The organism is Azospirillum isscasi, from assembly GCF_030849505.1.
GTDB lineage: Bacteria > Pseudomonadota > Alphaproteobacteria > Azospirillales > Azospirillaceae > Azospirillum > Azospirillum isscasi.
This window is the reverse complement of sequence record NZ_JAUJFI010000012.1, coordinates 1-56225: the sequence shown is the minus strand read 5'-3', so window position 1 is coordinate 56225 and position 56225 is coordinate 1. Positions and strand designations below refer to the sequence as shown.

Annotated in this window: 51 protein-coding genes (1 of these 51 running past the window's edge); 23 read left to right on the top strand and 28 right to left on the bottom strand. The window is 68.4% G+C overall.

All coding sequences use genetic code 11. From position 1 onward, the window contains the following. The 3 genes from QSG27_RS04790 to QSG27_RS04780 all read right to left on the bottom strand — a co-directional run. Positions 1 to 3773, bottom strand: the start of a protein-coding gene (locus tag QSG27_RS04790) for a DUF4347 domain-containing protein (protein ID WP_306703993.1). The gene continues 3781 nt to the left of window position 1, outside the view; only the first 3773 of its 7554 coding nucleotides appear in the window; it begins with the start codon at positions 3771 to 3773; its stop codon lies off the left edge, out of view. A gap of 435 nt (positions 3774 to 4208) precedes the next feature. After that, a complete protein-coding gene (locus tag QSG27_RS04785) occupies positions 4209 to 4724 on the bottom strand; it encodes a metallophosphoesterase family protein (RefSeq protein ID WP_306703992.1) in 516 nt (171 codons plus the stop codon). Between the two features lie 61 nt (positions 4725 to 4785). Continuing rightward, positions 4786 to 5025 carry a DUF4170 domain-containing protein gene (locus tag QSG27_RS04780; RefSeq protein ID WP_149469420.1) on the bottom strand — a complete coding sequence of 80 codons (240 nt, stop codon included), beginning with the start codon at positions 5023 to 5025 and terminating at the stop codon, positions 4786 to 4788. A 189-nt stretch (positions 5026 to 5214) separates the two neighbouring features. On the opposite strand from QSG27_RS04780, the gene QSG27_RS04775 reads away from it, so the two are divergent. Then, positions 5215 to 5922 carry a cytochrome b/b6 domain-containing protein gene (locus QSG27_RS04775; protein ID WP_306703991.1) on the top strand — a complete coding sequence of 236 codons (708 nt, stop codon included), beginning with the start codon at positions 5215 to 5217 and terminating at the stop codon, positions 5920 to 5922. Positions 5923 to 5989: 67 nt separating this feature from the next. On the opposite strand, the gene QSG27_RS04770 is transcribed toward QSG27_RS04775, so the two are convergent. After that, the gene (locus QSG27_RS04770; protein ID WP_306703990.1) at positions 5990 to 6418 is read right to left on the bottom strand and encodes a c-type cytochrome; all 429 of its coding nucleotides are present in this window, start codon (positions 6416 to 6418) and stop codon (positions 5990 to 5992) included. A 264-nt stretch (positions 6419 to 6682) separates the two neighbouring features. Between QSG27_RS04770 and QSG27_RS04765 the strand changes: the two genes are divergently transcribed. Continuing rightward, positions 6683 to 7888 (top strand): aspartate transaminase, encoded by a 1206-nt coding sequence (locus QSG27_RS04765; RefSeq protein ID WP_306703989.1) that lies wholly within the window; start codon positions 6683 to 6685, stop codon positions 7886 to 7888. A 69-nt stretch (positions 7889 to 7957) separates the two neighbouring features. Here QSG27_RS04765 and nhaA read toward each other — a convergent pair whose 3' ends face one another. The 3 genes from nhaA to QSG27_RS04750 all read right to left on the bottom strand — a co-directional run bounded on the left by nhaA (position 7958) and on the right by QSG27_RS04750 (position 12548). After that, on the bottom strand, positions 7958 to 9184 hold the full coding sequence (gene nhaA / locus QSG27_RS04760; protein WP_306703988.1) for a Na+/H+ antiporter NhaA: 1227 nt from the start codon (positions 9182 to 9184) through the stop codon (positions 7958 to 7960). 138 nt (positions 9185 to 9322) lie between these two features. Next, the gene (locus QSG27_RS04755) at positions 9323 to 11362 is read right to left on the bottom strand and encodes an elongation factor G (RefSeq protein WP_306703987.1); all 2040 of its coding nucleotides are present in this window, start codon (positions 11360 to 11362) and stop codon (positions 9323 to 9325) included. A 262-nt stretch (positions 11363 to 11624) separates the two neighbouring features. Beyond that, positions 11625 to 12548, bottom strand: a complete 924-nt coding sequence (locus QSG27_RS04750; RefSeq protein WP_306703986.1) for a ketopantoate reductase family protein — start codon at positions 12546 to 12548, stop codon at positions 11625 to 11627. Positions 12549 to 12825: 277 nt separating this feature from the next. On the opposite strand from QSG27_RS04750, the gene QSG27_RS04745 reads away from it, so the two are divergent. The 3 genes from QSG27_RS04745 (at position 12826) to QSG27_RS04735 (ending at position 14642) form a co-directional block, all read left to right on the top strand. Continuing rightward, entirely contained in the window at positions 12826 to 13317 is a 492-nt protein-coding gene (locus QSG27_RS04745) for a cache domain-containing protein (RefSeq protein WP_306703985.1), read from the top strand. Between the two features lie 253 nt (positions 13318 to 13570). Continuing rightward, the gene (locus QSG27_RS04740) at positions 13571 to 14038 is read left to right on the top strand and encodes a Dps family protein (protein ID WP_306703984.1); all 468 of its coding nucleotides are present in this window, start codon (positions 13571 to 13573) and stop codon (positions 14036 to 14038) included. 148 nt (positions 14039 to 14186) lie between these two features. Continuing rightward, positions 14187 to 14642, top strand: coding sequence for a DoxX family protein (locus QSG27_RS04735; RefSeq protein WP_306703983.1), 456 nt, complete (start codon positions 14187 to 14189; stop codon positions 14640 to 14642). 33 nt (positions 14643 to 14675) lie between these two features. Here the strand turns inward: QSG27_RS04735 and trxB are convergent, their stop codons facing one another. The 4 genes from trxB to QSG27_RS04715 all read right to left on the bottom strand — a co-directional run bounded on the left by trxB (position 14676) and on the right by QSG27_RS04715 (position 18386). Continuing rightward, positions 14676 to 15662 carry a thioredoxin-disulfide reductase gene (trxB, locus tag QSG27_RS04730; protein WP_306703982.1) on the bottom strand — a complete coding sequence of 329 codons (987 nt, stop codon included), beginning with the start codon at positions 15660 to 15662 and terminating at the stop codon, positions 14676 to 14678. A 241-nt stretch (positions 15663 to 15903) separates the two neighbouring features. Beyond that, positions 15904 to 16542, bottom strand: a complete 639-nt coding sequence (locus QSG27_RS04725) for a 2OG-Fe(II) oxygenase (RefSeq protein WP_306703981.1) — start codon at positions 16540 to 16542, stop codon at positions 15904 to 15906. A gap of 25 nt (positions 16543 to 16567) precedes the next feature. Further along, positions 16568 to 17224 (bottom strand): 2OG-Fe(II) oxygenase, encoded by a 657-nt coding sequence (locus QSG27_RS04720; RefSeq protein ID WP_306703980.1) that lies wholly within the window; start codon positions 17222 to 17224, stop codon positions 16568 to 16570. A gap of 160 nt (positions 17225 to 17384) precedes the next feature. Then, on the bottom strand, positions 17385 to 18386 hold the full coding sequence (locus QSG27_RS04715; RefSeq protein ID WP_306703979.1) for a mitochondrial fission ELM1 family protein: 1002 nt from the start codon (positions 18384 to 18386) through the stop codon (positions 17385 to 17387). A gap of 197 nt (positions 18387 to 18583) precedes the next feature. On the opposite strand from QSG27_RS04715, the gene QSG27_RS04710 reads away from it, so the two are divergent. Next, positions 18584 to 19138 (top strand): Lrp/AsnC family transcriptional regulator, encoded by a 555-nt coding sequence (locus tag QSG27_RS04710; protein WP_306703978.1) that lies wholly within the window; start codon positions 18584 to 18586, stop codon positions 19136 to 19138. Between the two features lie 235 nt (positions 19139 to 19373). Next, positions 19374 to 20300, top strand: coding sequence for a dienelactone hydrolase family protein (locus tag QSG27_RS04705; protein WP_306703977.1), 927 nt, complete (start codon positions 19374 to 19376; stop codon positions 20298 to 20300). A gap of 112 nt (positions 20301 to 20412) precedes the next feature. Here QSG27_RS04705 and greA read toward each other — a convergent pair whose 3' ends face one another. Together greA and carB are read right to left on the bottom strand one after the other, a co-directional pair. Then, positions 20413 to 20886 (bottom strand): transcription elongation factor GreA, encoded by a 474-nt coding sequence (gene greA, locus QSG27_RS04700; RefSeq protein WP_149469469.1) that lies wholly within the window; start codon positions 20884 to 20886, stop codon positions 20413 to 20415. A gap of 82 nt (positions 20887 to 20968) precedes the next feature. Then, entirely contained in the window at positions 20969 to 24220 is a 3252-nt protein-coding gene (gene carB / locus QSG27_RS04695; RefSeq protein WP_306703976.1) for a carbamoyl-phosphate synthase large subunit, read from the bottom strand. Positions 24221 to 24556: 336 nt separating this feature from the next. Between carB and QSG27_RS04690 the strand changes: the two genes are divergently transcribed. Both QSG27_RS04690 and QSG27_RS04685 read left to right on the top strand, forming a co-directional pair. Next, complete coding sequence (locus QSG27_RS04690) at positions 24557 to 25384, top strand: PAS domain-containing protein (protein ID WP_306703975.1); 828 nt, start codon at positions 24557 to 24559, stop codon at positions 25382 to 25384. Between the two features lie 12 nt (positions 25385 to 25396). Then, entirely contained in the window at positions 25397 to 25774 is a 378-nt protein-coding gene (locus tag QSG27_RS04685; RefSeq protein ID WP_306703974.1) for a hypothetical protein, read from the top strand. Between the two features lie 10 nt (positions 25775 to 25784). Here QSG27_RS04685 and QSG27_RS04680 read toward each other — a convergent pair whose 3' ends face one another. Further along, positions 25785 to 27839, bottom strand: a complete 2055-nt coding sequence (locus tag QSG27_RS04680; protein WP_306703973.1) for a methyl-accepting chemotaxis protein — start codon at positions 27837 to 27839, stop codon at positions 25785 to 25787. 202 nt (positions 27840 to 28041) lie between these two features. Between QSG27_RS04680 and QSG27_RS04675 the strand changes: the two genes are divergently transcribed. Continuing rightward, on the top strand, positions 28042 to 28776 hold the full coding sequence (locus QSG27_RS04675) for an MgtC/SapB family protein (RefSeq protein ID WP_306703972.1): 735 nt from the start codon (positions 28042 to 28044) through the stop codon (positions 28774 to 28776). Between the two features lie 13 nt (positions 28777 to 28789). On the opposite strand, the gene QSG27_RS04670 is transcribed toward QSG27_RS04675, so the two are convergent. The 4 genes from QSG27_RS04670 to msrA form a co-directional block, all read right to left on the bottom strand. Continuing rightward, the gene (locus tag QSG27_RS04670) at positions 28790 to 29281 is read right to left on the bottom strand and encodes a DinB family protein (RefSeq protein ID WP_306703971.1); all 492 of its coding nucleotides are present in this window, start codon (positions 29279 to 29281) and stop codon (positions 28790 to 28792) included. 29 nt (positions 29282 to 29310) lie between these two features. Next, on the bottom strand, positions 29311 to 31365 hold the full coding sequence (locus QSG27_RS04665; protein ID WP_306703970.1) for a DNA translocase FtsK: 2055 nt from the start codon (positions 31363 to 31365) through the stop codon (positions 29311 to 29313). Beyond that, positions 31362 to 32093, bottom strand: a complete 732-nt coding sequence (locus tag QSG27_RS04660; RefSeq protein ID WP_306703969.1) for a PAS domain-containing protein — start codon at positions 32091 to 32093, stop codon at positions 31362 to 31364. Before QSG27_RS04660 ends, QSG27_RS04665 begins: the two co-directional genes overlap by 4 nt. Positions 32094 to 32386: 293 nt before the next feature. Then, on the bottom strand, positions 32387 to 33028 hold the full coding sequence (gene msrA, locus QSG27_RS04655) for a peptide-methionine (S)-S-oxide reductase MsrA (RefSeq protein ID WP_306703968.1): 642 nt from the start codon (positions 33026 to 33028) through the stop codon (positions 32387 to 32389). 151 nt (positions 33029 to 33179) lie between these two features. Here msrA and QSG27_RS04650 point away from each other — a divergent pair, with 151 nt between their 5' ends. Beyond that, on the top strand, positions 33180 to 33626 hold the full coding sequence (locus QSG27_RS04650; RefSeq protein WP_306703967.1) for a hypothetical protein: 447 nt from the start codon (positions 33180 to 33182) through the stop codon (positions 33624 to 33626). Between the two features lie 32 nt (positions 33627 to 33658). Here QSG27_RS04650 and QSG27_RS04645 read toward each other — a convergent pair whose 3' ends face one another. The 6 genes from QSG27_RS04645 to QSG27_RS04620 all read right to left on the bottom strand — a co-directional run bounded on the left by QSG27_RS04645 (position 33659) and on the right by QSG27_RS04620 (position 37499). Then, a complete protein-coding gene (locus tag QSG27_RS04645) occupies positions 33659 to 34537 on the bottom strand; it encodes a TrmH family RNA methyltransferase (RefSeq protein WP_306703966.1) in 879 nt (292 codons plus the stop codon). 66 nt (positions 34538 to 34603) lie between these two features. Beyond that, on the bottom strand, positions 34604 to 35587 hold the full coding sequence (locus QSG27_RS04640; protein WP_306703965.1) for an SDR family oxidoreductase: 984 nt from the start codon (positions 35585 to 35587) through the stop codon (positions 34604 to 34606). An 80-nt stretch (positions 35588 to 35667) separates the two neighbouring features. After that, positions 35668 to 36246 (bottom strand): YqaA family protein, encoded by a 579-nt coding sequence (locus QSG27_RS04635; RefSeq protein WP_306703964.1) that lies wholly within the window; start codon positions 36244 to 36246, stop codon positions 35668 to 35670. A gap of 109 nt (positions 36247 to 36355) precedes the next feature. Continuing rightward, positions 36356 to 36577, bottom strand: a complete 222-nt coding sequence (locus QSG27_RS04630) for a hypothetical protein (protein WP_306703963.1) — start codon at positions 36575 to 36577, stop codon at positions 36356 to 36358. A gap of 73 nt (positions 36578 to 36650) precedes the next feature. After that, positions 36651 to 37034 carry a c-type cytochrome gene (locus QSG27_RS04625; protein ID WP_306703962.1) on the bottom strand — a complete coding sequence of 128 codons (384 nt, stop codon included), beginning with the start codon at positions 37032 to 37034 and terminating at the stop codon, positions 36651 to 36653. Between the two features lie 57 nt (positions 37035 to 37091). Then, complete coding sequence (locus QSG27_RS04620) at positions 37092 to 37499, bottom strand: winged helix-turn-helix domain-containing protein (RefSeq protein WP_306703961.1); 408 nt, start codon at positions 37497 to 37499, stop codon at positions 37092 to 37094. Between the two features lie 291 nt (positions 37500 to 37790). Here QSG27_RS04620 and adh point away from each other — a divergent pair, with 291 nt between their 5' ends. From adh to QSG27_RS04590, 6 genes are all read left to right on the top strand, one after another. After that, positions 37791 to 39311, top strand: a complete 1521-nt coding sequence (gene adh / locus QSG27_RS04615; RefSeq protein WP_306703960.1) for an aldehyde dehydrogenase — start codon at positions 37791 to 37793, stop codon at positions 39309 to 39311. A gap of 96 nt (positions 39312 to 39407) precedes the next feature. Next, a complete protein-coding gene (locus tag QSG27_RS04610) occupies positions 39408 to 39791 on the top strand; it encodes a DUF779 domain-containing protein (RefSeq protein WP_306703959.1) in 384 nt (127 codons plus the stop codon). 269 nt (positions 39792 to 40060) lie between these two features. Next, positions 40061 to 40231, top strand: a complete 171-nt coding sequence (locus QSG27_RS04605) for a hypothetical protein (RefSeq protein ID WP_306703958.1) — start codon at positions 40061 to 40063, stop codon at positions 40229 to 40231. A gap of 231 nt (positions 40232 to 40462) precedes the next feature. Continuing rightward, entirely contained in the window at positions 40463 to 41953 is a 1491-nt protein-coding gene (locus tag QSG27_RS04600; protein ID WP_306703957.1) for a hypothetical protein, read from the top strand. A gap of 171 nt (positions 41954 to 42124) precedes the next feature. Continuing rightward, the gene (gene nosP / locus QSG27_RS04595) at positions 42125 to 43348 is read left to right on the top strand and encodes a nitric oxide-sensing protein NosP (RefSeq protein WP_306703956.1); all 1224 of its coding nucleotides are present in this window, start codon (positions 42125 to 42127) and stop codon (positions 43346 to 43348) included. Further along, positions 43345 to 46050, top strand: coding sequence for a NahK/ErcS family hybrid sensor histidine kinase/response regulator (locus tag QSG27_RS04590; RefSeq protein WP_306703955.1), 2706 nt, complete (start codon positions 43345 to 43347; stop codon positions 46048 to 46050). Before nosP ends, QSG27_RS04590 begins: the two co-directional genes overlap by 4 nt. A 27-nt stretch (positions 46051 to 46077) precedes the next feature. Here the strand turns inward: QSG27_RS04590 and QSG27_RS04585 are convergent, their stop codons facing one another. The 4 genes from QSG27_RS04585 to QSG27_RS04570 are packed head-to-tail and all read right to left on the bottom strand — an operon-like array spanning position 46078 to position 49808. Continuing rightward, entirely contained in the window at positions 46078 to 46887 is an 810-nt protein-coding gene (locus QSG27_RS04585; protein WP_306703954.1) for an ABC transporter permease, read from the bottom strand. After that, entirely contained in the window at positions 46884 to 47624 is a 741-nt protein-coding gene (locus tag QSG27_RS04580) for an ABC transporter ATP-binding protein (RefSeq protein WP_306703953.1), read from the bottom strand. Before QSG27_RS04580 ends, QSG27_RS04585 begins: the two co-directional genes overlap by 4 nt. 4 nt (positions 47625 to 47628) lie before the next feature. Beyond that, entirely contained in the window at positions 47629 to 48597 is a 969-nt protein-coding gene (locus QSG27_RS04575; protein ID WP_306703952.1) for a YVTN family beta-propeller repeat protein, read from the bottom strand. Positions 48598 to 48635: 38 nt separating this feature from the next. After that, a complete protein-coding gene (locus QSG27_RS04570; RefSeq protein ID WP_306703951.1) occupies positions 48636 to 49808 on the bottom strand; it encodes an ABC transporter substrate-binding protein in 1173 nt (390 codons plus the stop codon). Positions 49809 to 50071: 263 nt separating this feature from the next. On the opposite strand from QSG27_RS04570, the gene pedF reads away from it, so the two are divergent. From pedF to QSG27_RS04540, 6 genes are all read left to right on the top strand, one after another. Beyond that, on the top strand, positions 50072 to 50515 hold the full coding sequence (gene pedF, locus QSG27_RS04565; RefSeq protein ID WP_306703950.1) for a cytochrome c-550 PedF: 444 nt from the start codon (positions 50072 to 50074) through the stop codon (positions 50513 to 50515). Further along, positions 50512 to 51372: a transporter substrate-binding domain-containing protein gene (locus QSG27_RS04560; RefSeq protein WP_306703949.1), complete on the top strand. Its 861-nt coding sequence runs from the start codon at positions 50512 to 50514 to the stop codon at positions 51370 to 51372. The genes pedF and QSG27_RS04560 overlap by 4 nt, the downstream gene beginning before the upstream one ends. 102 nt (positions 51373 to 51474) lie before the next feature. Next, a complete protein-coding gene (locus QSG27_RS04555) occupies positions 51475 to 52287 on the top strand; it encodes a quinoprotein dehydrogenase-associated SoxYZ-like carrier (RefSeq protein WP_306703948.1) in 813 nt (270 codons plus the stop codon). Then, a complete protein-coding gene (locus tag QSG27_RS04550; protein WP_306703947.1) occupies positions 52284 to 53216 on the top strand; it encodes a quinoprotein relay system zinc metallohydrolase 1 in 933 nt (310 codons plus the stop codon). The genes QSG27_RS04555 and QSG27_RS04550 overlap by 4 nt, the downstream gene beginning before the upstream one ends. Before the next feature lie 273 nt (positions 53217 to 53489). Then, complete coding sequence (locus QSG27_RS04545; protein WP_306703946.1) at positions 53490 to 55241, top strand: methanol/ethanol family PQQ-dependent dehydrogenase; 1752 nt, start codon at positions 53490 to 53492, stop codon at positions 55239 to 55241. 214 nt (positions 55242 to 55455) lie between these two features. Continuing rightward, positions 55456 to 56121: a response regulator gene (locus tag QSG27_RS04540; RefSeq protein ID WP_306703945.1), complete on the top strand. Its 666-nt coding sequence runs from the start codon at positions 55456 to 55458 to the stop codon at positions 56119 to 56121. Positions 56122 to 56225 lie beyond the last annotated feature (104 nt).

The window sequence follows — 56225 nt, the reverse complement described above, 5'->3', positions numbered from 1 at the left end:
ACCTCCAGCGTGGCGTTGCTGGTGTCGGTTCCCGTGGTGGCGTTGCCGGCGTTGTCGGTGGCGGTGACCGAGACGTTCAGGTTCGTGGTGTTGCCGGGAGCGCCGGTGATGGTGTGGGTGGCGGTCCAGACGCCGTTGCTGTTGGTCGCGGCGACCGCCGCCCCGCCGCCGAACTGGCTGAAGTTCACCGTCACGCTGGCGAGCGTGTCGGTGTTGTTGTCGCCGCCGACCGTGTCGTCCCAGGTCATGGTGACGGTGTCGCCGATCTTGTAGGCGCCGCCGGTTCCCGTTCCGCCGGAAATCGAGATGTTGCCGTCCGTCACCGTGGGCGCCCGGTTGTCAACCGTGGCGTTGGCGGTGCCGGCCATCGTGGTCTTGTTGCTGGCGTTGTCGGTGGCGGAAACCGAGACGTTGCGGCCCGTGGCGTCGAGGGAGCCGGCGGTGATGGTGTGGGTGGCGGTCCAGACGCCGTTGTTGTTGGTCGCGGCGACCGCGCTGCCGCCGCCGAACTGGCTGAAATCCATCGTCACGCCGGACAGCGTGTCGGTGTTGTTGTCGCCGGCAAGCGTGTTGTTCCAGGTCGCGGTGACGGTGTCGCCGGTCTTGAAGGCGCCGCCCGTGCCGGTCGCGCCGGAGATCGCGATGTTCCCCGCCGTCACCGTGGGCGCCTGATTGTCCACCTTGCGGTTGGCGTTGTCGGTCTGTGTCGCGCTGTTGCCGGCGTTGTCGGTCACCGTGATCGACACGTTGCGGCTGGTGGTGTCGATGCTGCCGGAGACGATGGTGTAGGTCGCCGACCAGACGCCGCTCTGGTTCGTCATGGTGACCGCGCTGCCGCCGCCGAACTGGCTGAAGTCCGCCGTCACGCTGGCCAGCGTGTCGGTGTTGGCGTCCCCGCTTCCCGAATTGTCCCAGACCGCCCTGACCGTGTCGCCGATGCGCAGCGTGCTGTTCGCACCGCTCGGCGTCGCCAGGCCCGCGATGTTGCCAAGCGTCACGATCGGTGCCTGGTTGTCCACCGTGGCGTTGCTGGTGTCGGCTGTGGTCGTGCTGCCGTTCGCCGACGTTGCGGTGACCGAGACGTTGCGGCTGGTGGCGTCGATGGAGCCCGCGGTGATGGTGTAGGTGGCGGTCCAGACACCGTTGTTGTTGGTCATGGCGACCGCGGTTCCGCCGCCGAACTGGCTGAAGTTCGCCGTCGCACCGGTGATCGTGCCGGCGTTGTTGTCGCCGTTCGCGGTGTTGTTCCAGGTGACGGTGACGGTGTCGCCGGTCTTGAAGGCGCCGCCCGTGCCGCTCGCTCCGCTGATGGAAATGTTGCCGTCCGTCACGGTCGGCCCCTGCGAGACCGTAAGGTCGGCGTCGGTTCCGTTGGCGGCGATCTGGAAGGTTCCGGAGGGCGCGTTGCCGAAGGCGATGACGAGGTCGCCGCCGCCGCCGAAGATGCCGTTCTTGTCCCAATCCACCGTCAGGGTCTTGGCGACGCTGTCGTACTGGAGACGGCTCGCGTCGAGCCCCTGGGCGGCCCCGCCGGTCAGCCGGATGATGTCGCCGCCCCCGAAGTCCGTGATGGTGTCGCCGTTCGGGTCGAGGAAGACGTCGTTGCCGGTCCCGCCGGTCAGGGTGTCGGTGCCCGCCCCGCCGTCCAGCGTGTCGTTGGCGGCTCCGCCGTCCAGGCTGTCGTTGCCGTCGCCGCCATACAGGCGGCCGTTTCCGGCCCCGCCGATCAGCGTGTCGTTTCCGGCCCCGCCGTCCAACGTGTCAAAGCCCGCCCCGCCGCTGATGGAGTCGTTGCCGTCCCCGCCGGCGATCGAGTCCTGCTGGGACGTTCCGGTGAGCACGTTGTTCCCGCCGTTACCGACGATCGTGACGCCGCCGATCAGCGTCACGGCGGACGCGTCGACGTTCACCGAAGCGCTGCTGGCTGTGCCGTCGATGTCGCCCGTAACCTCGATGATGAACTTGTTGTTGCCGGCGGCCAGATTGCTGTTGAGGGTGAGGGTGTCGCCGTTCGTCTGGCTGTAGAACCGGATGGTGTTCGTGCCGGTGCCGCCGTCGATGGTTTCATTGGCGGTGTGATGGGAACCGGCGGCGATGCCGAAGGTGTCGTTGAAGCCGCCGCCGGAGAGGGAGTCGGTCCCGGCCCCGCCGATGATGGTGTCGTTGCCGTTGCCGGCGGTGATGGTGTCGTTTCCGGCCCCGCCATCCAGTACTTTGTTGCCCCCGGCGCCGCCGTTGATCGAATCGTTCTGGGCCGTTCCGGTCAGCCTGTTGGCCCTGTTGCTGGCACCGATCATCGTGACGCCGCCGGTCAGCGTCACGGCGGACGCATCGACGTTCAGCGCATAGCTGCTGCCGCCGCCGTAAAGACTGAGCGACGCGTCGATGGTGATGGTGTTGTCGCTGTCGAACACATTGCTGTTGAGAACGAGGGTGTCGCCGTCCGTGTTGCCGTAGAACCGGATGACGTCGTTTCCGGCGCCGCCGTTGATGGTGTCGCCATTCGTGTAGTCGGTGGGGTTGCTGATGCCGAAGACATCGTTGCCGGCCCCGCCCTCAAGGGAGTCGTTTCCCGCAGCGCCGGAGAGCGTGTCGCTGTAGGCCGACCCGATGAACGTGTCGTTTCCGTTGTTGCCGGCCATATCGAGGCCGCCCGACAATGTCACGGCGGACCCATCAATTTTCATCCCGATGGAGGTGCTCGCGCCGCTCGCGTTGCCCGATATTCTGACGCTGATGGTGTTGTCGGGGTCCGTCAGGTTGCTGTTGAGGGTCAGGCTGTCCCCGGCCGTGCTGCTGTAGAACCGGAAGAGGTCGTTGCCCGAACCGCCGTCGACGGTTTCATTGGCGGTGTAATCGGAACTGCTGGCGAAGGCGAGGATGTCGTTGCCCGCTCCACCGACCACCGAGTCGGTCCCGGCGCCGCCGGTCAAGGTGTCGTTGCCGTCTCCCCCGAAGAGGAGATCGTTTCCGTCGCCGCCGGTCAGGGTATCGTTGCCTGCGTCACCGTACAGGGTGTCGTCGCCGTTGCCCCCGCTCATGCTGTCGTTGCCGACGCCGCCGACGATGCTGTCGTTTCCGTCGCCGCCGACGAGCGTGTCGTTGCCGTCGCCCCCATTCAGGGTGTCGTTGCCGGCAAGCCCGGAAATGCTGTCGTTGCCGGTGGTGCCGGTCAGCGAATCGTCGCCGGAAGTCCCGGAGATGATGTCCAGCCCGTAGGCATAATCCTGGAACGCCAGGGACGACGCTTCCAGGTTGCCGATCCGGGCTTCCAGAATCCAGTTCCCGCCGGCGGCGAAGCTCCCCGTCCGGTCGGTGGAGGCCGCGACGTCGGCCCCGGTGGCCTCCGCCATGGCGGCGATGAAGGCCCCGCCGTTTCCACCCGCCACGTCGCAGCCGTACAGCAGCAGGTCGCCCCCGTCCGCCAGCGCGCCGCCCAGCGCCGCCAGATCGTCCGAACGCGCCGCAACGGCGGCGGTGTCGAGAATGAACATGCCAAGCCGGACCTGTCCCTCGGCGCCGTGGCTCAGCACATGGATGGCGTCGTAGCCCGACTTGCCCGCCGCCCAGGCGGCCATCTGCGCCAGCCCGTCCGCCGCACCGTTCAGAAGCACGACCTCGACCCCGGCCTTCACCCCGGCCACGAGCGTCTGCCAGTCGGTGACGCCGCCGTCGACGAACACGACCTCCTTGCGCCCGCCGTTCGCAGCCGGGTCCGCGGCGCGCAGCATGGAAAGGGTGACGGTGGAAACCGTGAGGTCGATCGTGTCCATGCCTGATGCCCTTGTGCTCGTGTTGTTTCCATCACTCGGAGCAATCGGCCCGCGACGCTCGCCGGAGGGTGGTCCTTGCAATAGATAGATTACCTATAAATTTCTGACTAACGGATTATGCCTCTTCGATTCAATCCGATGGGCATTCCCCTCAAAGATTGCAGAAATTCTTCATAATGCAACAAAGTGCTGCATTTGGCGGCAAAGATCCCTGGTGGTGTTGCGTTGCACAAAGCAATCGAAGATTGCGCGTTCCGAATCGGTCCACGGGCTCCATCGCCGGCTCCGCCGCGGCGATGGACAGCGGTTGGTGCCGGCCTCGCTCACCGGTCTCGCTCACCGGCCTGGGGCCGGTGGGAAGCCGCCTTCATGGTCGATTTTCACGCCGGTCCGGCTGCGCCGGCCTTTCCGTGGAGAAGGTGGCGGGGGCGCGGACTATTCCCGCTTCTTCGTCCGTTGCCGTGAAGCCAGGATCTCATCGACGGTGACGGGGCGGAAATTCCACACATCCACGCCCACGTCGAATTGCCGGGTCATCCCCTTCAACTGGCCGTGGCTGTGGCCGTGCAGGTTCAAGGCCCCTTTGTACATGCCGTTCCAGGTGCGGAAGGCGTAGTGGCACAGGACCAGCCGCCACTCGTCCAGCAGAAGTTCCGCATAGGGCTGCACGCTTGCCCAGCCGGGCAGGGTCCGGGTGTCGGGGCCGTCGTTGTTGCCGGTGATGAGATGCTTGGTGCCGTGCAGGCGCTCCAAAAGCGCCGCCATCGCGTCCGCCTTGCGGTGCAGGGCGAAGTCCCCGAGGTGCCAGACCTCGTCGTCCGGGCCGACCGTGACGTTCCAGTTGGCCGCCATGGCCTCGTCCATCGCCGCCACCGACGCGAAGGGGCGGCGGAAGCGGCTGATCGCGCCGGCATGGCCGAAATGCGTGTCGCTGGTGAAGAAGACCGCCATCGGGGGTCCTCAACGCAACGCCGGCGCGGAGGGTTCCCCGCACCGGCGCCGCGGCGGTCCGTCAGTCGTGCTTGTGGCCGTCCACCGACGGGTCCAGCAGGCGGTGCAGGTGCACGATGAAGTAACGGGTGTGCGCGTCGTCGATGGTCGCCCCGGTCGCGCCGCGCCACGCCTTGTACGCGTCGTCATAGCTGGGGAAAATGCCCACGATGTGGACCTTCGTCGGGTCCACGAACTGGTCGGAATCGGGGCGGACGAGTTCGCCGCCGAACACGAGGTGGAGAAGCTGCTTGTCGGGCATGACGCGGGCATCCTTGTTGGGCTGGATTTAGAGTACGTCATATCCGTCGTGCCCCTGTCTCTTCAAGTGCAATGACAGTGCTGTGACGCAAAGACCCCGCCGGTTTGTCACTTTTTTTCGGAAATGCGGGCAAAAGGCGCCGCCTTGGGGCATAGTCTAAGGAAGAACAAGAGAAGCGAGGGGTGATTCATGGTTGCTGGTAATACCACAAATCGGACGAAGGCCCGGCGCGACGTGGCCGTCTGGGACTTGCCGACGCGCCTGTTTCATTGGAGCCTGGTCCTTCTGGTGGCGGTTGCGGTGATCTCCGCCAAGACCGACCGGATGACCATCCACATGCTGGCCGGGGAGGCGATCCTGGCGCTTCTGCTGTTCCGGCTCGTCTGGGGGCTGATCGGCAGCCAGACGGCGCGTTTCAGCGACTTCGTGAAGGGGCCGCGCGCGGTCCTGGCTTACGCCGCCGGGATGCTTCGCGGCGGGCGCGGTGGCACGGCGGAAGAGCCGGTGCTGGGGCACAACCCCATGGGCGGGCTGATGGTGCTGGCGCTGCTGGGGGCCTTGACGCTCCAGGCGGTCGGCGGCCTCTTCACCTCCGACGACATCCTGGTGGACGGGCCGCTGGTGGCCCAGACGCCGGGGGCCGTGGTGGCGGGCTTCAGCACCCTGCACCGCATCCTGGCCGACGGAATCCTGATCCTGATCGGCGTGCATGTGCTGGCCGTGCTGGCCTATCTTCTGGTGAAGCGGGACAATCTGATCCGCCCGATGGTCACGGGGCGGAAGGCGATCCCGGCGGATGCGCCGGTCGAGTCGCCGAAGCGCCGTCCGGCGGCGCTGGCCCTGGCGGTGCTGGCGGCGGCGGCGGGTCTGGTGGCGGCGGTGGTGCAGGCGGGCTGAGGATCGGATGGTCCCGCGCCGTTCCATCCCCGCGCCAGGGCGGGGATGGAACCTTGCGCAAGCCGGATCAGTCGGCGCGGTAGCGCTCGTGGCAGGCCTTGCAGGCGCCGCCCACGGCGGCGAACTGCTTGGCGGTCGCCGCCTTGTCGCCGGAAGCGGCGGCGGTCTCCAGACCCTTGGCGGCGGCCTCGAAGGCCTGGGCCTTGGCGGCGAAGTCGGCGTTGTTCGCCCAGATGTCGGCCTTGGCCTTGGTGTCGCCCTTGTCGCTGCCCGCCGGGAACAGGACCGGGATCTGGGCCGCGAAGGCGCCCATGCGCTGGGCGACCGGGCCGACCTGGGCGACCTTGTCGCTCCCCAGCAGGTCCTTGATTTCGGCCATCGCCTTCTTGCTGGACTCGAAACCGTCCTTGCGCGCCTTGATCGAATCCTGGGCCATGGCCGTGCCGCCGACGAGGAGCAGGGCGGCCGTGGCGGCCAGAGTGACGCGGGTGAGCATGCAGGTCCTCCGGAAGGTGTGGTTGATTAGAAAGAGGTAAGATACCCCTTTCGTTGCGCGGCCTGTCAAGCCGGGCCTGTGCGGTGCAGCAACCAGGCGCGGGGGCGGGCTGTCCATCCGCCTGCCGGGAAACCGTTCCGCCCAGGGAGTGATCGGCTTGCAAGAGCAATAAGGCGGAAGTAAGGTCCCGCGTCGCGTTCGCGCGGACATACCAGTTTCCTCACCCCAACCTTCCGCCACCTTCGTCATAGGGGCCAGTACGCCATGTCGATCATCGCGTCCCGTCTGTCGCGCATCAAGCCCTCGCCGACCATCGCCGTCACCCAGAAAGCCCGCGAGCTTGCGGCGGCCGGTCGCGACGTCATCGGCCTCGGTGCCGGCGAGCCGGACTTCGACACCCCCGACAACATCAAGGACGCCGCCATCAAGGCCATCCAGGCCGGCGACACCAAGTACACCGCCGTGGACGGCACGCCCGCGCTGAAGAAGGCGATCTGCGCCAAGTTCGAGCGCGAGAACGGCCTGAAGTACGCCCCCGACCAGATCACGGTCGGCGTCGGCGGCAAGCAGGTGCTGTACAACGCCCTGATGGCGACGCTGAACCCCGGCGACGAGGTCATCATCCCGGCCCCCTACTGGGTGTCCTACCCGGACATGGTGGAACTGGCGGAAGGCACGCCAGTGTTCGTCTCCTGCCCAGCCGAGCAGGGCTTCAAGCTGCAGCCCGCCGACCTGGAGAAGGCGATCACGCCGAAGACCAAGTGGCTGATCCTGAACTCCCCGTCGAACCCGTCGGGCGCCGCCTACACGCGCGACGAGATGAAGGCCCTGACCGACGTGCTGGTGAAGCACCCGCATGTCTGGGTCATGACCGACGACATGTACGAGCACCTGCTCTATGACGGCATCGAGTTCGTGACCCCGGCCCAGGTCGAGCCGGCGCTGTACGACCGCACGCTGACCGTCAACGGCGTGTCGAAGTCCTACGCCATGACCGGCTGGCGCATCGGCTACGCCGGCGGCCCGAAGGCGCTGATCAAGGCGATGGGCGTGATCCAGAGCCAGTCGACCTCCAACCCGACCTCGATCGCCCAGGCCGCCGCCGTCGAGGCGCTGAACGGTCCGCAGGACTTCATCAAGGAGCGTGCGGCGGTGTTCAGCCAGCGCCGCGATCTGGTGGTGTCGATGCTGAACCAGGCCACCGGCATCTCCTGCCCGAAGCCGGAAGGCGCCTTCTACGTCTATCCGTCCTGCGCCGGCACCATCGGCAAGAAGACCCCGGACGGCAAGGTGATCGAGACCGACGAGGATTTCGTCACCTACCTGCTGGAGTCGGAAGGTGTGGCGGTCGTCCAGGGTTCGGCCTTCGGCCTCGCCCCGCACTTCCGCATCTCCTACGCCACCAGCACCGAGGCGCTGGAGGAGGCGTGCAAGCGCATCCAGCGCGCCTGCGGCAACCTGAAGGACTGATCCGGCGCGCCGACGCGGAAAAGGAAAGGGGGCCGAAAGGCCCCCTTTTTCTTTTTGTGCACGGCTTCGTCACGCGCCGCGGTCGGCCTCCGCGGCGTGCAGGGCCGGGCCGGCGGTTTTCGCCGGCACCAGCCGCAGCACCACGGCCCCCGCCGTCGCGGACAGGATCGAGCCCGCGAAGACGCCCACCTTCACCGCGTCGCCCAGCTCCGGCGAGGTCGGAAAGGCCAGCGCCCCGATGAACAGGCTCATGGTGAAGCCGATGCCGCACAGCAGGGCGACACCATAGAGCTGCGCGGTGCCGGCGCCCGCCGGCATGTCGGCGAAACCCAGCCGGATGGTCAGCCACGCGGTTCCGAACACGCCCACCATCTTGCCGGCGAACAGCCCGAGCGCGATCCCCAGCGGCAGCGTGCCGGTCAGGATCGATGCGTCCATCCCGGCGAAGGACACGCCCGCGTTGGCGAAGCCGAAGACCGGGACGATCAGGAAGGCCACCCAGGGATGGATGGCATGCTCCAGCCGCAGCAGCGGCGGCTGTGCGTCCTCCGGCCGGCCGGCGGCGGGGCGCAGCGGGACGGTCAGCGCCAGCGTCACGCCGGCCAGCGTCGCGTGCACGCCGGACAGCAGCACCGCGCCCCACAGCCCGGCGCCGAGCACCAGATAGGGCCACAGCGTCCGCACGCCCGACCGGTTCAGGCCGATCAGCGCCGCCAGGATCAGCGCCGCCACGCCGAGCGCGGGCAGGGACAGATCCGCGGTGTAGAACAGGGCGATGATGACGACGGCGCCCAGGTCGTCGATGATCGCCAGCGCCGTCAGGAAGATCTTCAGCGAGACCGGAACCCGCGGCCCCAGCAGCGACAGCACGCCGAGCGCGAAGGCGATGTCGGTCGCCGCCGGAATGGCCCAGCCGCGGGCCATCACCGGGTCGGCGCCGTTGAAGGCGAGATAGACCAGGGCCGGCACCAGCATGCCGCCCGCCGCGGCGATTCCCGGCAGGATGCGGCGCGGCCATGTGGAGAGCTGTCCGTCCAGCATCTCCCGCTTGATCTCCAGCCCGACCAGCAGGAAAAAGACCGCCATCAGGCCGTCGTTGACCCAATGCCCGACGCTGAGCCCGAGCACGTAGCTGTGCAGCGTGTCGAAATAGGCCCCGGACAGGGGGGAGTTGGCCACCACCAGGGCCAGCGCCGCCGCGGCCATCAGCAGGATGCCGCCCGACGCCTCGCTGCGCATGAAGTCTCTGATGAAGGATGCCGGGTGCCGGCCGGCGGGGTGCTTTCGCGCATCCATGGCGGGTCACTCCTTTCGTGTGCGTTTTTTCCGGTCGGGTGACAGGTGGGGACGCGGAGGGACCGTGGACAGGTCGGATCGGCGGAATTCGGCTGGAAACGGGCACCCTCTCCCCGGAGGGGAGAGGGTGCCCACATGTCACTGCGCCGCCAGGGCCTCCTTGCGGATCTCCACCGCCTTGTCGGCGGCCTTGCCGGTCAGCTCCTGCAACCGTTCGAAGCTCCAGGTGAAGGTGCCGACGCCCAGCGACAGCGACCGCAGCTCCACGATCAGGTCGTGGATCTCCGCCTGCGGCAGATAGGCCTTCACCTCGTCCCAGCCCTGCCAGCCGGGGCGCGCGTCGTAGCCCAGGATCTGCCCGCGCCGCCCGCTGACCAAACGCTGCACCTTCGACGTGAAGTCGCTGGGCACGGCGATGGAGACGGTCAGGATCGGCTCCAGCAGCACCGGGTCGCAGGCGGGAAGCGCCTCGGTCATCGCCTGCCGCGCCACCGTCTTGAAGGCCATTTCGGAGCTGTCCACGGCGTGGAACTGCCCGCCGGTCAGCTTCACCGCGAAATCCACCACGGGGAAGCCCAGCGGCCCGCGCGCCGCATAGTCGCGCACGCCGCTCTCCACCGCCGGGATGAACTGGCGCGGCACGACGCCGCCGACGATGCCGTCCTCGAACTGGAATCCGGCGCCGCGGGGCAGCGGCCTGACCTCCACATGGATGTCGGCGAACTGGCCGTGGCCGCCGGTCTGCCGCTTGTAGCGGGCGTGGTGGGACGTGCCCTTGCGGATCGATTCACGGTAGGGCACCTGCGGCGGCACGCCCTTGACGGACACGTTGAACTTGTGGCGCAGCCGGTCCATGGCGATCTGGAGATGGATGTCGCCCTGGCCCCACAGCACCAGTTCGCCGGTGTCGGCGGACTGGTCCAGACGCAGGGCGGGGTCCTCCTCCACCAGCTTCTGGATGGCGGCGGTCAGCTTCACCTCGTCGTTGCGGTTCTGGGCGTGCAGGGCGAGGCCGAAGACGGGCGGCGGCAACTCCGGCCACAGCCCGGCCCGGCCCGCGTTGCCCTTGTCGGTCAGCAGATCGCCGGTCGCCGCCTTGTCCAGCCGGCCGAGCGCCACCACCTCGCCCGCCGCCGCCTGGGACAGCTTTTCCTGGTTGTGGCCGATCATGCGGAAGACGCCGGACACCCGCTCCCCGCCGAGCGTCATGCCGTCGCTCACGGTGCCCCGCCAGACCCGCGCGAGGCTGATCTTGCCGGCGTGCGAGCCGTTCAGCGTCTTGAAGACCTGGGCGGCCACCGCGGCGTCGCCGGGGATGCCGGCGCGCTCCGCCGAAGTGGCGACCTCCGGCCCCTCGTGGCGCAGCGCCTTCAGCAGGCGGCGGATGCCGTTGTCGTTCTCCGCCGAGCCGAAGAAGACCGGGACGATCAGGTCGTCCGCCAGCTCGCTGGCCAGCCGGTCGTAGACCTCCTGCGTGTCGGGGGCGACGTCCTCCAGCAGCTTTTCCAGCAGGGCGTCGTCATAGTCGGCCACGGCCTCCAGCATCTCCTGCCGGGCCTCGTGCTCGCGGTCCTTCAGGCTGTCGGGGATCTGGACGAGGTTGGACGGCTTGTGCGGGTTGAAGTGCCAGGCGCGCTCGCTGACCAGATCGACGAAGCCGGTGATCTTCCCGCCCTCGCGGATCGGCACCTCGCGCAGCACCAGCTTGCGCGCCGACACCGCCTGATAGGCCTGCACCACGTCGCGCACCCGCAGGTCGCCCAGGCTGTCCACCTTGTTGATGAACAGCAGGTGGGGGATGCGGTTGTCGTCCAGGAACTTGAACAGGGGGGCGAGCAGCACGGCCTTTTCCGGCGCCGCCTCCGCCACGATCACGGCGAGATCGGCCACCATCAGGGCGTTCTGGGTCTCGCAGACCAGCTCCACCGAGCCGGGGCAGTCGAGCACCGTCCAGCGCTCGCCCAGGAAGTCGAAGGAGGCGACGTTGACCTCCACGCTCATCTGCCGGGCCTTGGCTTCGGGGGAGCTGTCGCCGACCGTGTTGCCGTCGCGGACGCTGCCCTTGCGGGTGGTGGCCCCGGCGGCCGACAGCAGGCTTTCCAGCAGCGACGTCTTGCCGCTGAGATAGGGGCCGACCAGCGCGGCGCAGCGGGCCGTCTGGATCTGAGTATGGGGCATGCACACCTCCCGGTTGGCTTGGGGCCGATTGGCTTCGTCCCGTATGGGCATGTGCCGGAACGCCGGGTGGCCTGGGTGGGCCTTGGTGGGACGCTGCTGCCGGACGCATCGGCGGCGCGGGTGGCCCTGCAGGGTGCCGGACTGGTCCGGTGTCTCGAAAACGGTGCCTTTTCAACGTCATGGTCCACCCGCGGCGGGGGACCTGTCGATGGAAAAAAGGGGCGGCATGACGTCACGCCGCCCCCGGTCGGGGTGTCTCTCCTTACGGCGGTCCGTCGGCGTAGGGCGCCAGGGCCGCCGCGACCACCCGATGGGCGGGCGTCGGCACCCCCAGCTCCGATCCGAGCTGGACCGCCGCCCCGGACAGCCAGGGCAGCTCCAGCCGCCCGCCGCGCGTCAGGTCGTTCAGCATGGAGGAGGTCATGGCGGGCGGCAGGCTGTCCAGCAGGGCCTCGACGCGGCCCACGATGCCGCTGCCCAGATCGACGTCGCGGGCGCGGGCCAGCCGGGCGACCTCCGCCACCGCGTCCAGGAACAGCGCGCGGGTTTCCGGCACGCGGCGGATCACCCCGGCGGGCTGGCGGGTCAGGGCGGTGATCCCGCTGAAGGGGGCCAGGAAGGCGAACTTCTCCCACAGCGCGCGCAGGATCGCCGCGGACAGCACCGCCTCGAACCCGGCCGCCTCGGCCAGCGCGTGGAAGGCGGTCAGCCGGGGGGAGGGGCGCCCGTCCAGTTCCCCATAGGTCAGGCGGGCCAGCGTGCCGGTGTGGCGGATCACGCCGGGGGCGGCGATGGTGGCGCCGATGTGGGCGACTCCGCCCGCCACATGCTCCCGCCCCAGGATCCGGCACAGCGTGTCGAGCCCGGTGACGCCGTTCTGGACGGTGACCACCACCGTGCCGGGCTTCACCAGGGGGCGGCAGGCTTCCGCGGCCCGGTCGGTGTCCCACAGCTTGACCGCGAACAGCACGAGGTCCACCGGCCCGACCTCCGCCGGGTCGTCGGTGGCCCGGACGCCGGTCAGGTGCAGGGGGGCCGCTTCGCTCTCGATGCGCAGGCCGTCGCGGCGGATGGCCTCCAGATGCGGGCCGCGGGCGATGAAATGCACTTCGGTCCCGCCGGCTGCCGCAAGCCGCGCGCCGAAATAGCCGCCGACCGCGCCCGCCCCCATGATTGCGATGCGCATGCGATGTTCCTCCCAAATGCGGTCCGGGCCGGCGCGCTCCGTTGAATGGGGCCGAGGGATCGGCGGAGGCTGGGCACGCCTTCACGGTTCCGGACGTCGGGGACAGTGTGGCGCGACCCGGTCTTTGCGGCAATAGGCCGCAGGATACCGCATTGCCGGACGCGGGCTTTCTTTCGAAAGTGGGCCTTTCGAAAGTGGGCGAACCGAAGTGGGCGAACCGATCGGCGTCCTCGTTCCAACGTCATGTCCCGGCATTGGCCGGTCTGGGGGGTTTGCCATGCGCGCCGTCGTCCGATTGCTGCCGGCCCGGTCCCTGTGGGTCCTCCTGGCCGCCGCCCTGTTCGCGACGGTCCATCCGGCGGGCGCCGGCGCCCAGATGAACAAGCCGATGCAGGTGCAGGCCCGCGAGATCACGCTGAAGGCGGTCGACCTGATCGTCGCCAAGGGGCTGGACGCCGCGGCGGAGGAGTTCAACCGCGACGGCGAGTTCAAGTACGGCGAGATCTACGTCAACGTCATCGACTTCGCCGGGGTGTGGAAGGTCTATCCGCCCCGGCCCGCCGGAGTCGGGATGAGCGTGATCAACGTGAAGGACCCGGACGGGCGGGACATCGTCCGCGACATCCTCTCGGTCGCGCGGGACTCGGGCGAAGGCTGGGTGGAATACCGCTGGCTGAATCCGGCCAGCAACCGGATCGAGCCGAAGGTCACCTTCCTGAAGCGCGTGCCGGGGCAGGAACTCGTCGCCTATGTGGGCATCTATCGGTGAGTCCGCACGGCGCGCCGGTTCCGCGCGCTTGATGCGGACGCTGTTGCGGCGCACATCTTGATCCGCACCCCGGGCGCCCAAGCTTGTCGGGCAAGCGTATCAAAATGGCCATCCCGCACGCCGGGGCATGCGGGATGCGCAGGGCTGCTTTTTTAGAACACTTCTAAAGTAGGGTCTTTACCCGGGCCGCAACTGGGCGTAGCCTCACCTGCAGCCAACAATGGAAGACAACCCGTCGGAGGATTGAGAAACCATGCAGATCGACATCGGGATCGCGGAAGCCGACCGGAAGGCCATCGCCGAGGGCCTGAGCCACGTGCTCGCCGACACCTTCGCCCTGTACCTGAAGACGCATTCCTTCCATTGGAACGTCACGGGTCCGATGTTCAACACGCTCCACACCATGTTCATGACCCAGTACACGGAGCTGTGGACCGCCCTGGACGAGGTGGCGGAGCGCATCCGCGCGCTCGGCTATCCGGCGCCGGGCAGCTTCTCGCAGTTCACCAAGCTCGCCTCCATCAAGGAGGAACAGGGTGTGCCGACCGCGCAGGAGATGCTGCGCCAGCTCGTCGAGGGGCACGAGACGGTCGCCCGCACCGCCCGGAAGGTCTTCCCGACCGCCGAGCAGGCCAACGACCAGCCGACCGCCGACCTGCTGACCCAGCGCCTGCAGATCCATGAGAAGACCGCCTGGATGCTGCGCTCCATGCTGGAGTAGGCGCCGCCCGGCGGCCTGCGATCGAGCTTGCGGTTCGGCGGGGCGCCGTCCTTCGGGGCGGCGCCCCGTCCTTTTGGGGCGGCCTGAAACAAGCGGGCAGGGACACATGTTCTTTCCGGAATGTCCGAAGGACACGGGAGAGGGCGCCATGGCCTCCTACAATTTCGACAGGACGAGCGGGGCGGACCGCGCGGCGGCGGGCGGTCAGGACATGCTGCTGCTGGCGGCAAGGCTGCTGATCGGGGCGATCTTCGTGGAGAGCGGCTTCGGCAAGCTGATGAATCTCGGCGGTTTCGCCGAGAGTCTGGCGGGGCAGGGGCTGCCCATGCCGATGCTGCTGGCCGCGGCGGGCGGCGCGGTGGAGTGTTTCGGCGGGCTGGCCGTCGTGTTGGGGGCCTGGACGCGGCTGGCCGCGGCGGCGGTGATCGCCTTCACCGTCATGGCGACGCTGATCGCCCACCGCTACTGGACCTACCCGCCGGAGGCCCAGGGGATGCAGCGCATCCAGTTCATGAAGAACCTCGCCATCATCGGCGGCTTCCTGGCGCTGATCGCCGCCGGGGCCGGGCGGTTCAGCGTGGACGGGCTGATGAACCGGCGCTGAGAGGGGACCGGCCGCCCGGCCCCCTTCCGCGTCTTACCAGTTGCCCGCGGGGCTCGGCTCGCCTTCATGGTGGGCCAGCCAGCGCTCGGCCTCCAGGGCGGCCATGCAGCCCATGCCGGCGGCGGTGACGGCCTGCCGGTACACCTTGTCCTTCACGTCGCCCGCGGCGAAGACGCCCGGCACGTTGGTGGCGGTCGAATCGGGGGCGGTGACGATGTAGCCCTCCGCGTCGGTCTCCACCTTGCCCTTGAAGACGGCGGTGGCCGGCTCGTGCCCGATGGCGACGAAGACGCCGGCCACGGGGATCACCCGCTCCTCGCCCGACTTCACGTTCTTCACGCGCACGCCGGTGACGCCGCGCGGGTTGCCCAGGGAGCCGTCGCCCTCGCCGACGATCTCCTCGACCACGCTGTCCCAGACCACCTCGATCTTCGGGTTGCGGAACAGCCGGTCCTGCATGATCCGTTCGGCGCGGAAGCCGTCGCGGCGGTGGATGACCGTCACCTTGGAAGCGTGGTTGGTCAGGTACAGCGCCTCCTCCACGGCGGAGTTGCCGCCGCCGACCACGGCGATCTCCTTGCCGCGGAAGAAGAAGCCGTCGCAGGTCGCGCAGGCCGACACGCCGAAGCCGCGGTAGACCTCCTCGCTGGGGATGCCCAGCCAGCGGGCCTGCGCGCCGGTCGCGATGATGACGCTGTCGGCGGTGTAGGTGTCGCCCGAGTCGCCCTTGCAGACGAAGGGACGCTGCGTGAAATCGACGTCGGTGATCAGGTCGAAGACCATCTTGGTCCCGACATGCTCCGCCTGCTTCTGCATCTGCTCCATCAGCCACGGACCCTGGATGGGGTCGGCAAAGCCGGGATAGTTCTCCACGTCGGTGGTGATCATGAGCTGGCCGCCCGGCTGCATCCCCTGCACCATCAGCGGCTGCAGGTTGGCGCGCGCCGCGTAGATGGCCGCGGTGTAGCCGGCGGGGCCGGCGCCGATGATGAGAACCTTGGTGTGGTGGGTGCTGGGCATCGCTTTGTCCGTCACGATCTCGTCTGACGCGGACCATAGGGCCGCGCCGAACATATGGTCCAGATCCGACGCGCTGTCACCGGAAAGCCTGCCATGCCCGCCCATCATGGAGAAGCTTCGGCGATTGCCCGATTCTTCACCACGGAGACACGGAGACACAGAGGGAGAAGCGCCTCGCCCTCTGTGTCTCCGTGTCTCCGTGGTTCATGCCGGCCTCCGGGAAGGAAGCGCGCGACCGGCATCAGTATCCCGAAGACGCGGTGCCCGTCCGGTTCTTCACCCAGGCGCCGATGCGGTGGCGCCACTGTTCGTGCCAGATGTAGACGCTGTTCCGCACCCAGTTCATCTGCACCGCCCGGCGCCGGCCCTCGAAGGAATGGTGCCCGTGCCAGGAGGTGTCGGAGCGGCGGAAGCACAGCAGCGTGCCCTCGTCCGGCGGCACCTCGGCGGCGTAGTCCTCCAGGTCGGGGCTGCGCAGAACGCGCAGGCGGCCCCCCGCCGCCTCCCAGGGCGGGTTCATGTAGATCAGGACGGTGACGATCTTGCTGGCCGAATCGGGGTGGATCTTGCCGTCCGTCGCCCGGCACATGCCGCGGGCGGTGAACATGGTCGGGTAGCGCGACAGGTCCAGCCCGAACTTTTCGGAAAAGGCGCGGCAGACCGCCTCGCCGCGCAGCTCCGCGATCAGGGAATCGAAGGCCGGCCCCTGCGGGAAGACGCCCAGGGGAATGGAACCGGGCTTGTCCACCTTGGGATAGTCGCGGTGCAGGGCCTCCAGATGCTCCCGCTTCACGAAGCCGGGGACGCAGAGGAAGTCGAACGGCTCGCGTTGCAGCGGGGTGGTCCGGAAGCGGTCCAGATCCAGCATGGAGGTGGGCATGGGGCGGTCTCCAGACGGCGGCATCTCACGCCACGGGCGTGTCGGGAAAGGCCAGCTCGTGGCGGGCGCGCCATTCCGGGCCGACATAATTCACGATGATCGACTTGCGCACCCCCCGGATCGGGCGCGGCGCGAAGCCGTGCCAGGTGTCCGTTCCGGGGATGAAGACCAGTCCGCCGTTGAAGGCGAAGGGCGCGCGGGCGACCACGGTGCGGGAAGCGTTCAGCACGTCGGTGCCCCAGTCGGCGCAGTCCGGCCCCTTCGACAGGTAGATCAGCATCGTGAACTTCTTGACGCCGATGTCCGTGTGCGGCTCCAGCCAGAAGCCGTCGGTGTCCTGGCAGTATTCGATGCGCAGCGAGCTGCCGGACAGATCGACGCCGCAGGCGCGCCGGATGGCCTGTGTCACCGCCCGCCCCTGGAACGCCCCGGCGACCGCATCGCAGACGGCGTGCTCGGCACGGCTCCGGACGCTGAAATAGCTGCGCGTGGCGTTGTTGGTGTCCCGCTTGCCCTGGGTGTCGCCGACGGGCGGCGGCGCCCAGGGCAGGCCGGCGATGCCCTCCGCGGCCTCCTCCGGAAGCGCGCGCGACAGCAGCCAATGGCGATAGGGCTCATCCTTGATCAGGGCGTCGTCCAGGCAGCGGATGAAGGCATTCTGGACCGTGTCAGGCGAGACCATGCGAGAGATTCCAATGCGTCCCGGCGATACAGGCGGATTACCATGCTCCAGCATGCGTGCTGAGTGAAAAAACGTTCATGAACCATTTGAAAGGAATCGCATCCGGACAGACCCGGACAGACTAAGTAAATAGGGGGCTGTGGCCGCGCCGGCCTGATCTCTATTCCGGGGGGCGGGCGCCGTGTTTTGCGCGATGGGCCAGCAGGCGGTGGCGCAACTCTTCCGCGACTTGCCGGGTGTCGTCCAACGTGGGGTGAGTCCAATGCTCCAGCGCCCCGGTGAAGGGCCGGGTGATGCCGTCGCCGTAGAGCCCTTCATGGAAGCGGCGGAACTTGGGCGAGCCGCCCTCCAGCTCGATCACATAGACCGGCTTGCCGGTGGAGCAGGCTTCCGAGGTCATCGACACGCTGTCGCAGGTCACCACCACCGCGTCGGCCAGCCCGAGATAGGCGAAATAAGGATTCTCGCCGGTGCCGTCCCACACCTCCGCCGGCAGGCCGTTCAGGCGGGCGCGCAGGATCGCCTCGTTGTCGGCGCCGGTGCGCCGCGACGGGGTGACCATCAGCCCGGCGCCGTTGGTGCGGGCCAGTTCCGACAGCTTCTCCGCCACGTCGCCCATGATGGTCGGGGTCAGGGCGTAGACGCCGTTGGTGCCGCCGATCAGCACGGCGACGCGCGGGTGCGGCAGGTGGGCGAGGCGGGGGGCGTGGCGCTCCGCCGCGGCGGCCAGCAGCGCCGGCGTGACCCGGTGCAGGGCGCCGCGGGTGGCCATGACGTTGGGGCCGCGCAGTCGGTCGTGGCGGGGCACCACCACGAGGCCGAAGTGGCGCGGGTCGATCTGCGGGTCCTGGATGTAGACGGTGAAGGTGCGCCCGCGCGACAGCTTGCTGGCGGCCAGCAGCGGCGCGATGGCCTGACGTCCGGAGCCGATCATCAGGTCGGGCCAGGGCGCGCGGATGGGATCGCCCTCCGGCCCGGCGGCGAAGCGGTTGCCCAGCCGAAGGAACGGGCTGAGCTGGCGCCATGGGCTGCGCAGCCGCACGCGCTTGACGACGGGGGCGAGGCCCAGCGCCTCGGCAAGGCCGATGCACTGGTTTTCCATGCCGGCCTTGCCGTCCGACACGACCCAGCAGGAGAGGGAACCGGAAAGGGTGGAATGCATCGTCACACGGATGGTTGGGGGTGCGGCCGGTTGTCGCGCGGGCTGACGTCCTGGCGGGCATTTGGGCGGGTGTCGGGGCCGGATGTATGGATGGAAGGTTTTTCCACCGGCGCCGGTGCGGGTTTCCTGCTTGGCGTGGGTGGCCTCACCGTGTAATATCCTTTCTTCAGATCACCCCCGGAGCGACCGAGTAAACCATGCGGCGGGTCAAACTCGACCGAATTGACCGGCGGATTTTGCGCGACCTGCAAAATGACGGCCGGATGACCAACGTAGAACTCGCGAGGCGTGCCGGCATCTCTGCCCCTCCGTGTTTGCGGCGTGTCCGTGCCTTGGAAGAGGCGGGCTTCATCCGCGGCTATCACGCCGACATCAATCCCGACGCGCTCGGGTTCGGTGTCACCGTGTTCGCCCAGGTCGGCCTGTCCAGCCAAGCTGAAGCGGACCTAAAGAAATTCGAGGAACTCGTCAACTCCTGGCCCATGGTGCGCGAGTGCAACATGCTGGCCGGCGAGTATGATTTCCTGCTGAAGATCGTGGCGGAGGACTGGGACGACTACCAGCGCTTCCTGACCACGAAGCTGACGGCGGCGCCCAACGTGGCGCACGTCAAGTCGGCCCTGTCGATCCGCACGTCGAAGCACACGCCCGGTGTGCCGATCGACGTGGACTCGCCCGACATCCCCGACTCGCTGGAGGATGACGACGAGGAGGACGAGGACGAATCCTCGACCCGTCTGGCGCGCCGCTGACGCGGCTCCGCACCGACGCACCGTTTTCCGGACAGCCGGCAACACACCCAGACCATGGGGCGTGTTGCCGGCTGTCCGCGTTTCGGGAAACGGTCCTGGCGCAATCTTGTGACGGCGAACCTTTTCAAAAATGGATTCCAGCCAGTCTTCGCGCGTGCGATGTTTTCCGCGGCGGAGGTTGCTAAACTCTCGCACATCCAATTCCGCCGATCCTGTCCGTGACCGGGAGACGATGATGGCCCCACCCCGCCGCCGTACCCTTCCGCCGCGCGCCCCACGGTCGTGTGCCGTTCTGTCCGCGCTGGCGCTCGCCGCCGCGCTGGCTCTGCCGCTCCTGGCCGGTTCTCCGCCGGCCCACGCCGCCACGACGGGCGTGCATGCGGAGGAGATCGTCCGCTTCCCCTCGCTCGACGCCGACCTGACCAGCGGTGCGCCGACGCCCCTGACAGGGCGCTTCCTGCGCCCCCGCAGCGACGGCCCCTTTCCCACGGTCGTGCTGCTGCACGGGTGCAGCGGCCTCTACGCCAAGACCGGGCGGGTGTCGGCCCGGCACATCGATTGGGCGCTGACCCTGCGCCAGCAGGGCTATGCGGTGCTGATGGTGGACAGCTTCGGCCCGCGCGGCGTGGAGGAGGTCTGCACCGTCAGGGACCGCCCCGTCCGCGCGACCGAGGAGCGCAAGCGCGACGCCTGGGCGGCGCTGGCCTATCTCCGTGCGCGCAGCGACGTGGACAGCGAGCGGATCGCGCTGATGGGCTGGTCGCAGGGGGCTGGCACGGTGCTGGCGGCCTATGGGCCGGGCGGGCAGGGGAACGGCTTCCGCGCCGCCGTCGCCTTCTATCCCGGCTGCCGGACGCCCCTGAACGACGCGGACTGGCAGCCGGAGGGGCCGCTCCTGATGCTGTTGGGCGGCAAGGACGAATGGACCCCCGCCGACCGCTGCCTGGAACTGGCGAGCCGCGAGCCGGTGAAGGAGCGCACCGAGGTGGTGGTTTATCCCGACGCCCACCACGGCTTCGATTCCCCCCATTCGCCGCTGCGCAAGCGCCGCAATCTGGCGACCGCCCCGGCGGGCGAGGCGACGGTCGGCACCGACGAGTCCGCCCGCCGGGACGCCATCGAGCGGGTCAGCGCCTTCCTGGCGGAGCGGCTGCGGGGGTAGAAAGAGCCTTCGGGATGAAACGGAACGCCCCGCGCCGGTTGTCGGCGCGGGGCGTTCCGTTTCGGCTCGCGGTCGGTGGCGGGGTGAAAACCCCCTCAGTTTGAACCGGCGCCTACTTGAAGGCGACGGTGACGATCTCGTAGACCTTGGAGCCGCCGGGGGTGGACACCTCCACGCTGTCGCCGACCGACTTGTTGATCAGCGCGCGGGCCAGCGGCGCCTGGATGGAGAGCATGCCGTTCTTGATGTCGCTCTCGTCCTGGCCGACGATCTGATAGGTGATCTCCTCGTCGGTGTCCTCGTCCGCCAGCGTCACCGTGGCGCCGAACTTCACCGACTTGCCGGACAGCTTGGTCGGGTCGATGACCTCGGCGCGGCTGATCTTGTCCTCCAGCTCCGCGACGCGGCCTTCGATGAAGCTCTGGCGCTCGCGCGCGGCGGTGTACTCGGCGTTTTCCGACAGGTCCCCGTGCTCACGCGCCTCGGCAATCGCCTTGATGACGTTGGGCCGTTCGACAGTCTTGAGGTGCTTCAACTCCTCTTGCAGGCGGTTGTATCCCGCCGCAGTCATTGGAACTTTTTCCATCGTTCAATCCATCACCATGCCGACGCAGCGCCCTGGGAAAGCTACGGCGCGGCGGAGGAGGTCCGCCGCGCCGTAAACCGTCCTAATAGGAACCGCTAAGGTACGACTGCAACGGCGCGACTTCAAGGCTGCCGTTCCGGAGTGCGGCAATCGCTTCCACCGCCGCGCGTGCACCGGCCATGGTGGTGTAGTAAGGCAGGTTGTAGGTCAGCGCCGTACGCCGCAGGCTGAAGCTGTCGGACAGGGCCTGCGCGCCTTCCGTGGTGTTGATCACCAGATGCACCTCGCCGTTGATCATCGCATCGACGATGTGCGGCTGGCCTTCCACCACCTTGTTGATCGACTCCGCCGGGACGCCGGCCTGGCGCAGCGCCGCCGCGGTGCCGGTGGTGGCCAGCACGCGGAAGCCCATGCCGTGCAGCTTCTGCCCGATCTGCACCGCCGACGCCTTGTCCCGCTCCTTCACCGAGATGAAGACGGTGCCCTGGACCGGCAGGGTGACGCCGGCGCCGAGCTGCGACTTGGCGAAGGCCAGCGCGAAGTTGTGGTCGAGGCCCATCACCTCGCCCGTGGATTTCATTTCCGGGCCGAGCACGATGTCCACGCCGGGGAAGCGGGCGAAGGGGAACACGGCCTCCTTCACGGCGGTGTGCGGCGGGGTCGGGCCGTTCAGCGTGAAGTCGGCCAGCTTTTCCCCGGCCATGACGCGGGCGGCGACCTTGGCGATGGCGGTGCCGGTGGCCTTGGCGACGAAGGGCACCGTGCGGCTGGCGCGCGGGTTGACCTCCAGGATGTAGACCGTGCCGTCCTTGACCGCGAACTGGACGTTCATCAGGCCGACGACGTGCAGGGCGCGGGCCAGCGCCTCGCCCTGGCGGCCGATCTCGGCGATGGTCTCGGCGGGCAGGGAGTAGGGCGGCAGCGCGCAGGCCGAGTCGCCGGAATGGATGCCGGCCTCCTCGATGTGCTCCATGATTCCGGCGATGTAGACCTGGCCGGCGGCGTCGGCCACCACGTCCACGTCCACCTCGATGGCGTCCTGAAGGTAGCTGTCGATCAGCACCGGGTTCTTGCCCGACACCTTCACGGCGGTGCCCATGTAGCGCTGGAGCCCGGCCATGTCGTGGACGATCTCCATGGCGCGCCCGCCCAGCACGTAGGACGGGCGGATGACCACCGGGAAGCCGATCCGTGCGGCGACCGTCTCCGCCTCCTCCAGCGACCGGGCCAGGCCGTTGGCCGGCTGGAGCAGGTTGAGCTGGTGCAGCAGCTTCTGGAAGCGCTCGCGGTCTTCGGCGAGGTCGATGGCGTCCGGCGAGGTGCCCAGGATCGGGATGCCGGCCTTCTCCAGCGCGTCGGCCAGCTTCAGCGGGGTCTGGCCGCCGAACTGCACGATGCAGCCCAGCACCGTGCCGTTGCGCTGCTCGACGCGGACCAGCTCGATCACGTCCTCGGCGGTCAGCGGCTCGAAATACAGGCGGTCGGCGGTGTCGTAGTCGGTGGAGACCGTCTCCGGGTTGCAGTTGACCATGATGGTCTCGATGCCGGCCTCGCGCAGCGCGTAGACGGCGTGGACGCAGCAATAGTCGAACTCGATGCCCTGGCCGATGCGGTTCGGCCCGCCGCCCAGGATGACGACCTTCCTCTTGTCGGTCGGGTCCGATTCGCACTCGGCCTCGCCCGTGCCGTCCGCCTCGTAGGTGGAATACATGTAGGGCGTGCGCGAGGCGAACTCGGCGGCGCAGGTGTCGATGCGCTTGAACACCGGCGTGACCCCGGCGGCGCGGCGGGCCTCGGCGACCTCGGCCTCCGTCTTGCCGGACAGCTCGGCCAGACGGGCGTCGGAGAAGCCCATCTGCTTCAGCTTGAGCCAGCCGTCCTTGTCCGTCGGCAGGCCGTCGAAGCGGACCGCCAGCTCACGGTCCACGATGGCCTTGATCTGCTCCAGGAACCACGGGTCGTACTTGGAGACCTGCTGGACCTCGGCGACGGTGAAGCCGTGGCGGAACGCCTGGGCGATGACCAGCAGCCGGTCCGGCGTCGGGCGGGCCAGGGCGCCGCGGATGGCGCTGGGGTCCGGCGTGTCGGTGTCGCCGATGCGCACCTCGTTGAAGCCGGTCAGGCCGGTCTCCATGGAGCGCAGGGCCTTCTGCACCGACTCCTGGAAGGTGCGGCCGATGGACATGGCCTCGCCCACCGACTTCATCGAGGTGGTCAGCAGCGGCTCGGTGCCGGCGAACTTCTCGAAGGTGAAGCGCGGCATCTTCGTGACGACGTAGTCGATCGTCGGCTCGAAGCTGGCCGGGGTGGTGCCGGTGATGTCGTTGGTCAGCTCGTCCAGCGTGTAGCCGATGGCCAGCTTCGCGGCGATCTTGGCGATCGGGAAGCCGGTGGCCTTGGAGGCGAGCGCGGAGGAGCGCGACACGCGCGGGTTCATCTCGATGACGATCAGGCGGCCGTTCGCCGGGTTCACCGCGAACTGCACGTTGGACCCGCCGGTCTCCACCCCGATCTCGCGCAGCACCGCGATCGAGGCGTCGCGCATGATCTGGTATTCCTTGTCCGTCAGCGTCAGCGACGGGGCGACGGTGATCGAATCGCCGGTGTGCACGCCCATCGGGTCGATGTTCTCGATGGCGCAGACGATGATGCAGTTGTCCGCCTTGTCGCGGACGACCTCCATCTCATACTCCTTCCAGCCCAGCACCGATTCCTCGATCAGCACCTCGCCGACCGGGCTGGCGCGCAGGCCGCCGCGCACGATGTCCTCGAACTCGGCGCGGTTGTAGGCGATGCCGCCGCCGGTGCCGGCCAGCGTGAAGCTGGGGCGGATGATCGCGGGCAGCCCGACGAACTCCAGCGCCTCGGTCGCCTCCTGCATGTTGCGCACCAGGCGCGAGCGCGGCGATTCCAGGCCCAGCTTGTCCATGGCGTCGCGGAACAGGATGCGGTCCTCGGCCTTGGCGATGACGTCGCGCTTGGCGCCGATCATCTCCACGCCCAGCCGCTCCAGCGTGCCGTCGTCGGACAGGGCCATGGCGGTGTTCAGCGCGGTCTGGCCGCCCATGGTCGGCAGCAGGGCGTCGGGGCGCTCCTTCTCCAGGATCTTGGCCACCACGGCCGGGGTGATGGGTTCGATGTAGGTGGCGTCGGCCAGACCCGGATCGGTCATGATGGTGGCCGGGTTGGAGTTCACGAGGATGACGCGGTAGCCTTCCTCGCGCAGCGCCTTGCACGCCTGGACGCCGGAGTAATCGAACTCGCAAGCCTGGCCGATGACGATCGGCCCCGCGCCGATGATGCAGATGGATTTGATATCAGTGCGCTTGGGCATGGGTCCGCTTCTCGACGTTCGTGCAGCAAAAGCCCCCTCGCGCCATTGGCCCCTTGGCGGGGCTCGGGTGTGAGGGGGCACGGGTCAATGTGTGTCGTTGCGAGGCCCCTTTATAGGGAACAAGGCGCCGCGGGGGAAGAGGTTGGGTTGATGCGCGGGCCACATGTCTGAAACATCGCCGGCGGGCGGCGAGGCGGGGCTTGAACCCGCGCCGAAAGGGCGTCATCAATCGGGGTGCACCGGAACCGCCGTGCATCCCGAGATTGTTCCGCGGGAGAAGCCCGCAAAACCGTTCCTTTTGCCGATCCTGACCGCCGCCGGAGTTCGCGCCCCACGATGACCCACGCCTTCGCCAAGGACAGCCGCGCCTGCGCCGCCTGCGTTTCGTGGGGGGGCGACCGCGCCCTGTCGGACGACAACACGCTCGTCCACGTCGACCGCTACAGCGCGGAGGGGGAATGCCGGACGGCGACCAGCCAGGATTACCGGAAGGTCACCCGCTCCTACCACACCTGCCCGACTTGGGCGCCGCTGCCGATGCTGAAGAAGCACGGCGGGCGCCCGGAGCGCCAGCCGGTCTTCGCCAGCCGCCCGGCCCCGCCCACGGCTCCCGCGCCGAAGCCGGTCCCGGAGGCCGTGGCGGCGGCGCCGTCTCCCGCGGCCACGGCCCCCGCACCCGCCGTTCCGGTGCCGCCGCCCGCCCCGCCGGTCTGCCGGTCGGAGCCGTTGGACCTCGACCAGATCCCGCAGATCGCCAGCCTGCTCCACGTCCATTGGCGGCGCGTCCGCCGCGGGCGCCCGATGCCGGAAGCGCGCGACATCGACACCGCCCAGATCCGCGAATGCGTGCCGCGCCTGTGCCTGATGGAGCCGCTGCGCGGCGGCGAGGATTTCCTCTACCGCGCCTGCGGGCGGGCGGTGCAGCGGCGGATCGGGCAGCGCGCGGTGCCGCGCCCGGTCGGCGACTGCCACCCGGCCGACGCGGCGGCGCGCTTCATCGCCGACCTGCGCGCCTGCCTGGAGGCGGGGGAGCCGCGCGGCCTTCTGGTGCGCAACGACCCGATGCTGCCGGGGGCGCGCTTCGTCGAACTTCTGCTGCCGCTGGCCGATGAGGACGGCCGCCCGGCCTGCGTGCTGGCCTACCGGCACGTGCCGGGGGGCTGACGGGCGGCGGCGGTGCCCTGGAGCGCGCAACCCCCACCCGGAGAGCCGCCGCCCGAGGCGCCGGCGCCCGGCGGCGCCGACATGGTGGGCGTCTGGCCGTCCGCCGTGTGGATCCTCGTCGGCACGCTCTTCTACCTGGAAAACCCGCAGTCCTTCGCCGGCTGGAAGGGTGCGCTCTATTACGTGGTCGGCACCGCCGCGGTGGCGCTGGTGATCGGCCTCGTGAGCCTGAACCTGCGCCGCGCCGTCGCCGGCATGCTGGGCGAAGTGTTCCCCCGCCGCGACCGTTTCACCGACCTCGTGAGCCTGATGCTCCGGCTGATGCTGGCCGCGGCGGAGGGGTTGCTGGTGGCTCTGCTCGCCCGCTGGTCGCTGACGGCGATGGGATAGGCCCGCGCTATCAGGCTGAACGCACGCGGTTGACGAAGCCGGTCATCTCTGTCCACAGCAGGTTGGCCTGCCGCACCAGATCGGAGGCGGTCGTCAGCACGTCCTGCGCCTCGCTGCCGGTCAGGTTCGCGGCGCCCAGGACTTCGGTGATGGCCGTGGACACCTCGCTGGTGCCGCTGGCGGCCTGCTGGACGTTGCGGGTGATTTCGCGGGTGGCCGCGCCCTGCTGTTCGACCGCCGCGGCGACGGTGGTGTTGATGTTGCTGATCATCCCGATGGTGCTGGAGATGGCGCCGATCGCCTCGACCGCCTTCCGGGTCTCGGCCTGGATGGCGGCAACCTGCGATTCGATGTCGCCGGTCGCCCGCGCGGTCTGGCCGGCGAGGTTCTTCACCTCGTTGGCGACGACGGCGAAACCCTTGCCCGCCTCGCCGGCCCGGGCCGCCTCGATGGTCGCGTTCAGGGCCAGCAGGTTGGTCTGGGCGGCGATGGCGGAAATCAGCTTGCCCACCTCGCCGATGCGCTCGGCGGCGGCGGCGAGCCCCTGCACGGTGGCGCTGGTGTCGTCGGCCTCCTGCACCGCGCGGCGGGACACCTCGGAGGCTTCGACGACCTGACGGGCGATCTCTCCGATGGAGGCGTGCAGCTCCTCCGCCGCCGCGGCGACGGTGTGGACGTTGCCGGACACCTGCTCCGCCGCGCTGGACATGACGACGGACCGCTGGGAGGTGTCCTGCGCCGTGCTGGTCAGCTTCTCGGCGCTGCCCTGCATGCCCGTGGCGAAGGACTTCACGGTGCGGGCGACGTGCTCGACGCTGTTCTCGAAGCCGTCGGCGAGGCTGTTCAGGGTGCGGCGCTTGTCGGCCTCGGCCTGCTCCTTCATCCGCTCCTGTTCGGCCTCCAGGCGGCGCCGTTCCATCGCGTTGGCGCGGAAGGTCGCCAGCGCGGCGTAGAGCGTGCCGATCTCGTCGCGCCGCCCGGTCCGCGGCAGGGCGACGTCGAGGTCGCCATCCGCCAGCCGGTGGGTGGCCTCGGTGACGCGGGCGATGGAGCCGGCGACGTCGGCGATGATGCCGTAGGCAAGGCCGAGCGTCACCAGCAGCCCGACGGCGCTGAGGGCGGCCACCAGGGCGAAGGCCGTGTCGGCGTCGGCGGCGCGCCGGGCGGTGAGGTCGTGCAGGTCGGCGGCGAGCCGGTCCTCGACCGTCTTCATGGCTTCGATCCGGTCGGTCGCCTTCCGGAACCAGACCGGCGCCTGGATGCCCTCCAGCGCGCCGGCGGGGCCGCCGTCGAGCGCGGTCTTGCGCATGGGGCGGATCGCGTCCAGCGGAGCGCCTTCGGACATCGATCCGAACAGGGCGGCCTGCTCCGCCGTCGCCAGGGAGCGGAACATGGCGAAATAGGTGTCCTGGGCGGCGATCAGCCCGGTCAGCCGCTGGTGCACCGGCGGTTCGAACCGCCCGGCGGCGAAGCCGGCGGCACCGGTCGCGCGCTCCTGCCCGGCGCGCTCCTTGCCCTGGATGAAGTTCAGATAGGCGACGAGCTGCACGCCGACCGCCCCGTCGGTGGTGTGGTGCGGCAGCCCGGTGGCGGCGTCGAGCAGCGCCAGGATCGGCCCGGTGTAGTAGGCGAAGGACTCCGGCCCCGGCAGGGACAGGGCATCGACCGCCTTGCGCCGGGCGCCCAGCTCGTCCAGCCCCCGCATGGCGGCGGACAGCGTGCCGGAAAAGGCCGGCCTGGCGTTGTCCGGCGCGGTCACCAGAGCCTTCACATTGGCCAGCGTCCGGTCGGTCTGCGCGCGCTGGGCGTCCAGTTCGGCGCGGAACTGGCTTCCCTTGCTGCCGATGAACAGCGCGGAGGAGCCACGCTCCTTCTGGAGTTCGTGAACGAGGGCGCTGATCCGGGTGACCGAATCGGTCAACCCCTGGAGTTCCTCGAAGGCGCGGGCCGTCTGCCAGCGATCGGCGACCGTAAAGCCGGCGAAGGCGAGCAGACCCAGCATCGGCAGCAGAAGGGCCGTCAGCACCTTGCCACGGATGGACAATGCAGAAAGGATGCCGAACATATCTTCCCCTGAGAAGGCTGGGCAGGCAATCGTTCCTAATTGAGAAAAATTTTACACTTAAGCAACCGGTTTTAGCTGGCGGGGCGGCGGCCGACCAATATGCCGCATGGGCGGCGCGGGGGTTTTCCGCAACCGAACCCTTCCCTAACCAATCGGCGCTACACTTCCCCTTCCAGCCCGATCGTTCCGGAGGGAGGGGAGCATGGACCGGCTGTCCGCCTATTGGTCGCAGGCCGAACTGATCGCCAACGGCATGATCCTTCTGCATCTGGCCGGGGCGCTGCTCCTCGGCATCCTGATGGGGTACGAGCGCTCCTTCCATGGGCGGGCGGCGGGGATGCGCACCTACGCGCTGGTCTGCCTCGCCTCGACGGCGCTGACCGTGGTCAACGCCTATCCGGGCCTGTGGTACGGCGGAATCGGGGGCGGCGTGGGGAACGGCGGGGGCGGCGACCCGACGCGGGTCGTCCAGGGCATCGTGACCGGCATCGGCTTCCTCGGCGCCGGGGTCATCATGCGGGAAAGCTTTTCCATCCGCGGCCTGTCCACCGCGGCGTCGATCTGGACGGCGGCGGCGGTGGGGGTGGCCATCGGGCTCGGCTTCTACGTCGCGGCCATCGGCGCGGCCTTCATGGTCATCCTGGTGATGAGCGGCTTCCGCCGGCTGGAGGCGGCGCTGCCCCACCACACGGTGGTCCAGGTGATGCTGGTGTTCGAGCGCGATCAGGCGCCCCCGGCGGAGACGATCCGCACCAAGGCGCTGGAGCACGGCTACGAGATCGTGTCCTGGGCCTTCCACCTGCGCAACGGCAGCGGCCACCTGGAATACCAGCTCACGCTCCAGGCCAGCGGCACGCCGGACCCGATGGAGTTGATCGACAAGCTGGCCCAGTCCAGCCGGGTGGTGGAGTTCCGCCTGTCGCCGTCGCGGATCTGAAAGTCCGGCGCCGTTATTTCTCCAGCAGGAAATAGGCGAAGTCGATGCTGGGGGCGGCCAGACCGAACTGGGTCAGCAGCGTGTGCGCCTGACCGCGGTGGTGGGTCTGGTGGTTGAACAGATGGGTCAGGACCGCCGAAAAGGGCATCGTGAAGGCTTGCCCGGCCAGGGAGTGATAGTGGAGGTCCGAACCGAAGCGGTCCTCCTCCTGCGCCGCCACGACGCGGATGAGGCGCTCGTCCTCCGCCTCGCGGGCGGCGCGCAGCTCGTCGAAGCCGTCGTGCAGGATCTCGTCCAGCGCGGAGGGCAGCGGCCCGCTCCCCTCGATGCGGCGGAGCCACACGCGGTCGGCCACCAGAAGATGGTTCAGCGTGCCCCGCACCGAGCGGAAGAAAGCGCTCCGGTCCTCGCGGTACTGCGCGTCCGTCAACTGGGCCGCCACCGCGTAGAGGCGGCGGTTGGCCCAGCGGTTGTACCGTGCGAACCGCTCGAAATGCGCTTTCATCGCTCCGCCTCCTGCCCTGTCTCCTGGTGCTACACCCCGGCGCGCTTGGCCGACAGGCCGGCGGGGGACAGCAGCACCTCGCGCTTGCCCTGGTGGTTGGCCGGGCCGACCACGCGCTCCGTCTCCATCCGCTCTACCAGACGGGCGGCGCGGTTGTAGCCGATCTGAAGCTGGCGCTGGATGAAGCTGACCGACACCTTGCCCTCGCGCACCACGAGGTTGACGGCCTGCATGTAGAGGTCGTCGCCGGAGTTGCCGCCGCCGTTGTCGTCGTCGTCGTCGGCGATCGCCTCCTCCTCCTCCTCGGTGATGGCGGTGACGTAGTTGGGGGCGCCCTGCGACTTGATGAACTGCACGATCTCCTCGACCTCCGAATCGGAGACGAAGGGGCCGTGGACGCGGGTGATGCGCCCGCCGCCGGCCATGTAGAGCATGTCGCCCTGGCCGAGAAGCTGCTCCGCCCCCTGCTCGCCCAGGATGGTGCGGCTGTCGATCTTGGAGGTGACCTGGAAGCTGATGCGGGTCGGGAAGTTGGCCTTGATGGTGCCGGTGATCACGTCCACCGAGGGGCGCTGGGTCGCCATGATCAGGTGGATGCCGGCGGCCCGCGCCATCTGGGCAAGCCTCTGGATCGCCGCCTCGATCTCCTTGCCCGCCACCAGCATCAGGTCGGCCATCTCGTCCACGATGACCACGATGTAGGGGAGCGGCGTCGGTTCCTGCGGGGTCAGGTCGAAGACGGTCTCGGCCTCGCCGGGGACGGTGCGGCGGGGCATCGGCTCGCCGTTGGCGATCATCTCGGCGATGCGGGCGTTGTAGCCCTCGATGTTGCGCACGCCGAGCTTGGACATCGCCTCGTAGCGGCTCTCCATCTCGCGCACGGCCCAGCGCAGCGCGATCACCGCCTTTTTCGGGTCGGTCACCACGGGGGTCAGCAGATGCGGGATGCCGTCATAGACCGACAGCTCCAGCATCTTCGGGTCCACCATGATGAAGCGGCAGCGCTCCGGCGGCAGGCGGTAGAGCAGCGACAGGATCATCGTGTTGATCGCCACCGACTTGCCCGAGCCCGTCGTGCCGGCCACCAGCAGATGCGGCATGCGGGCGAGGTCGGCGACCACCGGCTCCCCGCTGATGTCCTTGCCGAGCGCGATGGCGAGATGGGCCTGCGAGTCGCTGAAGGCCGCGTGATCGAACATCTCGCGCAGATAGACCATCTCGCGGACCGGGTTCGGCAGTTCGACGCCGATCACGCTGCGGCCCGGCACGATGGCGATGCGGGCGGTGACCACGCTCATGGAGCGGGCGATGTCGTCGGTCAGGTTGATGACCGTGGCCGATTTGGTGCCCGGCGCCGGCTCGAACTCGTAGAGCGTCACCACGGGGCCGGGGCGCACGTCCATGATCTCGCCGCGGACACGGAAATTCCTCAGCACCGTCTCCAGCATCCGCGCGTTGCGGGCCAGGACGGTCTCGTCATGCTGCTGCGGCGGGCGCGGCGGCGGGTTCTGGAGAAGCACGGTGCCGGGCAGCGCGTAGGGATCGTCCCCGGCGGGCCCGGCATCCTCTTCGGGCTCGTCCCCGTCGTCCTCGTTCCCGTCGTCCTCGTCCCCATTGTCCTCGTCCAGGGCGGGCGCCTCGCCGTCGTCCTCCGCCCCGTCGTCCTCATGGGCGAAAGCGTCGGCCGCGGCCTCTTTGGGGTCTTCGTCCCCAGGCAGTTCCCCGGGCAGTTCCTCGGCATCGGGGATGAGGACGTCTTCCGCATCCACCAGCACGTCGGGTGCGATGGCCGGAACGGCCTCCTCCGGGCCGCGCGCCTCATAGGCCCACTCGACGCCGGACAGGAAGGCGAAGCCGGCGACCACCGCCAGCGACTCGTCGGCGAGGTTGGTCGAGTAGACCGTGCCGGCGCGCGGCGTGCCGGGCAGCACCTCCACGTCCCACAGCAGCCGCCCGTCCGGGCGCGCGTTGGGGATCAGGTTGAAGGGGCGCCCGTTCAGCGCGCACCACAGATTGAACTCGTCGGCGGTGACGACTCCCGACTGGGTCGGGGGGGCGGTCAGGTGGGGCGTGCGCGGCGTCATGCCGGGGCTCCCGGTTTCTGGTCGGTGGAGGAGGACTCGCCGGTTTCGGCGTCGTCGGGGGTGTCGTCTTCGGTGCCGGGATCGGTCTCGGGATCGGCGAGTTCGTGCTCGTCCGCATCGTCGGCAAGGGCTTCGGTTTCGGCCCCGCTGTCCGTGCCGCTGTCCGTGCCGCTGTCCGTGCCGCTGCCCGCCCCGTCGTCCACCCCGTCCTCCGTGTCCGGTTCGCCGGCCGGCATCTCAGCCTCCTCCTCCGCGGCGTCGGGGGTGCAGAGGGTGCAGGGCGGCTCGTCCGGCGGCAGTTCGTAGGCGGCGACCAGCAGCTTGTCGATGGTCTCGCCGTCGCTGGACATCGGCAGGGCCAGCCGTTCCCAGGTCCGCATGACGCCGCTGAAGTCGGCGGTGTAGACGCGGGCGACCGGCAGCCGTTCGCGCACGAGCGAGGCGTATTCGGGGCGCAGGATGGCCCGCTGCTCCTCCGGCAGATCGTCCAGCGTGGCGCCCAGGCGCGAATGCCCGAAAGCGGCGGCAAGCGACTGGCCGTAATAGGAATAAACGAAGTCGTCGTCGCCGATGACCTCGAAAATCACAATATTGTCTTTCCACGGCCGCAGGTCGGCCGGGGCGATGGTGCTGGACACCGGCGGCTTCCCGCCGACGCATTTGGTGAGCCAGAAGTCAAGCAGGCCGCTCAGGTGCGGCGTCGCCAGCTCGGTTCTTTCCTTGATCATGGATTGGGCGCGGAATTCTCGGGCGGCGCCCCGCGGGGCTACCCCCTGGAGCTTTCATGGACCGCCGGAACCATACCCGGAAGGGACGGGCAGGCGCAACCGCAAGGGACCGCCCCGTTCAAGCCGGCTTAACCCTGTCGCCCGGATGCCGCAGTGAGGGCGCCAGGGCTGCGCGTGCCGGGTTTTTACCACAGAGGCACGGAGGCACAGAGACAGGAGGATCGGAGCGCCGTCGGTCGGCTCTCTGTGTCTCCGTGTCTCTGTGGTTTCTCCCCCCGCACCGGAGGAACGCATCACGCCGCGCAGGTCACCCCGGTTCCGCCCAGCCCGCAATAGCCGGCGGGATTCTTGGACAGATACTGCTGGTGATAATCCTCGGCGTAGTAGAAGGGCGGGGCCTCGCGGATCTCCGTCGTCACCGGGCCGAAGCCGGCCTGCTCCAGGCGGGCCTGGTAGGACTCGCGGCTGGCCGCGGCGGCGGCACGCTGGGCCTCGCTGTGGGTGTAGATGGTGGAACGGTACTGGGTGCCCACGTCGTTGCCCTGGCGCATCCCCTGGGTCGGGTCGTGCGCCTCCCAGAAGACCCGGAGCAGATCCTCGAACCCCACCTTGGCGGGGTCGTAGACGACGCGCACCACCTCGGCATGGCCGGTGCGGCCCGAGCAGACCTCCTCATAGGTCGGATTCGGGGTGTGGCCGCCCTGGTAGCCGACCATCGTCGTCCAGACGCCCGGCGTCTTCCAGAACTTGCGCTCCGCCCCCCAGAAGCAGCCGAGGCCGAAATCGGCGACCTCCAGCCCCGCCGGGTAGGGCGCGGTCAGCGGGTTGCCGTTGACGTGGTGGCGGGGCGGCACGGGAACCGGCGTGCCGCGGCCGGGCAGCGCATCCTCCGCGCTGGGCAGGGCGAGGGGCTTGCGCATGAACATTCCGAGCATGTCGGCGTCTCCGATGGCGTGGGATTTCAGGACTATGTCGGGTCGCATCGCCGTGCCGGCAAGTCGGCGCCCGTCGCGGGAGCCTTCTCCGGTCCCGTGTGTTTACTCCCAGGAATGTTCAGTCCAAGGTGGAACCGCGGGGAGACGAACCATGACGATCGACGATACCGCCATCCAGCGCCTGGCGGCCAAAGGGCGGCAGAACGGCAACCGGCTCAGCATCGAGCAGTTGGGCCAGGAGGTGCCGGTGGAGACGATGACCCCGGGAGAGGTCGCCGAACTGGTCGAGGAACTGGAGGCCGCGGGCATCGAGGTGGAACTGACCGACGCGCGGCTGAAGCGCCCGCGGGCCGGCGGCGGCGAGTACCAGCGCGGGGCCGGGGTGGTGGACATCGCCAGCCCGGCGGCGCCCGCCGTCTCCGCCCCCGGCGCCCGCCCGTCCGAACATGGCTGGGCCGACGAGGGGCTGGGCCACGCCCATGGCGCGCATCACGGCTCCCGCCGGGCGCCGACCTGGGACCGCGGCGGGGTGGACATGCTGCCGGTCGCCTCCCTGGTCCTGGTGGCGCTGGTGCTGATCGTCGCCCTGGGCAGCTGAGGGCCGGCTTCGCCCTCAGGCCGGCTTCGCCCTCAGGCCGGCTTCGCCAGGGCGTGGATGAGGATGGCCGCGGTCGCCGCGACGTTCAGTGACTGGATGCGGCCCGTGCCGGGCAGGGTCAGGATGTCCTCGCAGGCGGCGAGGGTGGCGGGGGGAAGCCCGTCCTCCTCGTTGCCCAGCACGACGGCGGCGGGCCGCTCGCCCCTGGCGAGGACCGCCGGGTCGCTCACCACCGCCCGGCCCTGGCCCAGCGCCGTCCCGGCCACCCGGTAGCAGCCGCGCAGCCGCTTCAGCACCGCCGGCAGGGCGGCGGCCCGGTACAGCTCCACCCACTCGAAGCCGCCTTCGGCCACGCGGTAGGCGGATTCCGACGGCAGGGCCTGCCCGGGATGGTCCGACACCACGACGCGCCGCAGGCCGAAAAATGCGGCGGTGCGCAGGATGGCGCCCAGATTGTGCGGGTTGCCGACCCCGTCGAGGATCAGCAGCGGTTGCCCGTCCGCCGCCCAGCGCTTGGCCGCCTCGACGTCGAAGGCCGGCACCGGGCGCGGCGCGATCAGCGCGACCACGCCGCCGTGCAGGACCGTTCCGGCGACCTTGGCCAGCTCGTCGGCCTCCACCATGCGGTAGGGCTTGCGCGCCGCGGCCATGGCCTTGCAGAAATCGCCGGTCCTGGCCTTCAGCCGTTCCTCGAAGAACAGGCGTTCCACGCGCGCCGCGTCGTGGGCGAACAGGGCGGAGACGGCGGACAGGCCGGCGACGCGGAACAGCTTTCCCGGCTCCTCCCGCGGCTCGTCCCGGCGCGGGTCGCCCTGGCGCGGATCTCTGCCGGCGCGGGCCGGGCCGGAACGCGGCGGGCGGGCAGGGGAGGCGGTGGGCGGACGGCCTCGCGGGGTCGCCGGCTTCGGCATGATGGACTCGGGGCTTGCGGGAACGGGCCGGCATTCTGGACCAACCCGTTCCCGAACTCAAAGCCCTCAATGGCGTCCGTTCCGGCTCCGGGCGTAGCCGGCATAGGCCGCCGCGGCGGCCGCCGCGACCCCGGCGACGATCAGCGGCGACACCCAGCCGGGCGGCGGGGTGCGGAATCCACCGGTCACGCCGCGGCCCCGCTCCACCGGGACGAACAGGTTGCCGTCGCTCGTCGGGGCGGGCGGCGTCCGGCTGAAATGGCGGTGGGCGCCATAGCCGGCGACCTTCTCCATCAGCCGCGGCGCCACCGCGTGGCCCAGCCGGGTCAGCGGGGTTAGCGCGCCGACCATCGCCTGCGCCCGCGGGCGCAGGGCCACCGCGACCATGGTTTCCGCCACGTCCTGCGGATCGTCGTAGAAGGGGCTTTCCGGGTCCAGCCGATGGCCGGTGTAGTTGGCGCCGTGGGACATGCCCGGCGTGTCGGTGAAGGAGGGATAGACGCCGCAGACATGGATGCCCGGCGCGTCCACCAGCTCCGCCCGCAGGCTTTCCAGAAGCCCCTCCAGCCCGAATTTGCTGGCGGCGTAGGCGGCGGCGTAGGGGGCGGGCGCCCAGGCCCCGACCGACACCGTGTTGATGAGAACCCCGTGGCCCTGCCGCCGGAACAGCGGAAGGACGGCGTGGGCGCCGTGCAGCGGCCCGAAGAGGTTGGTCTCGACGACCCGGCGGTGCGCTTCGACGGGGGTGTCCTCGAAGCGCCCAATGGCGCCGACGCCGGCGTTGTTCACCCAGACGTCGATGCCGCCGAACCGCTGCACCGCCCGGTCGGCCAGCCGCCGGACCGCCTCCGCGTCGGTGACGTCGGTCGGCACCGCCTCGGCCTCGGCGCCCAGTTCCCGGCATTCCCCGGCCACTTCGCCGAGCAGTTCCTCCCGCCGGGCGGCCAGCACCAGCCGGGCGCCCTCCCGCGCGAAAGCCAGGGCGGTGGCCCGCCCGATCCCGCTCGACGCGCCGGTGACGACCACCACGGCCCCGTGCACGCTGTCCATCCGTCCTCTCCCATCGACGCTCCGTTGCGGACGTCAACAGGAGAGGGCGGGCGGGTGTCGCGGCGTCGGCGGGAGGCGGATCAGATCAGCTTGATCGCCAGGAAGCCGCCGATCAGGGCGACCGCGAAGGCGGTGGTGACCAGGGTCAGCCTCTTTTCGATGAAGGCCCGCACCGGCTCCCCGAACCAGTAGAGCAGGGCGGCGACCAGATAGAAGCGGATGGCCCGCGACAGAATGGAGGCGCCGATGAACACCCAGATGTTCAGCTTCGCGACCCCCGCGGTGATGGTCAGCAGCTTGTAGGGGATGGGCGTCATGCCCTTGATGATCAGGATCTCCGCCCCGTATTCGACGAAGGTATGGCGCAGCGTCTCGAACTGGGCGTCCAGATGGTAGAAGTCGATGACCACCCGGCCGATGGTCTCGTACAGGAAGAAGCCGATCATGTAGCCGGCGACGCCGCCCACCACCGAGGCCAGCGTGCAGATCGTCGCGATCCGCCACGCCGCCTGCCGGTTGGCGAGCACCATCGGCACCATCAGGATGTCCGGCGGAATCGGGAAGAAGGAGCTTTCCGCGAAGGAAACCCCGGCCAGCCATGTGGTGGCGTTCTTCGAGGCCGCCTTGGCCATCGTCCAGTCGTAAAGGCGCTTCAGCATGCCGGTCGCAGCCCGTGTTGTGCCGGTGAGGGAGCCCCTGTTTTAGCGGGGGACCGGATCAGCGGCTACGACCAATTCGGGACGGTCCCGGAAAGGCTACGCCGTCGGACTACGGGGAATCCGGGGCGGCGGAATCGGGCTCGGCGGAATCGGGATCGGCGCGCGACACCGGATCGCAATCGCCGTCGCGGGAACCGCCCGGATGGCCGCCGGGCATCCCGCGGTAGCGCGTGTCCGGGTTGGACCCGCCGCCGCCGCTCTGTTCGTCGCAGAGCGGCCCGATGTCGGTTTTGCGGACAGGCCCCTTGTCCCCGGTGCTGTCGTCGTTCATGGCCGTTCTCCGGCTGCGGGAATGGAAACCGGGCAACAGGCCGGCGGCGCCGCGGTTCCCGTCCCGCCGGGGCTCACTTCGTCGCGGCCTCCAGATAGGCGATCAGGTCGGCGCGGTCCTCCGGCTTCGCCACCCCGGCGAAGGCCATGCGGCTGTCGGGAACGACCGCCTTCGGGTTGTTGAGATAGGGGTCGAGCGTCGCCGCGGTCCACTGGATGCCGGACGCCTTCAGACCCTCGGAGTAGTTGGCGAAGCTCTCCACCGTGCCGGCCTTGCGCCCGAACAGCCCGTGCAGCGTGGGGCCGACGCGGTTCTTGCCCGCCTCCACCGTGTGGCAGGCCTTGCACTGGCGGAACAGCTTTTCGCCGTTCGCCGGGTCGCCGTCGGCCCAGCCGGTGGCGGGAGCGGCGGCGAGGAGGAGGACGGCGGCAAGAGCGGTGCGGGCGGCGGTGCGCATGGAACGGAAGCCTCCTTCGTTTCGCCGCGGCGGAAGGTCGCGGCTTCGACGGAGACTTTACGGATCGTCGGAATCCGGACCATTGGACTTTGGACCGGTGGGCGGGGGGCTTTTCCCGGGCGCCTCCTCCGGTTTCAGCGCCTCGTCCAGCCACGCCAGATGCGGGGCGGCGGCGCGGCGGGCCTCCTCCTCCATGCGTCGGTAGCGGGCGATCACCTCCTGCCCGAAGGCGGTCAGGCCGGTCCCGCCGCCCTCCCGTCCACCGACGTTGGTGCGCACCACCGGCTCGCGGAAGGCGGAATTCATGGTTTCCACCAGGAACCACGCGCGGCGGAAGGACATGCCGAGCGCCCGCGCCGCCGCGGAGATGGAGCCGGTGCGGTCGATCTCCTCCAGCAAGGACACCTTGCCGGGGCCGATGGCGCCGGAAGGGTGGAGGAAGCGCAGCCGGATGTCGGTCGTCATGGCCTGGGATCTCGCCGGGAAACGGGATGGTCTCCGCCCAAGGTATCATTTGCCGGCCAATGGTCATTTCCGAATCTGAACCTCCGGATCCGGGCCGGCTTCGGGCCGGCGTCTGCAACCAAAGTCGAATTTACCGCCCTTCCCGAAAACCGCGATAACGGCGGGGCGCTGTGACGGGGGCCGATCATCGGACGAACGGACACAGGGGGCGCACACCGCGCCGCAAGCCACTTCAGGCAAGCCATTTCCGCGACATTCAGTTTGGGCAATCCGCTTCGGGAGGAAACCGCCGTGATCCATCAGGCCCTGGAAACGCTCAGCAAGCAGGTCGCCATCCGGCCGCGCTACGACAACTTCATCGGCGGCCAGTGGGTTCCGCCGACGAAGGGCCAGTATTTCACCAACCTGACCCCGATCACCGGCAAGCCGCTGTGCGAGGTCGCCCGCTCCACCGCGGAAGACATCGAGAAGGCGCTGGACGCCGCCCACAAGGCCAAGGACGCCTGGGGCCGCACCTCGCCTGCGGAGCGCGCGCGCATCCTCAACAAGATCGCCGACCGCATGGAAGAGCGTCTGGACGTCCTGGCGCTGGCCGAGACGCTGGACAACGGCAAGCCGATCCGCGAGACGACCCACGCCGACCTGCCGCTCGCCATCGACCACTTCCGCTACTTCGCCGGCTGCGTCCGCGCCCAGGAAGGCACGATCGCGGAAATCGACCACACCACCTACGCCTATCACTTCCATGAGCCGCTGGGCGTCGTCGGCCAGATCATCCCCTGGAACTTCCCGCTGCTGATGGCCGTGTGGAAGCTGGCCCCGGCGCTGGCCGCCGGCAACTGCGTGGTGCTGAAGCCCGCCGAGCAGACCCCGATGGCCATCATGGTCATGATGGAGATCATCGGCGACCTGCTGCCGGACGGTGTCCTCAACGTCGTCAACGGCTTCGGCATCGAGGCGGGCAAGCCGCTGGCCCAGAGCCCGCGCATCGCCAAGATCGCCTTCACCGGCGAGACGACGACCGGCCGCCTGATCATGCAGTACGCGGCGGAGAACATCATCCCGGTCACGCTGGAGCTGGGCGGCAAGTCGCCGAACATCTTCTTCAACGACGTGATGGCCGAGGACGACGACTTCCTGGACAAGGCGCTGGAAGGCTTCGCCATGTTCGCGCTGAACCAGGGCGAGGTCTGCACCTGCCCGTCGCGCGTCCTGGTGCAGGAGAAGATCTACGACAAGTTCATGGAGAAGGCCGTCGCCCGCGTCGGCGCCGTCAAGCAGGGCAGCCCGCTCGATCCCGCCACGATGATCGGCGCCCAGGCCAGCATCGACCAGCTCGAGAAGATCCTCTCCTACATCGACATCGGCAAGGCCGAGGGCGCCAAGGTGCTGATCGGCGGCGAGCGCGCCCATCTGGGCGGCGAGCTGGAGAGCGGCTACTACGTGCAGCCGACGGTCTTCGAAGGCCACAACAAGATGCGCATCTTCCAGGAGGAGATCTTCGGGCCGGTCGTGTCCGTGACCACCTTCAAGACCGAGGAGGAGGCGCTCGCCATCGCCAACGACACGCTCTACGGCCTGGGCGCCGGCGTGTGGAGCCGCGACGGCAACCGCGCCTTCCGCATGGGCCGCGCCATCCAGGCGGGCCGCGTGTGGACCAACTGCTACCACCTCTACCCGGCCCACGCGGCCTTCGGCGGCTACAAGCAGTCCGGCATCGGGCGCGAGACGCACAAGATGATGCTCGACCACTACCAGCAGACCAAGAACCTGCTGGTCAGCTACAGCCCGAAGGCCCTGGGCTTCTTCTGATAACCCCGTCTCCTCCCTGACGACCTTGGGCCGGCGGCCATTCGGCCTCCGGCCCTTTTCTCGTCCGGCCTGGAGTCTTTCTGGGAGCATCCGCCCATGGTCGAACGAGTCGTCGCCACACCGGCGGCCCTGGAACTGATCGAAAAGCTGCGCGGGCTTTACGGGCCGCTGTTCTTCCATCAATCCGGCGGCTGCTGTGACGGCAGCGCGCCGATGTGCTTCATGGAAGGGGAGTTCCGCCCCGGCGGGCAGGACGTCCGGCTGGGGGAGATCGGGGGCTGTCCCTTCTACATGGGGGCGGCGCAGTTCGAATACTGGTCGCACACCCAGCTCATCATCGACGTGGTGCCGGGCCGCGGCGCCAGCTTCTCGCTGGAGGCGCCGGAGGGCGTGCGCTTCCTCACCCGCTCCCGCCTGTTCTCCGATGGCGAGGTGGCGGCGCTGAGGTCCGCTCCCGGCGATATGACGAAAAAGACATAGCGCTGTTCCGTGGAATGCGGTATTCAGAATTCGACTTTGGGACTTCCCCAGTCGGTACGGCCAGCCGGGCGGTCTGATCCGTGTTCAGACCGGTTCCCCCGTGTGGCGGTGCATATGGAACCGAACTCAGGCGCCTTCCGCGACGGCGGAAGGCGCCTTTTTCGTTGCGTGGGAAACACCCCGCCCCTTCCCTCCGGAAAGGTGGACGTCAATGGCTGGCCTGCTCTTCCGGATCGGTTGAGACTGACGGTTCAGGCGGGAACGCACGCTTGACCGTAAACCTTCTAATTGCTAAAGTTTCCGTGGTTATTGGGCTTGGTTGTGTAATGTTACCGCAATGCGCGCGTAAAGGGCGGATTGCCAAGGAAATCGCAGGTTTCTTTGTTAAGAAAGCGGGCAATGGGCTGATCTTTCATAATTTCAAGGCATCGCCGCAATGATCGGAAACACAGTGAAAGCCGCTGTTCAGGCAGCAATTTTGGGGGTTTTCATTTATTCGTGTTATTTGTCGCGCGATGTATTGTTCAATTGTAAATATAGGGGAGCGTGTTCAGCAAATCTTCGCGACGAATTCGTGATTATGTATTCTGCCTTATTCGTTGTCGTGCTGACAATAAAGAGCATTGTTCAGGCTTATCTCGCGAGCCGAAAAATAAGCCAACGAATGATTCGTGAATGAAGAATTGGTGGAGGGGCGCATGGCATGCTTCAACCTGTTCGATGAACGCACCGGTCGCCTGATCCCGCTGGAAGGCGACGGTCCCTGGCCTTTTCCCCCGGGGTCCGGACCAATCGCGGAAGGGGCTCCGTTCCTTGAAAGGCATGAAGGCGCCATCGCCTTGGTCTCTCCCATGCATGGGCCTCGGATAAAGATCAATGACCGCCTTGCAGACGGTCGGGCCGTCTTGTCGGCGAACAACAAAATCCAGATGGGTGATGCGGATTTCTTCGTTTTTCTTGTTTCGCAGCAAGTGGCCGCGGCGCCTGCCGAAAAATTGGAAACCAATAAGATCCTAAAAATAACGTCGCTGATTATATCGGTAGTTTCCCTTTTTGTGCCTCTTATTGGTTTCAGTTTTTATTTTAGTGGCTACACGAGAGATTTGCTTTATTCGCCCATAAACGTCAAGGTAACATTTGGGCTGGGGATTGTGGCCTTGGTGGGTCTGGTTGCGAGCTTGGCGTATCTTCTGGCTGCAAAAAACAATCCCAAGAAGGAGAAGACAGACAATCTGTTGTTTGCGGCGTTCACAAGCCTTTCTTCCCTATGTTCCGTTTTTTCAATTGCTTATGCAAATATAGATCATATCTCGGCAAATCCGACGATCAATTACGTTGGGCGAATGTCGCAAACCATAATGACGAACAACATCACATGCGGCATTTTCGGGTGCAGTGGTGATGACGTAACCATCAGCAGTTCTCCCTATGCGGACCCGGCTCCAGGGATTGGGCTTGTGGTTTTTGCCCTGATTTGTTTCGTCAACATATTCATAAATCTCCTTATCATTAATCCTAAAAAGGGTCTTGCGAACATCTTTCCGTCGTTCAATCCAGTTCCGTCCATTTCAGAGGCGTCTTCCTGGGATGCGCGCCATGTCAAGCGTAACCGATTGTTCATGACCAGCGCATTGGTGCACTATTTTTCATTGATAGCGGTCGTGTATCTGTCCACGATTCATGGAAGCCTTGCCCCAATAAGGGAAGATCTCAATCGCCGCATTTCTTATAATGAAAATTACCTGGGAAAGGAAAAGGCTCGACTCGATCAGGAAATTTCATTGATTAAGCGGAATATACAAAATTATGAACGCGGCATATCTGAATGCAGGAAGTTTAATTTTAGGCACTGTTCTGTGCTCATTTACGGAAAATCGCCGACTGAGGCAATCAGGAGCGAAGAACAGGCTGGTTTAGCAATGTCGAATTATTTGGTGGCGATGAAGACAAAAGAAGGTGAGCTGATTTCTGAACATGAAAAAAGAAAAGAGAAATTCCTATCTGAAAATTCTTCGAGGTATGGCGATGGATTCCTGGGAAATATCTTTGCGTCTATCCTGCCTATGACTTGCATATTTTTGATTGCTTTCAGTTTTTCCTGGTCGGTTCTGAGGGTGTGGCGAATCAGGGGAACCGCGCCAAACGCTTTGGTTCGGCCATAGGAGACGCCTTACACACGGCGCCCTTAGACCATCGTCGCATACCCATGCCGCAGGTCCGGCTTTGCCCGAAGGGCGGTGCTGAAGTAACGTATAGGTCATCCGCCGACGTTCTCCCGATTCATGCCGCTTCGGGTGATGGATGCCATGCCGTTGCTTTTCGGGATCCGCACTGTGACCAGCCATCCGGCCTCGGACGCTCTCCTTTCCGACGCTCCGCCCAGCCCTCCGCTGCCCCGCGCCGTTTCCATGGCGGAGGACGCCGCCGCCGCCGCGCGGGAGCTGTTCGAGGGGCTGTGCGGAAGGCATTCCGCGGCGGAACTGGAGATGGTGCTGGTTTTCTGTTCCGCCCATTACGACCGGGTGGAACTGGCGGCGGCGCTGGCCGAGCTGTTCGGGCCGGTCCCGGTGGTCGGCTGCACCACGGCGGGGGAGATCACGCCCTTCGGCTACGCCGCCGGGTCGCTGGTCGGGATCGGCTTCCCGCGCGCCGACTTCACCATCGCCACCCAGCGCATCGACGACCTCGACCGCTTTTCCATTGCCGAGGCGCCGCGCGTCCTGCGCAGCCTGATGGAGCAGCGCGACGTCGCCCTGGCCGCCCGCCCCGGCGCCTTTCCCAACCATGGCAGCTTCGCCTTCCTGATGATCGACGGCATGTCGCGGGCGGAGGAGATGGTGGTCAGCGCGCTGCACAGCGTGCTGATGGACATCCCCCTGTTCGGCGGCTCCGCCGGGGACGAACTGCGGTTCGAGCGCACCTTCGTCCTCCACGAGGGGCGGTTTCACACCAACGCCGCCGTGCTGATGCTGGTCACCACGGCGCGCCGCTTCGTGGTCTTCCGGACCGAGCATTTCGTGGCGTCCGACGCCAAGATGGTGGTCACCGGCGCCGACCCGCAGCGCCGCATCGTCACCGAGATCAACGCGGAGCCGGCGGGCCGCGAATACGCCCGGATGGTCGGGCTGGAGGGGGAGCCGCTGACGCCCCTGATCTTCGCCGCCTATCCCGTCGTGGTGCGGGTGGGGGGCGAGTATCACGTCCGCTCCATCCAGAAGGTCAACGACGACGAGAGCCTGACCTTCTACTGCGCCATCGACGAGGGGATCGTGCTGACCGTCGCCCGCGGCGTGGACCCGGTGGAGAATCTTGAGGAGATGATGCGCAAGCTGGCCGCGGAGGTCGGCGGGCCGCCGGATCTCGTGCTCGGCTGCGACTGCATCCTGCGCCGGCTGGAGCTGGAGCAGCGGCAGCTCAAGCATGTCATGTCGGCGGCGCTGGCGCGGCACAACGTGATCGGCTTCTGCGCCTACGGCGAGCAGTACAACGCCATGCACGTCAACCAGACCTTCACCGGTGTCGCCATCGGCACCCGTGTTTCGGCAGGTGCGCCATGACGCTCATCTTCGACTGGCGGGAACCGTCCCGTCCACCCGCCGACCCGTCGCCCGCCACCCTTCCGGCACCGTCCGGTGACGCCGCCCGGCTGGAGGCGCTGGAGCGCGAGAACGCCAAGCTCCGCCGCATCAACCAGGTGCTGATGGACCGGGTGGAACGGTCGATGGACGTGCAGGGGGGCGCCTTCTCCCTTTTCCAGACCGCCATCGTCCTGGAGCAGAAGGTGCGCGAGCGCACGCTGGAGCTGGAACGCGCGCTCCGCGAGCTGGAGGACAGCCACCGCGCGCTCGCCCGCGCCAAGGAACTGGCCGACACCATGCGCACCCGCCTGTCGGAGGCCATCGAGTCGGTCAACGAGGGTTTCGCCATCTTCGACAGCGACGACCGGCTGGTGCTGTGCAACAGCAAGTATCTGGCCCTGTGGCCGGAGATCCGCGACCGCATCGTTCCGGGCATCCGTTTCCAGGAGATCGCCGAACTGGCGGCCTCCTCGCGCACCATCGCCGACGCCTACCCGCGGCCCGACCGCTGGCTGTCGGAACGGCTGGCCCAGCACCGGGCGCTGAAGGGACCCTACGTCTACCGTCTGGCGGACGGGCGCTGGGTCCAGGTGAACGAGCGGCGCACCCGCGACGGCGGGGTGGTCGGCGTCTACACCGACATCACCGACATCAAGGAGCATGAGACCCGCCGCCGCGAGCGCGAGCTGGCCGAGAAGTCGGCGCTGCTCCAGGCGACGCTGGACAACATCGCGCAGGGGGTCGGCGTGTACGACCGCGACCAGCGGCTGGTCGCCTGGAACGAGCGCTTCACCGGCCTGCTGCGCCTGCCCGCCAACGTGGCGGAGCGCGGGGCGGGCTTCGCCGACTTCGTGCTGCACCACGCGGCGCTGGGCGACCGCGGCCTGTCGCTGAGCGCGCTGATGATGCCGAGCTGCCTCGTCGAGCAGCCCTGGCTGGACGACACGGTTCTGGAGATCAGCCGCAATCCCATGCCGGGCGGCGGCTTCGTTCTGACCTTCACCGACATCACCGAGCGCAAGCGGGCCGAGCAGGCGCTGCGCGACAGCGAACAGCGCATCCGTCTGGTCACCGACGCGGTGCCGGCGCTGATCGCCTATGTCGACGCCGAGCAGCGTTTCCGCTTCGTCAACAAGGCGTACGAGGGGTGGTTCAACCGCAAGCGCGAGGAGATCGAGGGCCAGCCCATGTGGGCGGCGCTGGGCGACCTCTATTACGAGGTGCGGCGCCAGTATGTGCTGCGCGCCCTGGCCGGCGAGGAGGTGACCTTCGAGCTGGAGCTTCCCGGCGAGAACGGCTCGCCGCGCTACGCCGTCGCCACCTACATCCCGCATTTCGGGGAACGGCGGGGCGGTGGAAAACCGGAGGTGCTGGGCTATTTCGGCCTGATCCACGACATCACCGAACGGCGCATGGCGGCGGAGGCCCTGGCCGATGCCAAGGACAGCCTGGAACACCGCGTCGCCGAGCGCACCGCCGAGCTGACCCGCCTCAACGGGCAACTCCAGCAGGAGATCGCCGAACGCATCGCCGCGGAGGAGGCGCTGCGCCTCGCCAAGGCGGAGGCGGAGCAGGCCAACCTGTCCAAGACGCGCTTCCTGGCGGCGGCCAGCCACGACCTGCTGCAACCGCTGAACGCCGCGCGGCTGTTCGTGTCCGCTCTGGGCGACCTGGAGCAGCCGGAGCCGAACCGCGGGCTGGTGGACAACATCGACGTGGCGCTGGCCTCGGTCGAGGATCTGTTGTCGGCTCTGCTGGACATCTCCAAGCTGGATGCCGGGGCGGTGCGGCCCGAGATCGCCGATTTCCCGATCCGCAGTCTGCTTGGCGCGCTGGCCACCGAATACGCGGCGGTCGCGCGGGAACGCGGGCTGGAGTTGTGCGTCGTTCCCAGCCACGCCGTGGTGCGCAGCGACATCCGGCTGCTGCGCAGCATTCTTCAGAACTTCCTGTCCAACGCCCTGCGCTACACGCAAGCGCGGGGAGGGGCCGGGCGCGTGCTGGTCGGCTGCCGGCGGACGCCGGAGGGGTTGAGGATCGAGGTGTGGGACACCGGCCCCGGCGTGCCCGCCGACAAGCTGGGCGAGATCTTCCAGGAGTTCCGCCGCCTCGACACGCCCTGCGCCAACGAGCGGGTGCGCGGCATGGGCCTCGGCCTCGCCATCGTGGAGCGGGTGGCGCGGATGCTCGACCATCCGATCACCGTGCGCTCCCAGCCGGGGCGGGGGTCGGTCTTCGCGGTGACGGTGCCCTTCGGGCGCTACGCCCGCCCGGTGCGCGCCCTGGAGGCGCCGGTGCGGACCGTTTCCAACCGGCTGGCCGGCACGCGGGTGCTGGTGATCGACAACGAGCCGGCGGTGCTGGCCGGCATGCGCGCCCTGCTGGAAGGCTGGGGCTGCACCGTCGCCACCGCGGCGTCGGGCGACGAGGCGCTGGCCGGGCTGGGGGCGGTGGCGCCGGACGTGCTGTTCGCGGATTACCACCTGGACGACGGGGTGATCGGCTTCACCGAGATCGCGCGGGTGCGCGAGCGCTGCGGGGCGGATCTGCCCTCGGTCCTCATCACCGCCAACCGCACCGCGGAGGTGGTGGAGGAGGCGCAGGCCAAGGGCTGCCATGTGCTGAACAAGCCGGTGCGCCCGGCGCAGTTGCGGGCGGTGATGACGGGGTTGCTGGGGTAGGGAGGGGGGCGCGACCACTCTCCAAACCTACTCCCCACCCGCCTTCCGCGCCAGAAACCCCCGCGCCGGGTTGTAGCCGTAAACCGCACCCCCCAGGAACACCGCCAGCGCCAGCACCGTCCACCCGAGCGCCGGAAGGTTCACGTCCAGATACAGCGCGAAGCGGATCAGCTCGACCGCCTGGCTGAAGGGGTTGACGGTGCACAGGAAATACAGCAGCTCCCCGGCCTCCTGCATCTTCCACAGGGGATAGAGCGCGGTGGACAGGAAGAAGGTCGGGAAGATGACGAAGTTCATCACGCCCGCGAAATTCTCCAGCTGCCGGATCGCCGAGGACAGCAGCATCCCCAGCGCCCCCAGCATCAACCCGCTGACCACCAGCGCCGGCAGCACCGCGACGTAGCCGAGCGGCGGCGCCTGCACCCCGTAGACCCAGGCGACGGCGAGGAAGGCATAGACCTGGAGGATCGACACCGCCGTTCCGGCCAGCAGCTTCGCGGTCAGCAGGAACCAGCGGGGCAGGGGGCTGACCAGCAGCATCCGCATGCTGCCCATCTCGCGGTCATAGACCATCGACAGCGAGCTTTGCATCCCGTTGAACAGTTGCACCATCCCGGCAAGGCCTGGGACGATGTAGACCTCGTAAGGAATGTAGGTTTCGTAGGGCGGGGTGATGGCGATGCCCAGAGCCGCGCGGAAGCCCGCCGCGAAGACGAACAGCCAGAGCAGCGGGCGGACCAGCGCCGACAGGAAGCGTTCCCGCTGGTGCACGAAGCGCAGCACCTCGCGCCCGACGATGCCGCCGAGCGCACGCGCGCAATGGGCGAATGCCGTCACGCCGCCTCCTTCGCGGTCAGCCGGTTGAAGCTCTCGACCAGCGAGTCCGCCCCGGTCCCGCTGACGACCTCCGCCACCGGTCCCGCGGCGCGGACCCGGCCGCGGTGGATCACCACCACGCGGTCGCCGTCCCCGATCTCGTCAATCAGGTGGGTGGCCCAGAGGACGGCGATGCCGCGCTCCCGGCACAGCGCGTGGACATGCTCCACGATGGCGCGGCGGGCCGGCACGTCCAGCCCTACGGTCGGCTCGTCGAGCACCAGAAGGGCCGGCTCATGCAGCAGGGCGCGGGCCAGCTCCACCCGGCGGCGGTGGCCGCCGTTCAGCGCCCGCACCGTCTCGCCGATGCGCTCCGCCATGCCCAGCCGCTCCAGCGACTCCCGCGCACGGGCCTCGGCGGTGCGGCGGGGAATGCCGTGCAGGGCCGCGAAGTAGAGCAGGTTCTGCCGCACCGTCAGGTCGAGGTCGAGCGTCGGCTGCTGGAACACCACCCCCATGCGGGCCAGCGCCCGCGCCGGGTCGAGGCGCAGGTCGATCCCGCCGATGCGGATGGTGCCGCCCGGCGATTCGAACAGGCGGGTGACCAGGGCGAACAGCGTCGTCTTGCCCGCCCCGTTGGGGCCGAGCAGGGCGGTGAAGGACCCGGCCTCCACCGCCAGCGACACGTCCTTCAGCGCGAAGGCGCCGCGCCCATAGGCGTAGCTGAGACCTTCGACCAACAGCGCGGGCGTCCCCATGCCGTCAGCCCTTCACCGCGACGCCCCAGGGGTAGCGCCCGGTCTTGATGGACTTGACGACCTTCAGGCTGTCCACGTCGATCACCGACACGTCGCCCGACACGCCGTTGGTCGCATAGAGCCGCTTCTGGTCGGGCGACAGGTCGAGCTGCCAGACGCGGCGGCCCACCAGCAGATAGTCCTTCACCGCGAAGGTCTGGGCGTCCACCACCGCCACATGGTTGGCCGGGCCGAGCGCGACGAAGGCGTAGCGCCCGTCGTCGGTCAGCTTGACACCCACCGGCTGGATGCGGTCCTGGGGCACGCCCTTGATCTTGAAGCGGATGGTCTGTGCCACCTTGCGGCTGGCCGTGTCGATCACCGACAGGGTGCCGCCGATCTCCGCCGACACCCACAGGCGGCTGCCGTCCTTGCTGAACTGGGCGTAGCGCGGGCGGGCGTCGACCAGCGTGTGGTCCACCACGGCGCGCTTCTCCGTGTCGATCCAATGGACCATGTTCGTCGTTTCCGACGTGTTCACGGCCCACTTTCCGTCCGGGCTTACCGCCATGCCTTCCGGCTCCACGCCCACGTCCACCTGATAGGCGACCTTGCGGTTGGGCACGTCCACCACCGTGACGACGTTGCTTTCCTCGTTGGCGATGAAGAGCTGCTTGCCGTCCGGGTGCAGGGCGAACAGCTCCGGGTCCTCGCCCGAGGGCAGGTTGTGCAGGATCTTCTTCGTGGCGAGGTCCATCACCTGCACCGTGTCGTCGTCGCTGGCGCAGATGTAGAGGTGCTTGCCGTCCGCGCTCAGCGTGATGCCGCGGGGGCGGCGCCCGACCTTCACCGTCTCCGTCACCGTCAGGGTGGCGCCGTCGATGATGGACAGGCTGTTGTCCTTCTCGTTCGACACGTAGATGGTCTCCGCCAGCGCGGGCACGGCGCAGCCGGCCAGCAGCGCGGCGAGGAGAAGGGAGCGGGCGGTGGTCATCGGGGCGGCATCCTTTCGGCGGGAATGATCGGGAGGAATCAGCGGCGGCAGCCGGTTTCGGGCTGGTCGTGGCCGAGCGTGTCGAGTTCCGTTTTCGGGTGCAGGAAGCCGTCCTGCGGCGAGACGGACACCAGCGAGCGGTCGGCGGCGACCAGCACCGGCTGGCGGAGCTGCCCGTCCCAGCTCCGGAAGGACAGCGGCACGCCCTTGAAGGCGGCCAGCGCGAAGTCCGGCCCGCGGATGTAGGCGGTCAGCGTGGCCGCCGCGGTGGAGCCGGTGCGGGTCGCCGCCTCCCCCACCGCGCGCACGGCGGCCCAGGCCGCGTAATCGCGGGGCAGCATGGTGCGCTGGGCGGCGGCCTTGAAGCGGGACTGGAGCTGCGCCGACCCCCAGGCTTCGTGGGTGCGGTGCCAGTTGGTGGGGACGAGGCCCTGCGTGCCGGCGACCGGGCGCGGCTCCCAGGTGCGGTACATCACGTAATCGCCGAAGTCGCCGATCTCGTCGGCCACGATCACCACGTCGTGCCGCTTGCCCTGGGTGAAGACCGGCATTTCGGCCTGGGCGGTGCGGCGGGCGTCGTGGTCCTCGCTCCAGGTCTTTTCCTCCACCACCTCCGCGCCGAAGCGCTTGGCCGCCCGCTTCACGGCGGCGGCGTAGAGCCGGTCCTCGGGCCGGGTGCCGACGATCAGCAGCCACTTCGTCCAGCGCTTCACCGCCAGATACTGGGCCAGGCCGTCGGCCAGCATGGCGCGGTCGGGCGCGGTGTGCAGCAGGTTGGGCGCGCACAGCGCGTTGCGCAGGCTGTCGTCGGTCGATCCGGCGTTGAACAGCAGCAGGTTTGCCGCCTCCGGCAGGCGGGCCAGCGCGCCGGGCGTCTCGCCGGGCAGGTCGAGCACGACGAGGCGGTGCCCGGCGGCGGCCAGCTCGCGCAGCGCCTGCGCCGGGTCGCCGTCGATGGGGACGGTGACGGCCTCCAGCTCGAACCGCTGCTTCAGGAAGCGGCCCGTGCTGTTGTTGTCGGCCAAAGCGAGGGTGGCGCCGGCCAGACCTTCGTCGGCGGGCGGCTCGTCCAGGTTGGACAGGGCGGGGGGGTGCTCCACCTCCTGCGTCAGATAGGCGATCCGGATCGCGGACGGATCCGCAGGCGCCGCCTCCTGCGAAAGGGCGGCCGGCGAGGCGCACAGCCCGCCGGCCAGCAAGGAGATCTGCATCAAGGAGGGTAACCAGAGATTGAAACGCATCGCGGGCTTGCACTCGCCTGGTTTCGGGAGACCAGGGTATCCCCGGCCGGCGCCGTCCCGGAATGCAACTTTGGTACGATTGCGTGGGCCGAAAATTGCGGAACGGTCCAACCGTGGCCCGCGCCACGCACGGTTGCTACCAAAGTCCAATTATTGGCGGAACGGACCGCCCGCTATGCTCCGGGGCAACGGACAACGCTCCTTCGCATTTTTTCTGAATGAGGACGCCCCTTATGAACGCACGGCTTCTCCGGCTTGCGGTGGCCGGTCTCCTTACCGGCACGGTCGCCGTCGCCTCCATGGTCGTCTCCACCGCGGCCTTTGCCCATGGCGACGTGACCCCCCAGGCCGTGGACACCACCGGCCTGGACAAGCTGGGCGAGAACTGGCGCGACGCGAACCCCTACCGCGGCAACCCGCGGGCGATCGAGATCGGCTCCTCCGCCTTCAACCAGAACTGCGCGCGCTGCCACGGGCTGGGCGCGGTGTCGGGCGGCATCGCCCCGGATCTGCGCTATCTGGACAAGGGCGATACCGGGGACGAGTGGTTCAAGGAGCGGGTGATCAACGGCTCCATCCGCAACGGCGTCACCTACATGCCGCGCTTCGGCGAGGCGCTGGGGCAGGAGGCGCTGTGGGCCATCCGGTCGTGGCTGGAAACGGTGCACGAGGAATGACGGCGCTTCCGACGCGGCGCCACCTTCTGTCCTTCGCCGCCGCCGCGCTGGCCGCCGGGGTTCTCCCCCGGCGCGCCGGCGCGCGCCCGTTGGACGACGTGGTGGCCGCCGGGCGGCTGATGGTCGCGGTCTATCGCGACAACCCGCCCTTCTCCTACCGCAAGGACGGCGCCCTGGTGGGGGTGGACGTGGACCTCGCCCGCGCCATCGCCGAACGGCTGGGCGTCGGCATCGAGTTCATGGAGCTGACCGCCGGGGAAACCGTGTCGGACGACCTGCGCAACGCGGTCTGGCGCGGCCCGGTCGTCGGGGGCGGCGTGGCCGACGTGATGATGCATGTGCCCTATCAGAAGGAGTTCGGTCTGCGCAACCCGGAGGCCGTTCTGTTCGGCCCCTACCAGCGGGAAGCCTTCGCGCTGGCCCGCAACCCGATGCGCATGACCCAGCCGATGCTGGCCTCCCTGCCGGACGAGCCGGTGGGGGTGGAGATCGACAGCATTCCCGACTTCTATCTGCTGGGTGCCTTCGGCGGGCGGCTGCGCGAGCGGATCGTCCATTACATGACCATCCCCGAGGCGGTGGACGCGCTGGTCAGGGGCGACGTCGCCGCCGTCGTCGCGACGCAGAGCCAGATCGAGGCGGCGCTGGCCGGGCGGGCCGCAGACTTCCCCATCACCCCGGTCACCTTCCCCGGCATGATGACGTCGAGCTGGGACATCGGCATGGCGGTGAAGGAAAACTCCCGCGACCTCGCCTACGCGGTGGGCGACGCGGTGACGGCGATGCTGGAGGACGGGACGATGCAGGCGCTCTTCCGGAAGCATGGGGTGACGCACAACGCGATCCCGGTGGAGTGAAGGCCGGTCCCCCCACCCTGCCCCTCCCCTGCGAAGCGGGGGAGGGGCAGGGGGGCAGGGGTCCGCATAAGAACAACGACGCAAGGGAGGGAGGAAACCGCCATGAACCGCCATCTCGCCGCCGCCGCGCTCCTGGCCGTCCTATCCGGCTCAGCCTGGGCCGGACCGCCGGACCCCGCCGACCCGCTGGCCTCCGTCATGTGGGACGTGCTGCGGCCCGAGCTGTTCGGCACCGCCCCCGTCCAATTCGACGAGCGTGTGACCGTCACCGCCCCCGACAACGCGGAGAACGCCGCCGCCGTGCCGGTGATGGCCGACGCCACGGCGCTGGGCGCGGTGGAGGAGATGGTGCTGTTCGCCGACCTCAACCCCTTCCCGGTCATCCTGCGCTTCCAGCCGCTGGCGGCGAAGCCGGTGATCGCCACGCGCTTCAAGGTGCAGCAGGCCACCCCGCTGCGCGCCGCCGCCCGCACGCCGGACGGGGTGTGGCACATCGGGGGCAAGCTGCTGGATGCGGCGGGCGGCGGCTGCACCGCGGCCCCCGCGACCTACGCCGCCGCCGACTGGGCCGACCATGTGGGGGAGGTGCAGGCCCGCGCCTGGACGCCCGCGGGTGAGGACAAGACGACCCGTCTGCGCTTCCTCGTCCGCCATCCCATGGACACTGGCCTGGTTGCCGGCATCCCCGCCTACTTCATCGAGGCGCTGACCCTGCGCGACTCCGAAGGGCGGGCGCTGGCCCGGCTGCAGACGGCGGAACCGCTGTCCGAGAATCCCGTCTTCACGCTGGAGGTCCAGCCCGGTCCGGGTGCCCGCGGCCTGACGCTCGACGGGCGCGACAACCAGGGCGGCGAGGTGAAGGCGGCCATCCCGCTTCCCTGGGTGCAAGGATCGGTGCAGGGGGCGCTGCCATGAGAGCCCTTCTTTCGTTTCTGCTGCTCATTCTGTCCGCCGCGCCGGGCTGGGCCGCCGGTCCGCTGGCCTACCATCTGAAGCCGGTCGCCATCGCGCCGGACACCTGGATCTTCGAAGGCACGCGGGAGCATTTCACCCGCGCCAACGGCGGCAACATCCTGAATCCCGGCTTCATCGTGACCGAGGAGGGGGTGATCGTGATCCAGACCGGTCCGTCGCGCCGCTTCGGGGAGGAAATGCGCGCGGCCATCGCGACCGTCACCGACAAGCCCATCCGCAAGGTCTTCGTCAGCAACCTGCACCCCGACTACTGGCTGGGCAACCGCGCCTTCGCCGACGTGCCCATCGCCGCCCTGCCCGGCACCATCGAGGGCATCAAGGCCGAGGGGGCGGGGATGACCGAGAACATGTACCGCCTCGTCGGCGACTGGATGCGCGGCACCGAGCCGCTGGCCCCGACCGAGGCGGTCTACGGCTCCACCGTCGTGTTCGGCTCGCACCGGCTGCGGCTGATTCCGCTGGAGGGGCACACCGCCGCCGACCTCGCCATTCTGGACGAGACGACGGGCGTGCTGTTCGCGGGCGGGGTCGTCTTCTCCGACCGCACGCCGACCACGCCCCACGCCGACATCGGGAAATGGCTGGCGGCGCTGGATGCCCTGGAGGCGCTGGACGTCACGGTCCTGGTGCCCAACCACGGGCGCATCCGCTCCGACAAGGCGGCGATCGCCCAGACCCGCGACTGGCTGACCTGGCTGGACGGCACCCTGCGCGGGCGGGCGGAGGCCGGGGCCGACATGGCCGAGCTGCTCGACCTGCCGATCCCCGACCGCTTCGCCGGGATGGGCGTGCTGCGCGAGGAGTACCGGCGCTCCGTCTCGCATCTCTGGCCGCGGATCGAGCAGACAGTGCTGTTGCGGGTGAACTGATGCCGTTCGTAATGAAACGGTCCACCCGCCCCAGCAGAACGAGCAGCCCATCCTACTATTGGCCAATGGACGCTATCCGGGGCGCCGGTAGACTGCACTACAGTCAAAAAGATGCGGACTTTGCGATGCAGCATCGCTCCGCGTCGAACCTCTGAATTTTTCGAAAAGAAACCGAGGCCGGGCGGATGGAGCGGGCAGGTTGCGCTCGTTTCGTCTGCGAATGATCCCGGCTGTCCAATCCCCTGGCCCAATCCCCTGGGAGGTATCCGCACCATGAAGCGTCTCTTCCGCACCTGCCTTCTCGCCAGCGCCATGGCCGCCGGTCTCGGCCTGAGCGGCCCCGCGCTGGCCGCCGAGGGTCCGGGCAACGACGACCTGCTGAACGACGCCAAGACGACGGGCGACGTCCTGACCTACGGCATGGGGCTCCAGGCGCAGCGCTTCAGCCCGCTCGACAAGCTGAACCCGGAGTCGGTCAAGGGGCTGGTCCCGGTGTGGTCCTTCTCCTTCGGCGGCGAGAAGCAGCGCGGGCAGGAGTCGCAGCCGATCATCCATGACGGCACGATCTACGTGACCGGTTCCTACTCCCGCCTCTACGCCGTGGACGTGAAGACCGGCCAGAAGAAGTGGCAGTACGACCACCGCCTGCCCGAAGGCATCATGCCCTGCTGCGACGTGGTGAACCGCGGTGCGGCGATCTACAAGGACAAGATCTACTTCGCGACCCTGGACGCCCGTCTGGTCGCGCTGAACAAGGACACCGGCAAGGTCGTCTGGTCGAAGAAGATCGAGGACTACAAGGCCGGCTATTCGGCGACCGCCGCCCCGCTGATCGTGGACGGCAAGGTCATCACCGGCAATTCCGGCGGCGAGTTCGGCATCATCGGCATGGTCGAGGCGCGCGACGCCGAGACGGGCGAACTGGTCTGGCAGCGCCCGACCATCGAGGGCAACATGGGCACCCTCAATGGCAAGGAATCGACCATGACCGGCGTGCTGAACGCAAGCTGGCAGGGCGATCTCTACAAGACCGGCGGCGGCGCCACCTGGCTGGGCGGCACCTACGATCCGGAAACCAAGACGCTGTTCTTCGGCACCGGCAACCCGGCCCCCTGGAACTCGCACCTGCGTCCGGGCGACAACCTCTACACCTCCTCGACCCTGGCCATCGACCCGGCCAACGGCGACATCAAGTGGCACTACCAGACCACGCCGCACGACGGCTGGGACTTCGACGGCGTGAACGAGCTGGTGTCCTTCGACCTGAAGAAGGACGGGCAGACCATCAAGGCCGGCGCCAAGGCCGACCGCAACGGCTTCTTCTACGTGCTGGACCGCACCAACGGGAAGCTGATCAGCGCCTCGCCCTTCGTCACCAAGATCACCTGGGCCAAGGAAATCGACGTCAAGACCGGACGCCCGGTCTACATCGACGACAACCGTCCGGGCAACCCGGCGAACGCCGAGAAGGGCAAGCCGGTCTTCTCCGCCCCGGCCTTCCTGGGCGCCAAGAACTGGATGCCGATGGCCTACAGCCCGGCGACGGAGCTGTTCTACGTCCCGGCCAACGAGTGGGGCATGGACATCTGGAACGAGCCGATCACCTACAAGAAGGGTGCGGCCTATCTGGGCGCCGGCTTCACCATCAAGCCGCTCTATGACGACTACATCGGCGCGCTGCGCGCCATCGACCCGAAGACCGGCAAGATCGTCTGGGAATACAAGAACCCGGCGCCGCTGTGGGGCGGCGTGCTGACCACCGGCGGCAACCTCGTCTTCACCGGCACGCCGGAAGGCTATCTGAAGGCGTTCGACGCCAAGTCGGGCAAGGAGGTCTGGAAGTTCAACACCGGCTCCGGCGTCGTCGGCTCCCCGGTCACCTGGGAACAGGACGGCGAGCAGTATGTCGCCGTGGTTTCCGGCTGGGGTGGCGCCGTGCCGCTGTGGGGCGGCGACGTCGCCAAGCTGGTGAAGGACATCAACCAGGGCGGCTCCCTCTGGGTCTTCAAGCTGCCGAAGGCGTGACGGGGAACCCCGGCGCCGTGACCGGAACAGGAAAGGGCGGCCCGAATGCTTCGGGCCGTCTTTTCTTGCGAATGGCTTGCAAGCGAATGTGGAACGAAATCACCCGGGATCGGCTGATTTGGGGAATGCCCGTTCCAGTCCTTGCGCATTCTTGAATGGTCCGGCATGATAACAATTGGAAACGCCCCGAAACAATGAGCGTGGAAACCACGCCATGAGCCGAATTCTGATCGCGGACGATCACCCGCTGGTGCGCGATGCCCTGCGCAGCGCCGTCCTCTATTCCTGCCAGGCGCAGGAAATCCACGAGGCCGGCTGCCTGGACGAAACCATCTCCATCCTGGAGTCCATGCATGGCGGCAAGGGGGAGCCGGACCTCGTCCTGCTCGACCTCAACATGCCGGGCATGAACGGACTGTCCGGGCTGCTCGCCCTGCGCCGCCGCTTTCCGGCCATCCCCGTCGCCGTCGTCTCGGCGCACGAGGACCGCAAGGTGATGCTGGAGGCGGTGCGCTGCGGCGCCGCCGGCTTCATCCCGAAATCGACGCCGCGAGACGCCATCGCCGGCGCGCTGCGCCAGATCCTGGCCGGGGAGGTCTATCTGCCCGCCTCGGTCGAGGAGGGGGCCGCGGCGGAGGACGAGGAAACGGCGGAGATCGCCCGCCGCCTGTCCACACTGACGGCGCAGCAGCTCCGCGTGCTGGAGATGCTGGGCACCGGCAAGCTGAACAAGGAAATCGCCTTCGAGCTGAGCATCACGGAAACCACCGTGAAGGCCCATGTCTCGGCGATCCTGCAAAAGCTGAAGGTCTACAGCCGCACCCAGGCGGTGGTCTTCGCCAACCGCCTGCAGTTGGAGAAGGCCCGCTTCGGGATGTAGCCTAAAGCGAACGTCGGTTCGCTTTAGTGGTGCATCCGCTAAATGAGGGCGACGTTTGGGAGGGCGGCGACGCCGAAGCGTTTTGTCGTCCGGTGGCGCCGTCG

Coding starts and splice junctions, on each gene's coding strand:
- QSG27_RS04560 (WP_306703949.1), top strand. CDS start 50,512: ATGACGGCGCTTCCGACGCGGCGCCACCTTCTGTCCTTCGCCGCCGCC.
- QSG27_RS04750 (WP_306703986.1), bottom strand. CDS start 12,548: ATGCGCATCGCAATCATGGGGGCGGGCGCGGTCGGCGGCTATTTCGGC.
- QSG27_RS04775 (WP_306703991.1), top strand. CDS start 5,215: ATGGTTGCTGGTAATACCACAAATCGGACGAAGGCCCGGCGCGACGTG.
- QSG27_RS04635 (WP_306703964.1), bottom strand. CDS start 36,246: ATGCTGAAGCGCCTTTACGACTGGACGATGGCCAAGGCGGCCTCGAAG.
- QSG27_RS04765 (WP_306703989.1), top strand. CDS start 6,683: ATGTCGATCATCGCGTCCCGTCTGTCGCGCATCAAGCCCTCGCCGACC.
- QSG27_RS04675 (WP_306703972.1), top strand. CDS start 28,042: ATGGACCGGCTGTCCGCCTATTGGTCGCAGGCCGAACTGATCGCCAAC.
- QSG27_RS04570 (WP_306703951.1), bottom strand. CDS start 49,808: ATGCAGATCTCCTTGCTGGCCGGCGGGCTGTGCGCCTCGCCGGCCGCC.
- QSG27_RS04610 (WP_306703959.1), top strand. CDS start 39,408: ATGGTCGAACGAGTCGTCGCCACACCGGCGGCCCTGGAACTGATCGAA.
- QSG27_RS04780 (WP_149469420.1), bottom strand. CDS start 5,025: ATGCCCGACAAGCAGCTTCTCCACCTCGTGTTCGGCGGCGAACTCGTC.
- QSG27_RS04720 (WP_306703980.1), bottom strand. CDS start 17,224: ATGGTCTCGCCTGACACGGTCCAGAATGCCTTCATCCGCTGCCTGGAC.
- QSG27_RS04645 (WP_306703966.1), bottom strand. CDS start 34,537: ATGCCGAAGCCGGCGACCCCGCGAGGCCGTCCGCCCACCGCCTCCCCT.
- QSG27_RS04785 (WP_306703992.1), bottom strand. CDS start 4,724: ATGGCGGTCTTCTTCACCAGCGACACGCATTTCGGCCATGCCGGCGCG.
- QSG27_RS04710 (WP_306703978.1), top strand. CDS start 18,584: ATGCGGCGGGTCAAACTCGACCGAATTGACCGGCGGATTTTGCGCGAC.
- QSG27_RS04755 (WP_306703987.1), bottom strand. CDS start 11,362: ATGCCCCATACTCAGATCCAGACGGCCCGCTGCGCCGCGCTGGTCGGC.
- QSG27_RS04680 (WP_306703973.1), bottom strand. CDS start 27,839: ATGTTCGGCATCCTTTCTGCATTGTCCATCCGTGGCAAGGTGCTGACG.
- msrA (WP_306703968.1), bottom strand. CDS start 33,028: ATGCTCGGAATGTTCATGCGCAAGCCCCTCGCCCTGCCCAGCGCGGAG.
- greA (WP_149469469.1), bottom strand. CDS start 20,886: ATGGAAAAAGTTCCAATGACTGCGGCGGGATACAACCGCCTGCAAGAG.
- QSG27_RS04650 (WP_306703967.1), top strand. CDS start 33,180: ATGACGATCGACGATACCGCCATCCAGCGCCTGGCGGCCAAAGGGCGG.
- QSG27_RS04770 (WP_306703990.1), bottom strand. CDS start 6,418: ATGCTCACCCGCGTCACTCTGGCCGCCACGGCCGCCCTGCTCCTCGTC.
- QSG27_RS04690 (WP_306703975.1), top strand. CDS start 24,557: ATGACCCACGCCTTCGCCAAGGACAGCCGCGCCTGCGCCGCCTGCGTT.
- QSG27_RS04735 (WP_306703983.1), top strand. CDS start 14,187: ATGGCCTCCTACAATTTCGACAGGACGAGCGGGGCGGACCGCGCGGCG.
- QSG27_RS04630 (WP_306703963.1), bottom strand. CDS start 36,577: ATGAACGACGACAGCACCGGGGACAAGGGGCCTGTCCGCAAAACCGAC.
- QSG27_RS04665 (WP_306703970.1), bottom strand. CDS start 31,365: ATGACGCCGCGCACGCCCCACCTGACCGCCCCCCCGACCCAGTCGGGA.
- QSG27_RS04725 (WP_306703981.1), bottom strand. CDS start 16,542: ATGCCCACCTCCATGCTGGATCTGGACCGCTTCCGGACCACCCCGCTG.
- QSG27_RS04555 (WP_306703948.1), top strand. CDS start 51,475: ATGAACCGCCATCTCGCCGCCGCCGCGCTCCTGGCCGTCCTATCCGGC.
- QSG27_RS04705 (WP_306703977.1), top strand. CDS start 19,374: ATGGCCCCACCCCGCCGCCGTACCCTTCCGCCGCGCGCCCCACGGTCG.
- QSG27_RS04620 (WP_306703961.1), bottom strand. CDS start 37,499: ATGACGACCGACATCCGGCTGCGCTTCCTCCACCCTTCCGGCGCCATC.
- QSG27_RS04580 (WP_306703953.1), bottom strand. CDS start 47,624: ATGGGGACGCCCGCGCTGTTGGTCGAAGGTCTCAGCTACGCCTATGGG.
- QSG27_RS04660 (WP_306703969.1), bottom strand. CDS start 32,093: ATGATCAAGGAAAGAACCGAGCTGGCGACGCCGCACCTGAGCGGCCTG.
- QSG27_RS04640 (WP_306703965.1), bottom strand. CDS start 35,587: ATGGACAGCGTGCACGGGGCCGTGGTGGTCGTCACCGGCGCGTCGAGC.
- QSG27_RS04670 (WP_306703971.1), bottom strand. CDS start 29,281: ATGAAAGCGCATTTCGAGCGGTTCGCACGGTACAACCGCTGGGCCAAC.
- trxB (WP_306703982.1), bottom strand. CDS start 15,662: ATGCCCAGCACCCACCACACCAAGGTTCTCATCATCGGCGCCGGCCCC.
- QSG27_RS04590 (WP_306703955.1), top strand. CDS start 43,345: ATGACGCTCATCTTCGACTGGCGGGAACCGTCCCGTCCACCCGCCGAC.
- QSG27_RS04745 (WP_306703985.1), top strand. CDS start 12,826: ATGCGCGCCGTCGTCCGATTGCTGCCGGCCCGGTCCCTGTGGGTCCTC.
- QSG27_RS04550 (WP_306703947.1), top strand. CDS start 52,284: ATGAGAGCCCTTCTTTCGTTTCTGCTGCTCATTCTGTCCGCCGCGCCG.
- nhaA (WP_306703988.1), bottom strand. CDS start 9,184: ATGGATGCGCGAAAGCACCCCGCCGGCCGGCACCCGGCATCCTTCATC.
- pedF (WP_306703950.1), top strand. CDS start 50,072: ATGAACGCACGGCTTCTCCGGCTTGCGGTGGCCGGTCTCCTTACCGGC.
- QSG27_RS04540 (WP_306703945.1), top strand. CDS start 55,456: ATGAGCCGAATTCTGATCGCGGACGATCACCCGCTGGTGCGCGATGCC.
- QSG27_RS04545 (WP_306703946.1), top strand. CDS start 53,490: ATGAAGCGTCTCTTCCGCACCTGCCTTCTCGCCAGCGCCATGGCCGCC.
- QSG27_RS04715 (WP_306703979.1), bottom strand. CDS start 18,386: ATGCATTCCACCCTTTCCGGTTCCCTCTCCTGCTGGGTCGTGTCGGAC.
- QSG27_RS04740 (WP_306703984.1), top strand. CDS start 13,571: ATGCAGATCGACATCGGGATCGCGGAAGCCGACCGGAAGGCCATCGCC.
- QSG27_RS04625 (WP_306703962.1), bottom strand. CDS start 37,034: ATGCGCACCGCCGCCCGCACCGCTCTTGCCGCCGTCCTCCTCCTCGCC.
- carB (WP_306703976.1), bottom strand. CDS start 24,220: ATGCCCAAGCGCACTGATATCAAATCCATCTGCATCATCGGCGCGGGG.
- QSG27_RS04575 (WP_306703952.1), bottom strand. CDS start 48,597: ATGACCACCGCCCGCTCCCTTCTCCTCGCCGCGCTGCTGGCCGGCTGC.